Source organism: Pauljensenia sp. C0170B4, assembly GCF_056590235.1.
On the sequence record NZ_JBWPVS010000004.1, the window covers coordinates 114,328 to 171,998 of the forward strand.

Genomic DNA, 57,671 nt, shown 5'->3' on the forward strand with positions numbered 1-57,671 from the left:
CTACTCGCCCGTCCTCGAGGCGCTCACATGGAGCACTCGCATCATAGGCGGGCAGATGCTGCGCAACCGTGGAGGGAAGCTGGCTGTGAGAAGGTTTCGAAGGTGTCATAGCAGTGAGGATATCCGCAACGGTGATCTAGTTCGCGTCCAGAAGCTGACGCTCGTAAGGATCAACGCTCAAGCCGGCATCGATGATGGAGCGAGCCCACTCGCGAGCGCTGAACAGCGAATGATCACGGTAGTTGCCACACGACTTTTCATCCGTACCCGGCACATCGTCCCACGCGACGTCTTCGGCAATGGCGCGAAGAGAATCGGTCACCACGCGCACAATGTCCTCCACTGCCGGTTCTCCCCACGTAATCAGATGGAACCCAGTACGGCAACCGAACGGTGAGCAGTCAATGATTCCGTCCATGCGGTCACGCAGGAGTGACGCCAAGAGGTGCTCAATCGTATGCAACCCCCCGGTGGGGATGGCGTTCGCGTTGGGCTGGACAAAACGAAGATCGAAATTCGAGATCACGTCACCGGCAGGCCCGCTCTCACGATTGATGAGCCGCACGTAAGGCGCGCGCACAGCCGTATGATCGAGCTGGAAACTTTCCACTTCCGCCATTTCTTCTCCTAATTCTGCTCAGCGAACGCTCGCCGCCGCTCTTCACATTTCATCAACTCTGTGAAGGTCTCAGCATAGCGCTCATCATCAGAGTTCATACGCTGCAGTTTCGCATGCAGCTCGGCACTTCGACGCGTCAGATCCATCCGCACCATCGCAGCAATAATGCCGCGCGAAAACGAACGCATTTGATCGGGGCGGTCCTGCGGCAAGGGTGCGACAGCCAGCTGCGTGACAACCGCATCGACAACCGGCCCGGCGCTTTCACGAATCGCTTCGGCAAATTTCTTCGTCGCAGCAGCTTCCGCCGCGTCCCCCCTGCCCATCGAGTCTTCTGCTCGGGTCAGCATGTCAGTAAAGGTCTGCAGCCCGCCGATAGCGCGCACAGCGTCGTGAACTGCCCTGTGAGCAGGCACCGTGAACGCTTCCCCACCCAGTTCCTCAAAACCGGAATCCACCACGTCGACTGGGCGTTGAATCAACACCTCAAGGGCCTGGCGCTCCAGGTTCGCCACCGGATCGTCCATCACTGCTGCAGGCACTCGTCCAGGCACGCCCGTGCCCGCCATGTCCATTGCCGAGGGCGACGTGTAGCTGCGCGCCTGCGCATAACGACCACCCTGATTGGACGCCATCCGCGGCGCGGTGCGCACCGACTTGGCCACATCTCGCATATCCATGCCGAGCCAGCCCGCTAGTGAACGCGTGTACTCGTTACGCAACGCCCTGTCCTTGATCCCGGCCACCACGGGAGAGGCAGCGTGCAACGCGGCAACGCGACCTTCAGCAGTGTTTAGGTCCTGCAGGCGCAGCAACGAGCGGATGACAAACTCGAACAGCGGTGTGCGCGAATTGACCAGGTTCAATACTGCCTGATCACCGCTGCGAAGCCGCAAGTCACACGGATCCAGGCCGGATGCCTCCACGGCGACGAAGGTCTGCGCGGAGAAGTTCTGATCCTCACCAAAGGCACGAAGCGCCGCCTTACGACCGGCCTCATCACCGTCAAAAGTGAAAATAATTTCTCCACCGTGAGCACGCCCCGATGAGAGCACCACTCCAGCCGCAGGATCAGCACTGTCGCCAAGCAAACGCCGTACGATCTTGACGTGCTCGGAGCCGAACGCAGTGCCGCATGTGGCCACCGCAGTGACTTCCCCAGCCACATGCGCGGCCATCACATCGGTGTAGCCTTCCACAATGACGATGCGTCGACGCCTGGAGATTTCACGCTTGGCCAGGTCAAGGCCGTAGAGAACCTGCGATTTGTGGTAGATCGCTGTTTCCGGAGTATTCAGATACTTCGGAGAATTCGTGTCAGAATCGTCCAGGCGCCTCGCACCGAACCCGACGGTCGCACCCGTAATGTCGCGGATCGGCCACATCAGGCGCCCTCGGAAACGATCGTAAATGCCGCGGTTTCCCTGACTGGCCAGGCCGGCGGCCAGAATCTCCGCATCCGTGAATCCACGCGAGCGCAGCAGACGCGTGAGCGAATCCCACGATTGTGGAGAATACCCGATCCCGAACTGCGCACTGTCGGACTGCGAAAAACCGCGGTTGGCCAGGAAAGCGCGGCCTGGCTTTGCCTCGTGAGACATGAGCTGTTCGCGGTAGAAATCCTCTGCCACGTTGTGGGCATCCAGGAGGCGCTGACGCTTCCCCGGTTCTTCCTCGCGTACCCGCCGGCCGCCTTCTTCATAGTGCAGCGTGATCGAGTAACGCTGGGCGAGCATCTCGACGGCTTCAACGAAGCTCATATGGTTGATCTTCTGGATGAAGCTGATAACGTCTCCACCCTCACCACATCCGAAGCAGTGCCACAGGCCGACTACGGGGCGCACGTGAAACGAAGGGGTCTTCTCATCGTGGAACGGGCACAGGCCCTTCAATGCGCCTACACCCGCACTCTTCAAGGTGACGTGTTCGCCTACCACCTCTTCGATCCGGCAGGCTTCACGCACCGCCGCTATGTCTTCTCGACGGATCATGCCAGCCATGGCTTCAGTGTACTGTTCCGCGCCCTCACGTCCACTGGGTCGATAGCAGTCCGCACAGGCGGGCGTGCCACTGTGAGGCTGAAATATCCGTCAATGTCGCCACCTGATCGATGACGACACGCAGCCGCTCGGCATCACCGTCGGCATGTTGCCATGCAGTCGCAAACGGCTCTTCGAGGTGCTGCCCGCGCGATTCGAGCAACGCGTCAACCAGGTCGGCAAGAATCGTGCGCTGATGCAGGTAGACCGGTTCGGTTTCTCGCGGAGACATCACGTAGTGCACAGCGATCCCCTTGAGCAGCTGAATCTCCGCCCGCACGTCCCGAGGAATCACCAGGTCCGCATGGTGCCGTCCCAGCGGGCCATCACCGGCCACTTCGCGCGTGGCCGCAACAACGCTTTGACAAAACCTGCCGATCAACTGGCTAGTCAGATTCTTCAATGCCGCAAGGTCCGCATAGGTGCCATCGAAACGGTGCAGCCACACCGGCAGCGCCAGCAGGCGCTCCATCGCCGCTTCCAGTTCAGTTGCGCTCGCTCCCGGGCCGTACCACTGCAGCGTGGAGTCGATAATGCCCGCCACATGCTCATCATCACTCACGTGGCTCACATCCATCGCGCGCGTGGCGATCGCGTCCTCCACGTCGTGCACGCAATACCCGATGTCATCAGACAGGTCCATGATCTGTGCTTCAAGGCAGCGCCTCCCCGCGGGCACATCGCCGCGCATCCAGGTGAACACCTCGGCGTCATCCTCATAGACGCCAAACTTCTTCATCGACTTGTCAGGGTCTGGGCCCTGGCCGCGCTTCCACGGATACTTCGCGATGGCGTCCAGCGTCGCCCTCGTCAAATTCAGTCCCGAGGGTGCCCCGTCCGGGGCGACAACTTTGGGTTCGAGGCGCACCACAATGCGTAGTGTCTGAGCGTTGCCCTCAAAGCCTCCGGCATCTTGCGCCAGGTCGTTGAGCACGCGTTCGCCGTTGTGACCGAACGGCGGGTGGCCCAAATCGTGAGACAGGCACGCTGCCTCCACAACGTCTGGATCTGCGCCCAGTTCTTTACCAAGCTCGCGACCCACCTGTGCCACTTCCAGTGAGTGCGTCAGGCGCGTGCGCACGAAGTCATCGCTGATGGGTCCCAGCACCTGAGTCTTGGCGCCCAAGCGTCTCAGCGCTGATGAATGGACAATTCGCGCGCGGTCACGTTCAAAATCGGTGCGTTCAGGATTCTTGGGTGATTCTGCGACGAATCGTTCACGGTCATCTGCCGAGTAGACGATCCGATGGGGCGCCTGGGCGTGGTTCATGCGCTGGTTCACGGCTCCAGCCTAACGCCCGTGCATGCTCTTCCTTGGACAATATGTGCCTTCGGCACGCGAATGGGCCACAATGGTGTTATGTCTGACACGTCGACTTTGCACGTCGCATCCGATTCAAGCGTGACTACGCGACTGGTTCAGCGCGTCCAACGGGGACATTTCCCCTGGTGGAGACGCGCCGTGACCTGCGATATCGGCGGCGGTGTGACCGATGAGGATTTGGAAGTTATCGAAAAACTCTCCTTCGATTTTGCGCGCGTCGGCTTCACGGCTGTTGCCGTCCGGCCCGCACATGCCGACATCGCGGTGGATGGGTCGCGCCTGGCATCATTTATCGAGCGTGTTCACCGCACCGGCGTCAAGGTCATCGTCCGACTGTCCGGCGCGCGCGTGCCGGGCAGCAGCGAGGGAGCGTTTGTCAACTTCGAACAGGACGTGTCCTCACTGGTCGTGCGCACGAGGGCGGCTCTGAAAGCCGGTGCCGACGGGATTGACCTGGGAATCATTCGCGAGGATGACCAGTCAGGTGACGATCAGGCGCAGCGCTTCACGCAGCTGATTCATATTCTGCAGGCTGAGCTGGCCGATTTTGATCGCATGCCGATTCTGAGTGCGGAAAGTTCCATCACCACTCCGCATGCCCTGAGCCGCCACCTGGAGGAAGACTGGTTCCACCATCTGCGTGACGACGCACTGGTCACCTGCCCGTGGGACATCACTGAGCTGCATGAACGCATTGCGTGCACGCTGTCGGAGCGTTCGCGTCTGGGTCACGTTGCCGCCTGGCAGTGGTCGCACTGCGTCACCGACAACCGCCCCGTTCTTCCCTCCCCTGGTTCGTGGGAGGAAGGCGCTTCGCAGTGGCGCCGCAATGCGATGGCACTGGTGGCATTGTCACTGCCGGGGGCGGCGTACGCACCGTTCGACAGGCTGGCCGGTCGCCGCAATTTTGATGCTCACGACGGGGCTCACGTGGAGTGGGAGCCGAGTGAGGATGCGCGCCGCGAGCGCGAAATGGTCTCACGTGCCCTGAGGATCCGTGTTGAGCGCTCCATGGGGTCAGGATCCTTGGCATACGTGAACCACCTGGCCTGGGCGCATGAGGGTGTGGGTGTGCACCTGTGCGCCGGCGTCATGGTGGTGGTCAACGCTTCTGATACTCCTGTTGAGGTTCCGCCCGAACATGCGCTGCTGCTTGATTCAACGGGGCGCTCCGGTGGTGAGCCGAATCAGCCCACTGTTGTCGGCCCTGACCAGTGCGCCTGGTTTGAAGCAGCCTTGGTTCAGGCCCCTCCCGTCTCCAGCTATTCGTAAGCCACACGGGCCTGCTCAATCAGAGAACCATCAGCGCCCGGGCATTGGCAACATCGCGCCGATCTCGATACCGGGTCGGTCTGTTCAGCGGAGCAGCCAGACCAACGCGCTAATTGCTGGTCACCGCCACAATCGGCATGGAGGGACGATCGCCGCGATCGACGGCGAATTCGGACTGGGCGGCCAGTGAGGCCATCGCGCAACTTCCGCATGCCGGTCGGCGTGGCTCAAATCCCTTGTCTTCCTCATCCCACACAATGTCGACTGTGCCGAAATCCAGCACGCCATCCGCGCTTTCGCGCCGACGCTGTTCCATCGCCGTTGAGATCATCAGCTTGATGCGGTTGAGCTGGTTGACCTGTGAGGCACCCGGATCGTAGTCCACTGACACCACATTGGCCTGCGGGTAGCGATTGCGCAACGCGCGGACCATTCCCTTGCCAATGATGTGGTTGGGCAGGCAGCCGAAAGGCTGTGCACAGATGATGTTCGGGCAGCCATGTTCAATCATGTCGACCATCCCCAGGCTGTGAGCGTTCCACGATGCTGATGCCATCGCGTTGTGGAAGAACTGGATCAGTGTGGGCAGTTCCGCCTCACGCCCTTCCTCTTCAATAACGCGCACCGCGTGGTTGTTTGCCTCGGGATGGAACTTCATCAGGATTTCTCCGACCAGTCCCACCAGGGGTTTGCGCGATGTCGCGCATGGCAAGCGCGGCGACATACGCGAAATCATCAGACGCATCGCAGAAGAAGAATTCATTGCGAATGGATACGACGGCACCACAACCCGTCATATCGCGGCTCGCGCCAACTGCGATCCGGCAATGGTGAACTATTATTTCGACTCCAAGCAGCGTTTCCGCTCCTACGTACACTCCAGCATTATCCCCGACATTACTGACTTTATTCATCAGCACGTGTGCGGAACTGACGCTCCTCCCCTGTCATCCGCCACGCGCACAGCGATTGCGCGGGAGATTGAGTGCGTCATGTCCACGCTGTACGGTGTGGCCACGATGCGCTACATTGTCCAGCTCGAACCTCTCGCATCCATGTCAGAGCAGCCACTTATCGACGAGTTCGCTCCCATCGTGCAGCGCCGCCTGGATACGGTTGTCGAACTGGTTCGCTCGCCACGGAGCCGGTAGGTCTCCTCGCACCCACACGCTCACGCTTCCTTGGTCAGGTGAGTGATGGTGTAGGTTTCGCCAGGACGCGTATCGAATGCGAGGTGCGTGGCGTCCAGCAGCGTCGATCTCACGCACGCGCCGTCAGCGCTTGTCACGGTCGCGTTCGAGGCGCCCACAAGGCGCACCATTGCGTGCCCGCCGCTTCCGGAGGTAATCGTCATCAAAGTGACGGCGCCATCGGCCCATTCATAGCCAACCGTGAAGTTGCCGCGAGCGCGCAGCCCACTGACTCGACCGTTTCTCCACACGCGTGGCAACGCGGGCGCTGGATACATATAGTTGCGGTACTCGCGTCCATCCTGACCCACCCAGGTCGAATTGGACTGCAGCAGCATTTCGCTGACACCTGCGGTGTAGCCGAAGTTCCCGTCGATCTGGAACGGCGGGTGTGTATCGAACAGGTTGGGGTAGATCCCGTTGGCAAAAAGAGACTGGATGATGCGGTGCGCACGCTCCCCATCGCCGGCGCGGGCCCACGAATTCAGTCGCTGAGCAATTCCCCACCCGGTCGCGCGGTCAGATCGATCATTCATCGACACCTTTGCCGCGTCGAGGAATTCTGCATGATCAACAGTGATCAGGTCGCCAGGATAGAGGCCCAGCATATGCGACATGTGGCGGTGGTAGCGCTGATAGTCCGCGATCGCGGAGCCATCCGTATGATGCCCGAGGGCGCCCTCGTCGTACCATTCCTTGATCTGGCCTGAGTCGCCAATGACGATGGGGTCGAGCAGGTGCCTGGCGCACGCCCATGAACGTGAAGCGTCCGAGGTGAACGCGCCGTCATTTTCCCAGTCCCGCTCCCAATCGTCGATGGAGCAGCTCTCATCCATCGTCAGCCGATCGGCATCCACCTGCAGCACCTCTGCCGCTTCGATGGCGTCAGTCAGCATTTGCCAGATCAGGGTCTGCTCGTACACGTTGCCGTCAGTGACCGGTCCATGTTCGGGCGAGTAGGCAGGCGATGAGACCAGGCGGCGTGTGCCCGTCGAGTCGGTGGACGGGTGCAGCAGGCGCTGCACGTACAGGTCTGCCTGTTCTTTGAGCAGCGGGTAGATGTCTTCTCGCAGGCGCTCCGTGTCCCCGGTGAACTCGTACCATTCGTAGACGTTGTGCAGCATCCACGGAACCACGGCGGGCGACCATCCCCAGAAAGAGTCACGTCCCGGAGTGGTCCAGCCAAATGGAGTGTTCTCGGTGTGAGCGCTGAAACCGGATCCTTCACTGCCATCGGTACCCAGGTAGATGCGTGCCGTGCGTCTGCCCGGTTCAACCAGAGCCTTCATGAAGCGGATCATCGGACCAGCAGTTTCGACCAGGTTCGTACTGTAGGCCGCCCAGTAGATCATCTGCATGTTGACGTTGAGGTGGTAGTCGGAGTTCCATGCATTCGGCCCAACGGTATCGTCAGACCTGTTCGCCCATACGCCCTGCAAATTGGCTGGCAGCAGTGAGTTCTCCCGCGAGGAGCTGATGCCGAGGTAGCGTCCGTACTGAAACAGCACAACTTCCAGTTCACGTTGCTGCGCAGGCGAGGCATCTCCTGCGCGGTAGGCGTCGAGCAGCACGTCCGTCGGAACGGTCCGGGCGCACTGATGCGCTTCGCCCCCGTCACATTGGCCCGCATTTTTCGCGTCGCATTGGCCCAGGTCCAGTTTTACTCGGTCAAACAGCGCGCTGTAGTCACGCTGGTGGCGTTCACGCAGGTCATCAATGCTGCGTGCAGCAGCTTCTTCCAGCACCGCCCTGACACGTCTCGACACATCGCGCGGGCTCTCGCCAGTTCGATATGCCGGATACGTCAGCGCATAATCAGTCGCCGCGCTCACCAGCAGCGACACGTGCGTGCACCCTGCAATACTCAGGTGGTCTCCCCCGTCACTGACCTCGCCGTCAGTGCTGGCCACTTTAATTGCCGAGGCATAGCGCAGCCCGTTGTTATGCAGTGCACCGCTGACTTCAAGGAGGCCTCCAGCCACGTCAACGGTGGTGCGCTCAGCGTTTTTCTGACTGTCCTGCTTCGTTGGAAACGACACGGCCAGTGTCTGTGCGGTGGTGGACGTCAGATGCATGACAAGAACGTTGTCAGGGTTGGAGGCAAAGTATTCGCGGGTGATGTGTGTCCCGTCATGATCGAATGCGACGTGCGCGATCCCGGTCGACAGATTCAGGTCACGTTCATAGTTCGAGTAGTGGTCATCAGCGAAACCGTAGTCAAGGTAGATAGTTCCCCACGCCTGGTAGCCTCCTTGTTCGGCCGCATTGAAGCCGCCTATGAGAGTGTTCGACGCCAGGCGCGCTGCTTCTTCGCGGCGTCCCTGTTCGAATAGGTGCTGCACCGAGCGCAGCGTCTGGCCGTTTCTGCCGTGTTCGACTGAGTTGCCGCCGTCATAGGTCGGCGTGCTTCCCGGTCCGCCTGTCCACAGGGTTTTCTCGTTGAAACCGATGCGATCGCGGCTGATCTCACCAAATATCGCGCCGCCCAGGTCACCGTTTCCGATCGGCATCACTGTTTCCTGCCAGATGCGAGAGTCAGCGTCCACGATGGAGGGCGAGCCAGCTTGCGGCCCTTTTCCACTGGACATCAGTTCGGTCAGGCTCGCCGGTTGCCTGTACCACAGGCGCAGGTCGTGGTGGTGTGACGTTGTATGCTGAGCGCTCGCCATGAGGCGCCTTCCTTCGATCGGTGCGCGGTGCGCAATGTCAGTGCGCACGGTGCGCATGTCCACGTAGTGTGTGTGCTACCTGTTGAGCCGGCAACTGGCCAGGCGCACTGGACGCGCCAACCGTTGCAAATGTGGCCGCCAGTCCAAACTCAGGCCCCGCCAGGCGTGTCGCCACACCAGCCTCGCCCATGCCGATACAGATCGTCGGCACGTCCAGGTGCGACATCGCCCACCGTCCAGCCTGCATAATCGCGTCCGCATCAGCATGTGAGTGAGCGCGATAGGCGACCTTGACGATATCTCCATCCAGTGCCGCCATCTGCTCAAGCTGGCGCGTGATCTCTTCAGGTGACGGTGTCAGCTCCCAGTTGTGTGCGGAAATAATGACGGTGCTGCCATCGTTGTGAGCATCGTTCACGATCTGTGCGCTGCCGGGCCATCTGGCTTCCACGTCCACACAGGGCGCAAGCGCGGCCAGGTTCCTGACATTGTGAGCGTATGCGTTTTCATCCAGGGCGCTGCGGCCGCCCTCGTCAATGGTGCGTATGGCGGCGAGGACGGGCACGGGACAGCGTTGGACAACAGCGCTGCACACGCTGGCAAGCTCGTCGGGATCTGGCCACATATCTGCGCGCCACTCGGCCAGATCAATCGGCTCGCCATGCAAGTTGTCGATCTCGTCGACGAGGGCATCCCATGTGCTCCCGGTCAGCGGTGCGATAATTCTGGTCGGATGCCCCGGCCCCAGGAAAACGGGGCCGATCTGGACTTCTCGTTGCATGTTCTCACCCGCCTGACGCGTCATCTTCAGCCAGGTGCAGGTGCTGGCGTTCATCGTCAGTTAGTGTGCGCGAGTTGAGCCACCCATCGGGAAGATGTGGTTTCTTCTCGTGTCCTGCGCGTCCTCTGCTGCCCTGCGCTGCCGACGGGAAGGACTGATCGAGGTCAAGATCCATCAGTCGCTCATGCAGCTCCTCCAGGGAGGAAACCAGATTGAGAGCCTGGCGAGATGGCCCGCCGATCGCGAATCCGCGCAGGTACCAGCCGATGTGAGCGCGCAGGTGACGCATCGCGCGATATTCGTCAGTCATTTCTTCGACCTGCCAGCGAGCATGCTGCTCAATGATGGGTGTGATCTGGCGGAGCGTGGGCGGTGGTGGAAGCGGACGCCCGTGCAAGGCTGCAACGAGTTCGCGGAACAGCCAGGGGCGGCCCTGCGCGCCGCGACCAATCACCACTGCATTACATCCTGTGCTGTCCATCATGGCTCGGGCATCGTCTCCGCTGAAAATGTCTCCATTGCCGAAGACGGGGATGTCCTCACGCACAACGTCGCGTAGTCGCGCAATCGCCTGCCACTGGGCGGCGCCCGAATAGTACTGGTGCTGTGTGCGTGCGTGCAGAGCAATACCGGCGACGCCTGCCTGCTGCGCAATGCGTGCGGCATCCAGGTAGGTCACGTGGCCGTCATCGATGCCGATTCGCATCTTGATAGTGACGGGAATATCTCGGCCGACAGTGCGGCCGGCATCGTCAGCCGCGCGAACCACAGCACCGACCAGTGAGGCAAACAGGTCTCGCTTGTAGGGAAGCGCAGCTCCCCCACCCTTGCGCGTGACTTTCGGCACCGGGCAACCAAAATTCAGGTCCACATGATCGGCCAGATCCTGCTCGACAAGCAGTCGGGTCGCAGCCGCCATCACGTCAGGATCGACTCCATATAGCTGGATGGAGCGCACCCGTTCTTCAGGATCCACGCGCACCATATCCAACGTGCGTTGGTTGCCTTCAACCAGAGCGCGCGAGGTCACCATTTCGGTGACATACAGGCCCGCTGGCGCATCGATCCGGGGACGTGGATGTGCCTGCCCGTCAGGAGCTGGACGCAAATGCTCGGGCAGGCCTTCCTCACCGAAGTGGCGGCACAGGCGCCGAAATGGCACATTCGTGACTCCCGCCATCGGCGCCAGGATGACCGGTGACCACAATTGAATGGGGCCGACAGCTACAGGCGCGAAGGCGGGAGCACACTGAACGGGAAGTAACGTCATCGGATGGACAGGTATGCCTCAGCAGGCGCCGAGCTTATCGGCAAGCCAGGCAGGAACCTCGTCGATCGGGATGCGCACCTGCTCCATCGAGTCGCGCTCACGGATTGTCGCTGCGTGATCGTCGAGCGAGTCGAAGTCAATGGTGACGCAGTAGGGTGTGCCGATCTCATCTTGACGGCGGTAGCGCCGGCCCACCGCGCCAGCATCGTCATAGTCCACGTTCCACCGCGTGCGCAGGCTCTTCGCCAGTTCGCGTGCAGGCTCCTGCAGTTCCGGCTTGCGTGACAGCGGCAAGACGGCGGCCTTGACGGGAGCCAGACGAGGATCCATATGCAGCACCGTTCGCTTGTCCGCACCACCCTTCGCGTTGGGTACTTCTTCCTCGTCGTAAGCCTCCACGAGGAATGCCATGAGAGAGCGGGTCAGACCAGCCGACGGTTCGATAACATACGGAGTCCAGCGTTCGTTCTTCTGCTGATCGAAGTAGTCCAGCTTGGCGCCGGAAGCTTCGGCATGGACCGATAGGTCGTAGTCGGTACGGTTGGCGATGCCTTCGAGCTCGCCCCACTGGGAGCCTTGGAAACCGAACGTGTATTCGATATCAACGGTGCGCTTGGAATAGTGCGAGAGTTTCTCTTTCGGGTGTTCGTACAGGCGCAGGTGTTCGGGATCAATGCCCAGGTCGACGTACCACTGGAAACGCTGGTCGATCCACTGCTGATGCCACTGCTCATCAGTGCCCGGTTCCACGAAGAACTCAAGCTCCATCTGCTCGAATTCGCGGGTACGGAAGATGAAGTTACCTGGCGTGATTTCGTTGCGGAAGGACTTGCCGATCTGAGCGATGCCGAACGGCGGTTTCTTGCGGGAGGTCGACATGACGTTGGCGAACTGCGTGAAGATACCCTGTGCTGTTTCGGGGCGCAGGTAGTGCAGTCCGGCCTCGTCATCAACGGGACCAAGGAATGTCTTGAGCAGTCCGGAGAAAGCCTTGGGCTGTGTCCACTGACCGCGCGTCCCACAGTTCGGGCACGGCACGTCTTCCATCGACACGTCGCCTTCATCTTTCGAATGCTTCTCAGCGTACTGCTCGATTAGTTCGTCCTCACGCAGACGCTTGTGGCAGGACAGGCATTCGGTCAACGGGTCAGTGAATGCTGTGACATGACCGGACACTTCCCACACGCGCTTGGGCAAAATAACGGCTGAGTCCAGTCCCACAACATCGTCACGGGAGCGCACAACAGTGTTCCACCACTGGCGCTTGATGTTTTCCTTGAGTTCCACACCCAGCGGACCGTAATCCCAGGCTGAACGGGTACCACCGTAGATTTCCCCTGAAGGAAACACGAAGCCGCGGCGCTTGGCCAGGCTGATGACCGAGTCGAGACGTGAAGGGCCTTGTGCCATGTTGGATATTCTCCTTATTTTCATCGTCGCACCTGGCTGGTGCGACGCTCACGCGCTCGAGTCTACCGGTTTTACTGCGTTACCCCTTCACTGCGCCCGCTGTCAGACCCGACACGATGTACTTTTGCAGGTATTGGAAGAGCAGGATCACAGGAATTGCCGCGACAACGGCTCCTGCGGCGAACAGGCCCCACGGTGCCACGCGCTCATCGGCAGCCCAGTTGTACATGCCGACAGCCAGTGTGAAATTTGATTCGCTTTGCAGCACGACGCGCGCAATGACGAAGTCGGAGAAACTGGCGATAAAGGACAGTAAACCGACAACAGCCAGGATCGGGATTACCAGCGGCATGATAATCGTCCAGAACGTCTGAGCGTGGCTTGCCCCGTCAATTTCGGCCGCTTCGTCAAGTTCGCGGGGAACGGTGTTAAAGAACCCGTACAGCAGGAAGGTGTTCGACCCCAATGCGCCGCCCAGATACACGCAGATCAGCGCCAGACGAGAGTCCAGTCCCAGGACCGGGAAAACGTCCTGGAGGGCGAGCAGCAGCAGGAACAGTGCCACGAATGCCAGCATCTGCGGGAACATCTGAACCAGGAGCAGGAAGGTGAGTGTGCCGCGTCGCCCTCGGAAACGAAAACGGGAAAATGCGTAGGCGGCCGCAGCGCCCATCAGCACTGTACCGATCGCGGTAATCGATGAAACGATCAGCGAGTTCTTGATCCACTGCCAGTACGTGGTTTGCCCCAGTGCTTGGAAGTTCTCCAATGAGAAGTGCTGGAATAACTTGTTGGCTCCGGCCAGCGTCGCGCCCGGCGACAGGGAAACAGACAAGACGTACAGCAGAGGAATCAGACAGTAGATGGTGACGAGGATACCGACCACGTACCTCCACCCCAGCTCTCGCATCCATCGGCCAGCCGACATCGAGTGGCGTGTATTGTTCGTCTGATCGTTGTGTGCGCCGCGTGTTGTGGCAGCTTGAGACGTTGATGCAGTAGTCATCACATTTCCTCCAATGCGCGCGTCTTCCTGAAGCCCAGCCAGGAGATCACTCCTACGACGATGAAGATGACGATCGACATGGCTGATGCCAGACCGAAGTTCTGCCCGCCCCGGTCAAATGCGATCTTGTAGACCATCGAGATCAAAATGTCAGTCTCACCCACCGGCACCGACAATCCCGGATAGGACGGGCCGCCACCTGTGAGCATGTAGATCAGTGAGAAGTTGTTGAAGTTGAAGGCAAACGATGAGATGAGCAGTGGGACCGTCGATTGCAGCACCAGTGGTAGCTTCACTGACCACACTGTGCGCAGCGCCCCTGCTCCGTCTATCTTCGCCGCCTCCATGACGTCAGAGGGCAACGATTGCAGTGCACCCAGGCAGACGAGGAACATGTATGGGAATCCGAGCCACAAGTTCACCCCCAGGATGGAGACCTTCGCCCACGTCCCATCGGTCAGCCACGGGATGTTCGTTCCGGGCATCCAGCCCAGCAATGCCTCGTTGACGAAGCCGAAGCGCTCGTTGAGCATGCCGCGCCAGACCAGGGTGGCGAGGAAGCCAGGGAACGCGTAGGGCAGAATCATCAGGGACTGGAAGACGCGCCGGCCTTTGATGCGCTGATCAGCGAATGTCAACGCCAGGAAGAGGCCGAAGGCGAAGGTGGTGATCACCGATCCGAATGCAAAGACGAACGACCAGATCAGCGATTTAAAGAACGGGACGGCCAGGTCAGGGCTGACCACCATTGAGGCGTAGTTGTCGAAACCGACAAAGACGCGCCACCCGGGCGTGAGGTGCTCGCCGTCTGGTGAGGTGAAGAAACCGTCACTGTCTGCCGTGTACACCACGCCGGTTGCCGTGTTTGTCATGGTGTCGGCTTGTTCGTCGTAGTGGAATGTGGGCTGAGCCAGATAGCCTTTGGAGCCGTCGGTGGTGACGTAATACCCGTCGTCAGGGTTGTCACTGACCGGTACAGTCAGATTGACCACGTCGTTTTGTCGGGCTGCAACATCTGCAAACGCGAGGACGTCGTAGCCTTCCACCGAGGTGATACCCAGGGAACCCACTTCCGCGTTGACCTCATGAAGCGGCACATCCTCAAAACCGACGCTCACCGCATGTGTATCGGGATCTTCGACCGCCAGCCCCAGTGTGCCGCCGTCGTCGACGACCGCCATATTGACGGTGGGCGCGCCATCCACCCTTTTCTTGTTCTCCATCATGATGGAGCTGATGGCGTCAGCTTTGGTCGAGTTATGCCCTTGCCCGTAGTTCGTGAAGGACACGTAGCCGGTATACCCCATGACGAAGACCTGGTAGATCAGGAGGAACACCAGGCCGGGGATCAGGTATTTGGCGGGCAGCATCCGCGAGGAAAAATAGATGAAATCGACGGCAACCAGCAGAAGGACCAGTAGCGCCACGATGAGCCACGACTGGACGAACGCCGCTGTGATGATGCCGTAGACGCCGAGTGCATTGACGAGCATCATCAAGATCAATTTGGCGATAAAACCGGGCCTCGTTATGTCGCGGGCATGTGAGGTGCGGTACGAGGGGGTTTGCGGTGAATCCGTTGACTGTGAGGGCTGTTCTGTGTGAGAAGACGTTGCTGATGAAGGCGACGACATGGCCTACTCCTGATTGGGTGAACAGGGTGCGGGCGGCACGGTGGATGAGAAAAGAGATGCGAGGCACCTCGTTTCTCATCCCCGTGCCACTGGTCTGTCACGCTGCAGTGAGCAGCGCGACGCGACAGACACTACTCAATAGTGCCTTGAATGTTGGAGATCATCGTGTTCCAGCCTTCTTCGGGAGCTTCCTTGCCGGAGATGATGTTTGCTTCGGTCAGACCCCAGAACTGCCACACGGCGCTCATCTCAGGAATAGACGGCATGGGCATACCGGTTTCGGCAATCTTGGAGAAAGCCTGAATGTCAGGGTCATCAATTGCGGCGGCTGTTTCTTTCAGAGCCGGTGTGCGCCCAGCCAGGTCGTACATTTTCTGCTGCGCTTCGGGGGTCTTCATAAAGTCCATGAACTTCGAGACAAGCACCTGGTTCTGGCTCTTTGCAGATGCGTAGAAGACTTGGACGCCGACGAACGGCGCCGCTGTTTCACCTCCCGCTGAGGGGATGGGCAGCACAGAGATGTCCATGCCGGCATCGCGGAAAGCGTCAACGTTCCACGGACCCGTCACGGTGTATGCCGCTTTGCCGTCCAGGAAGGACTGCTTGGCGATTTCGCCGGTGATGTTGATGTCGAAGATTCCAGCGTCTGCCTGTTGCTTCAGCCATGTAGCATACGCCGCCCCCTTTTCGCCACCCATCGTCAGCTCTGAGGTGTAGGAACCGTCAGCTTCCTGAGCAAAAACCGTTGCACCAAAGGAGGTCTGGAATGGGTAGTAATGGTACGGGTCTCCCTGATCTCCGGTTTGGAGGACGAACGGATACTCGGCTCCTGTCGCTTTGCCCGATTCGATCATCTCGTCGAATGTGGCAGGCTCATCCGTGGTCAGCGCGTTATTGCGCACCAGTGCCAGCGATTCGGTGGCGTAGGGCACACCGTAGGTCTGCCCGTCATAGGTCACGGCCTGCACTGCTGATTCGGTAAAGGCGTCAGCTGAATCGGCAATGTCAACCGGGGCGACCACACCATTGTTGACCAGTTCTCCCAGCCCATCGTGAGCGGTCACCATCATGTCGGGGCCTTTGCCGGTAGGTACCTGCGCGATGAAGTCTTTCGACATGGTGTCGGTGGACTTGGAGAAGATATTGACGTCAATTTGCGTTTGAGCAGTGAAATCTTTCGCGAGTTCTTTCAGCGGCCCGGTTCGGGTGTCATCTGCCCAGATAGTGAGGGATCCAACGGTTGCAGCACCGTCCGAAGCAGACTGTCCGATGGCGGACTGTTCCGCGTCAACACCGTCTGAGGACTGGCCGGACGGCGAATTTCCGCCGCATGCTGTCAGTGTGGCAACGATGGCGAGGGCACCAAGTACAGTTATGCGTCTGCGCATTCAAACTCCTATGATCGGGTGATCGTGAATCCGCACGCTCCGCTGCCGTGCGGTTGTAGCTCTTACTGTAAATAATCTCCGACAATTGTGCAAGGATTTACAGAAAAGATAGAGAACTGTTACATTCAGTACAGCGTCCACTCGGTGAGCCATGCACGGCTCACCCTCGTGATCGACTACGATCGATAAGACGTACATAACCGGGAGGGTTCAATGCCGAAACACCGCACACGGATGACTGATATCGCTGAACACGCGCAGGTGTCAACAGCTACCGTGTCACGCGTCATTAACGGAACTGGCCCCGTGTCAGCCGAGACGCGCCACCGCGTCCTGACGGCGATTGATTCTCTGGGGTATGAACGCCCCCTTCCTGAACGCTCCTCCTCCACCCCCTGCATCGGGATCATCATCCCCGAACTGACCAATCCAATTTTCGCCGCATACGCCCACGCCATCCAGGCTGAGGTTTCGCGCACAGGTACAATCCCATTGATCTGCAGTCAGACTCCCGGCTCCACCTCCGAGGGTGACTACGTTCAAACCCTTCTGTCCCACGGATGCTCCGGCTTGATTTTTGTGTCGGGGCGTCACGCCGATTTTCGCGGAGATATGTCCCGCTACCATCACCTGCGCGAACGACGCATCCCATTCGTCACCATCAATGGATCACGCGAGGAGATTGAAAGCGCAGATTTTTCTGCCGCCGACCAGATCGGTATCTCGATCGCCGTGCGTCACCTGCGCGAACTGGGACACACACGGATCGCTCTACTGTCCGGGCATACGCACATCGTGCCCGCCAGCAGAAAAGTCGACGCATTCAAGACAGTCATGGCTCAGGAGTTCGGAATCGACAAGCCGCGCATTGTCGAAACGTTCTACACATACGAGGCCGCCGCAGCTGCAACTCACGGTCTGCTTGATGAAGGCATGACTGCCCTCGTCACTGGATCAGATATGCAGGCACTGGGCGCAATTCGCGCGGCAAAGTCACGTGGCATGCGCGTGCCGGATGACCTGTCGGTTGTCGGGTTTGACGATTCGCAACTCATGGCTCACCTCGATCCACCCCTCACGACGATCCGCCAGCCTGTCGATGCAATTACCACGGCTGCAGTTCGCACTCTGTTCGAAGCGATCAAGAATCCTGACATGCCCGCCACGTCCGGGGCATTCCTGTACACACCGGATCTGGTTGTCCGCGGTTCGACTGGCCGAGCGCCGTCCACATCGCGATAAACTACACATCTCACACCAGGTCCACTTGACATTCATTCTCACTTACGGTGGAGTTGTAGGTATGAAGATCTCGCGTCCTCTCCTCACCCTCGTCTGCGCAGCCACCGTGCTCGCCGGGTGCTCCACTGCTTCGGCACCCCAATCGATGCAGTCTGAACGGTCGGTCATCGCTGACGCAGGCCAGTCCGCCCAGTCCGACACATCGACGGTACTCAACGTCGCAACGTCCTTCTACCCGTTGCAATATCTGGTGGAACAGATCGGAGGTGATCGTGTAGCTGTGTCGTCACTGACACCTCCTGGAGCCGAGCCGCACGACCTGGAGCTGTCGCCGGCCAAGGTGAACGAATTGGGGCGTTCAGACATCGTGGTGTACCTTTCTGGTTTCCAGACTGCCGTCGATGACGCTGTGGCGATCAATCCACCCGAACATGTTGTTGACGTTGCCAGTGCTGTTCAGCTCCTGTCCCCCACACACGTAAATGAGGACACACAGTCGGGGCACAACGAGGCCGAGGACACTGACTCGACGGATGAGGAACACGGCGATCACGACACAGGTCACGAACATGACCACGGTGATGTTGATCCACATTTCTGGCTGGACCCCCAGCGTATGGCTCAAGCTGCCACGATGATTGGACAGGCGCTCGCAAAAGCCGACCCGATCAACGCGCAGCTGTACACCACACAGGCAGCCCAGGTATCCACCTCCCTCAATGAGTTGTCAACGGAAATTGTCGAGGGCACACGCAAGTGCGCTCACACGACATTCATCACCTCGCACGAGGCCTTCGGTTACCTGGCCGACCGCGCCAGCGTGAACCAGGAAGGCATTGCCGGTATTGATCCGGAAACATCACCCTCGCCAGCCAAACTGAAGGAGATCTCCGAGCTGGCCAAGAAAGAAGGCGTGACGACAATTTTCACTGAGACTCTCATTGACCCGAAGATTGCGCAGACACTGGCAGAGAACCTGGGAATTAAGACCGCAGTCCTTGATCCCCTCGAATCCCAAAACGATCCATCCAAGGACTACATGGACGTGATGAGAGACAATCTGGCTGCTCTGCGCACAGCACTGGATTGCAAGTAGCCCCCGCAATGACCTGCCCCGATGCGTCTGACATGACCACTCTTGCCGTCAGCATGCGTGACCTGCATGTCGCGTGGGATGACACCCTCATCCTGCACGGCATTAACCTGGATATACCCGCCGGACAAACGCTCGCCGTGACGGGTGCCAACGGTTCCGGCAAGTCCACGCTGGTACACGCGATCCTTGGCACCGCACCGGTGACACGCGGCAGCGTGTCACTGTTTGGCATGCAGGTCAGTGCGCACGGCAAGCGACCATGGTCGCGCATCGGCTACGTCCCGCAATATTCACGCGCAGGCGGCGGCGTCGCCTCCAATGCGCGTGAAGTTGTCGCCTCAGGTTTACTGGGGCCTCGAAAATTCTGGCTGTCACGCTCCGATCGACGCAAAGCGCTCGGTGCTCTGGAACTGGTCGGGCTCGCACATCGCGCAAACGATCCGGTCTCCATCCTGTCGGGTGGGCAGCGTCAGCGCGTCAACATTGCGCGCGCCCTGGTGCGCCACCCGGATTTTCTCATCATGGATGAGCCGCTAACTGGAATCGATTCGGTTTCGCGCCAACGCCTGGCGTCGATCGTGCAGTCAGCCAAGGACGGGGGCACCACCATTGTGTTGGTCCTGCATGAGCTGGGGGAACTACGCCCCCTCCTGGATCGTCAAATCACCATTGCCGCCGGCCACATCACATACGACGACGCCCCACAACCGGCATCGACCGAGGAGGCGAGCCATCATGGGTGAGGCACTCGCCGACCTTTTCACATCCCCACTGATGCTCCGTTCCCTGCTGGCAGCGCTGCTGGTCGGACTGTGCGCACCCATCGTCGGCACCTACCTGGTACATCGCCGCATGGCGATGCTGGGAGACGGCATCGGGCACGTCTCGCTGACGGGTGTGGCTCTGGGCTGGATCGCCGGGACAGCTGCAAACGTGACGCCTTCTGATCAATGGGCATTGCCGGGCGCCCTTGTCGTATCAATCCTGGGCGCGGTGACGATCGAAGTCGTCAGGCTCAGTGGCCGCACCAGTGCAGACGTTGCCCTCGCCATGTTGTTCTACGGAGGCATCGCCACCGGCGTCCTGCTGATCGGTCTGGCAGGTGGAACGTCCACACAGTTGAACTCGTATCTATTCGGATCCATCTCAACAGTGCAATGGGGAGACGTCTACCTCATTGGCGCGCTGTGTGCACTCATCTTGCTCATCGGCCTGGGATTGTCGCCTGCACTGTACGCAGTGACCGATGATGAGGACTTCGCGCACTCAACCGGCCTTCCTGTGGCTGCCCTGTCCATCCTCATCGCGATCCTGTCGGCGTTAACTGTCGCAGTTGCGATGCGCGTCGTGGGCTCGCTCCTGGTGTCGGCCCTGATGATCGTCCCGGTCGCAATCGCGCAACTCGTCACCCGTTCCTTCCGCTCCACAATGGCCTGCGCAATGGCTCTGGGAACCGTGCTATGTGTCGGCGGCCTTGTGGTGACCTACTTCGTGGATGTCTCCCCCGGCGCACTCATCGTGGTGGCAGCTATCGTCGTATACATCCTCGGATTCGTCATCAAGGCTGCCATTGACGGAATTCGACGAGGGCGACGCCTCCAGGTCACCGGCGGACATACGCATCTGATTGCCGGTGATCCTCACGCTCATTCGGCGCATCCTGACTCCCCCGATCGGATGGGCACACCACCAGCAGATGACACACTGTAATCTCCATTTCTCGCCTCAACCCTGTATGCTTCCAAGAACGAGAAGATTTACTTCAGGGTCGGCAAGAGGGGGACATCGTGCAGCGGATGACTCGGCAACGTCAATCCGTCTTTAACGAGCTGCGTCGTGACAAGGACTTTCGTTCCGCACAGCGGATCTACGACGACCTGACAAATCAGGGGCAGCGCGTCGGCCTGGCGACGGTCTACCGCAATCTGCAGGCACTGGCTGAGATGAATGTCGTCGATGTCCTGCGCATGGACGATGGCGAATCGATGTTCCGTCTGTGCGAAGATGAAGGCCACCACCACCACCTGGTGTGCCGCAACTGCGGTCACACTGAAGAGATCGAAGTCAGCGAAGCAGAATCCTGGATTTCTCAGATCGCCTCGCAGCACGGCTTCACTGAGGTTGCCCATTCGCTCGAAGTATTCGGTCTGTGCTCTGAGTGCGGCGCTGTTGAGGATGACGAAGCCTGATGCCAGTTCCCCAGTGGGCCTCAAGCGGGCTGCCTCTTTTCATCTTCCTGTTCTTTGTCGTCTTCTTGCGCGCCCAGGGCACCTATTGGCTTGGTCGAGGCGCCGCCACGGGCGCCCTGAAAGGTGACGGACACTCCGGCCTCATCGGCGCGATCGCTCGCTGGTTTAACGGGCCTGTTCCCCGCCGCGGTGCAGAACTGCTCGAAAAATGGGGGCTTTTGATCATCCCGCTGTGTTTCCTCACCGTCGGTGTTCAGACAGCGGTCAATGCCGGTGCCGGAATTGTCCGGTTGAAGTGGCGCACCTATACCCTCGCGATGCTTCCCGGGTGCGTAGCGTGGTCGATCATGTACGGGCTGGGGCTGCTGGCTGTGTGGGTCGCTGCCATCGGCGCAATCGCAGGCTCTCCGATTTCATGGATCGGGATCGCTCTGGCGGTGATTATTCTGGCCAGCTGGCTCATTTACCGTCGCTCGCACCCCAAAGCGGCACCTCAGGAAGTCCTGACGTGCGAGGAATCCCCGGTATCAGCACAGTAGGACGCTCACCGAAGCGGCGCGTGCGGTGAGTTGACGGCGCCACCGAAACGGCGATCACGTTTCCCGTAGGACGCCAGACATTTCCACAGTTCACTGCGGTCAAATTGCGGCCACGGCGTATCCACGAACATCATCTCCGCGTACGCCAGCTGCCAGAGCAGGTAGTTCGAAATACGTTGCTCGCCTGAGGTGCGAATCATCAGGTCGACATCTGGCACATCGGGCAGATACAAGTGGCGCGCAAACGTCCGTTCAGTCACGCCAGCCGGCTTCATCGTCCCGTCAGCAATCTCCATGGCAATCGTGCGTGCAGCGTCCACAATTTCGGCGCGCCCACCGTAGTTGACACACATAATCAGATCGAGCGTCCGGTTCGATTCGGTGGCGCGCTCAGCTTTTTCCAGGGCGTGAATAACGGACTTCCACAGTTTGGGTCGCCGGCCGCTCCATCGCACGCGCACACCCCATTCATCAAGTTGGCCCGTCCTGCGTGTAAGCACATCGGGCGCGTAGTTCATGATGAAACGCACTTCAGCCGGGGAACGTTTCCAGTTTTCCGTCGAAAAGGTGTAGACGCTCAGATAGCGCACGCCTGCGTCAATGGCACCGGCGATCGTGTCCATCAGGGAGTATTCTCCGGCGTGATGCCCTGCCGTGCGATTCAATCCGCGAGCATTGGCCCATCGACCATTTCCATCCATCACGAGGGCGACGTGGCGAGGCACGCGGTCAAAAACGGGAACCGGTTGAGACCACTGACCCGGACCCAGCACAGGAGCAGTGGGATCTGATGGTGCCCGATCAACCGGAGCCTGGGCAGATGTCATGCCCGTTTCCTTTCGAAGAGCTGGAGTGCGCGCAGCTTACGTTCCAAATGCCACTGCGTATACGCCGATGTCAGGTGTGCGACGCGTTGCCGGTCATACGCTTCGGTGCGGTCAGCCTGATCCCAGTTTCCGGCCAGGAGGTGCCCCATCAGTTCCATCGTGTTCTCCGAGACGGCCACTCCCCCTTCGCTTTGGCACTCGTCGCACAGCGCGCCACCCTCGGAAATGGAGAAGGACGTGTGCGGGCCGGGCTTGCCGCAACTGGCGCATGCGAAGCACGAGGGTGCCCACCCCGCCACTGACAGGGCGCGTAGAAGATACGAATCGACGATGAGGACCGGGTCATGACGCAGGTTGGCCAGCGCGTGGAGTGCTCCGAGCAGGAGTGGGTATTGAGCGTGTGCGCCGTCGGCTGAATCGGCCGTGAGGCGTTCTGCTGTTTCCACCACGACGGTTCCGGCGGCGAACAAATCGAAGTCAGAAGCCAGCTGCGTGCCGTAGGGGCGCAGCATTTCGACCTGCGTCACAATGTCGAATGTGCGGCCACGATGCAGCTGCACGTCGATCAGTGAGAACGGTTCCAGGCGCGCACCGAATTTCGAGGTGGTGCGGCGCACTCCCTTGGCTACCGTGCGTACCTGCCCGTTTTCCTTGGTGAGCAGGCAGACGATACGGTCAGCTTCCCCCAGTTTGTGGGTACGAAGGACGATCGCCTGGTCTCGGTAGCTTCTGATCACGCTCGCATTGTCTCACAGGCCGGTCGAGGTGCCACAGGACACGTCGACCGGCACCGTCAATGTGCTATTAGCGCAAAGCGCGGTTCATGGCGGAAATAACGGCCTTGTATGTGGCTGTCGTGATGGACGAATCGATGCCGACCCCCCAGACGATCTGGCCGTCGACCGCTGCTTCCACATATGCGGCTGCGGTGGCGTCACGTCCCTGGCTCATGGCGTGCTCAGAGTAGTCGAGGATGCGCACATCCAGGTCGAAGTCGTGCATAGCTGCGACGAAAGCGTCGATCGGGCCGGTTCCCACGGCGCTGATGGCAACGGGCTGTCCCTGGTCCAGGATCTCACCGCGCAGTTCCACTTCCTGCTCTTTTCCGCGTGTGTGCAGGTGGAAGTCTCCCATTTCGAAGCGTCCCCACGGGGCCAGGCCGCTTGCCTCGTCGGCAGGCAGGTATTCGTCGGTGAAGATCTTCCACAGGTTTTTGGAGTTGATCTCTCCGCCAAAGGAATCTGTGTGACGCTGAACGATGCGTGAGAATTCGATTTGCAGGCGTCGCGGCAGTTCCATGTGGTGTGCGGTCGACATGAGGTAGGCGACGCCCCCCTTACCGGATTGGGAGTTGACGCGCACGATCGCCTCGTAGGAGCGTCCCACGTCGTGTGGGTCGATCGGCAGGTACGGAATGCCCCACGGCACAGCGTTTTCATCTCCGCCGGCTTCCGCAACTTTCTTCTTGCGGGCTTCGAAGCCCTTCTTGATGGCGTCCTGGTGCGATCCGGAGAAGGACGTGTAAACCAGGTCCCCCACGTAGGGCATACGCGGCGGGGTTTCCATCATGGTGCAGTGTTCCACCGTGTGCCGGATGCGATCCACGTCGGAAAAGTCAATACCCGGATCGATACCCTGGCTCATCATGTTCAGGCCGAGGTTGACCAGGTCGACGTTGCCGGTTCGTTCCCCCTGTCCAAGCAGGCATCCCTCTACGCGGTCAGCGCCGGCCAGCAACGCCAGTTCCGCTGCTGCAACACCCGTTCCGCGGTCATTATGCGGATGGACGGACAGTGCGATGTGGCCACGCCTCGACAGGTTCGTTGACATCCATTCGATCTGGTCGGCAAACACGTTAGGCGTTGCGCGCTCCACCGTTGCCGGCAGATTCAGCACAATTTCACGGTCGTCGTCAGGCTGCCAGATATCCATGACTGCTTCGCAGATTTCGGCTGCGAAGTCCAGCTCCGTGTCCACGAAGATTTCCGGTGAGTATTCGAAGCCGAAGATCGTGTCATCTGAGAGGACTTTTTCTGCCCGCGCCATGATTTCCCGGGTGCCGCTTTGTGCCAGGTCAACGGTTTGTGACTTGTCCATACGGAAGACGAGCTCGCGGAACAGTGGCGAGGTTGCGTTGTACAGGTGAACCGTTGCCCGGGGAATGCCGACGAGGGCGTCGATGGTGCGCTCAATGAGTTCGGTGCGTGATTGTGTCAGCACAGACACTGTCACGTCTTCAGGGATCGCCTCATCGTCAATCAGAGAGCGAACAAAGTCGTAGTCGGTTTGCGATGCCGCTGGGAATCCAATCTCGATTTCCTTGTACCCCAGTGAGACCAGCAAATCGAACATGGCACGCTTGCGCGTGGGATCCATCGGCTCGATCAGTGCCTGGTTGCCGTCACGCAGGTCGGTGGACAGCCAGCGCGGGGCGCGTGTCATGCGCTTGGTGGGCCATGTGCGCGTGGGCAGGTCGATGGGGTTGGATTCCAGGAATGGAATGTACTTGTCAACCGGCATGGGGCTGGCTTGAGGTGTGGGAACGTTGGCTGTTGTGCGCATCTGCTTTCTTCTTTCCTGCTGGTGTCGATTCCGGTGGCGAACCGGCTTGACCGGGGTCGACAAACGCCGCGACGAGGTTCCGGCCTTTTCAGGCCTCGTCGCGGCACATAAGCAGGAGTGTGCGCTGCATCATGTTCTCCACCGTAATGAGATTGGGACCACCGCGCCGCACGCGTTTCACAAAGTGGACACTACGCGCCGCTGGTCAGACGCCGGTTCCCGTGCAGTTGACGTTTGAATCGACGATGCCAAACCTGTTGATGCGCACCGCGCCTGCGTCAGTTCATGCGTCAGCCGGCGCTGTTAGAACTGTTATCAGCGCGTGCGGCCTGTGCACGCCATCTGCGAGCACATGCCTGCAGACGCAGGGTGCTGATCACTGCATATACCGAGATGGGCGACAGGACGAGCGCCGGGATATACAGAGTCAACGCTGCGGCTGTTGGTACCGCGAAGTATGCCCAAGCCATGACTGGAATAAGCAACACGAATATGACCATGATGATGAACGCAAAAACCTCACGCACTCTGTTGCGTGAACGAGCAGCCAGCAGGTCGTTGCCTCCCGCATTCCATCTGTGCAGGTTCATCTTCTGACGGATGCCTGCATGATACAGCCAGGCGGCAACCGCTCCGCCCAGCAGCGTCGCGGCACAGAAGAGTGCGATGTAGGCGCCGCCGCTCAAATCAGCGGGGAGCTTGGTTACCAGCCACATCGTCAGCGGCGCAAGAAGGAATGCTCCGATCAGTCCCCCGCCCTGTGCGGCTGCTCCACGGTCATCGTTGTCTACCGTGAGATAGGCGTGATGCGTGACAGGCTCATACATCACGTAGCGACCCTCGTGCGGACCCACTGGGATCATCTGGCTCCGAGGAATGCGGCAGCTTCCCGGGCGGTTTGTGTCTTCCTTATTCACTCGAACATGATAGGTCGAGGGACGTAGTGGCGCCGGTTCTTGAGCTGTTTCATGACAAGGCAACCTGGAAGGAATGCGCAGAGGCTTCGCCGGGGCCGCCCTCGTCGAAGCGACCGGGAATTCTGGCCCCGCACGCCGGACACGTCCCGTTAGCTGTCACGTCGTAGCTGATGAGGCGGTACCAGTCGCGCACGATGAGTTCGTGCCCGCAGGAGGCGCATGTGGTGGTATCCGCTTCGATGTCGTGAACATTGCCGCAGTACACGTAATGCAGCCCTTCGTCGAGTGCAATGGAGCGGGCTCGGCGCAAAGTTTCAGGTGGAGTCGGTGCAGTGGTGCGCATTTTGTGGTCAGGATGGAATGCTGAAAAATGCACAGGCACATCAGGGCCGCACTCACGCAGGATCCACCGGCACTGACTGCGGATTTCCTCAGATGAATCGTTGTGGCCGGGAATCAGCAAGGTTGTGAGCTCCAGCCACGTGCTCTGCTGGTGGGCAACCCATGCGATCGTCTCCAGGACGTCGCGCAGGTGAGCGCCTGTCAGATGCCAGTACATGTCCTCGGTGAAGCCTTTGAGGTCAATATTTGCCGCGTCCATAGGCGCGAAGAACTCAGATCGAGCTTTCGGAGAAATGTAGCCGGCAGTCACAGCTACGGTGCGCACGCCCGCCTCGTGGCATGCCAGAGCCGTATCGATAGCATACTCGGCGTAGATCACGGGATCGTTGTACGTGAATGCGACCGCAGGAATATGATGTCTCACTGCCGCGTCTGCGACCATATGAGGCGTTGCGCGTTCGGCCAGAAGGTCCCATTGTCGAGCCGCTGAGATCTCGTGGTTTTGGCAGAACCTGCATCCCAGGTTGCATCCAGCGGTACCAAATGAGAGCACAGCGGTACCAGGGTAGAAGTGCGCGAGTGGTTTCTTTTCAATGGGGTCCACGCAAAAGCCGCTGGAGCGTCCCCAGGTTGACAGCACAATGTCATCGCCGCGACGCTCCCGTACAAAGCAGTATCCACGCTGCCCATCGCGCAGTTTACATGCACGCGGGCACAAGTCACAGCGCACTCGACCGTCATCGAGGCGTGTTTGCCAGCGTCCGGTGATCGTGTGTGCAGGTGTGGACATGGCGATGCGTGGCTTTACCGATCGGTCATGTCTGACGCACTGGCCGGCACATCACCGTCACCATCCGCGTCCTGGTCGGTGAAGGCTCGCACCGTGTAGGTTTCCACTCGGGCGTCCGGCGACCACCAGGTAGTGGGAAGGCCTGCCTTGCGTTTGAGGTGGGCGAAGAAGTCAGCTGGATCCGCAAGGTCGTCCCATACCTGCGGCAGGAACGTGGCGCGCCGAGTCGGGCCGGCGATCAGGACGACCCCGTCAATTCCGGGACGCAACGATTCAAGCACCGCTTTCTCACTCAACGCCGGCAGGGCCACCGGGGCCGACAGCACCGACACCTCCACGCTGATGCTCGGATATTCAGTTGCGTCAAGGGGATCGAAACGCGGGTCGTGGAAGGCGGCTGCGAGGGCATTATGGATGACGTCGTCGTACAAAGATCCGCGCGGTGAAAGCGACCCAATGCATCCTCGCAAATGAGAGTTGATCGTCAGCGTCACAAAGCTTGCTCCTGGCTCCTGCAGCCATTCGGGCCGGTCGTGCGGTGCCGGTAGGGAGTTCATGACAATCTGGTCGGTACGTGTTCCCTGCAGCCTGAGCCGTATGGCTCCTCGCGCCAGTGGAACCAGGATGCGTCCCGCATTGTCTGGCAGTGATGTTGGCATCTGGGTCAGTCCTTTTCGTCAGTCAGTGCAAACGCTGCGTATCCGACGACACGTGCGGTGTCACTTCCCAGGACGTCTCCGGAGTTGTGTGAGCCGAGCGCGGTCACCGTCAGAGAGTGTCTCTGGGCATATTCGAGCAGGCCGTTCATGGGACGGGCGCCGCAGGCCTGCTCGGGTTCAACGGGGTACTGTCCTCGTTCGATCATGTCGATGGTGCGTTGGTCGATGCGGCGCGCCTCGTCGTATGTGTGGTAGTGCGAGAGGTCTGAGCTGACTGCGATCAGCGTGGTGGGCGAGGTGAGCGCGTCGATCACGTCGGCAACTGCTGTGGGAGAGGCTTCTCCGACGTTGAGGGGCACGAGTTCGACGTCGTCTCCGAACAGTGCCGTGATGAAAGGGACCTGGACTTCCAGCGCGTGTTCATCCCGGTGGGTGCCTTCGTCGCAGTGGACAGGTTCGACGCACGTGCGCGTGGATTCGAGGATGTCACGGGTGGGGATATTGAGCATTGCAGCCGGTGTTCCGAACCGGTCCGCACCGGGCAGCGCGATTCCCCGGATGGCGACACGGTGGGTCGGGCCGAGCAGGACGATTCGTGTGGTTCGGGGGCGACTGCGCGCCGCGTACGCCCAGCCCAGCGCAGCAAGATCGCCCGAGTATCGCCAACCGGCGTGGGGCACGATGATTGCGCGTGCCGGGTGTGCCTCACTGTCAGCCGGGGCGTTGTGCTGGCGGGCACGATCAATCAGCGCACTGGCAGTTGACTCAATATCGGTTGGACTATCCGGGTAGAAGAATCCGGCGACTGCGGGGGCGCGGACGGTCAGCGAGGCATCGCGAGTGTCAGAGCCGGTCGATTCGGGCGCGGTAGATTCAGGGGCGGTGAGGTCGGGAGGTTGCGTCACACTCGTTCTCCTCTCCTAGCGTGGATGGGGCACCATCGACCCATCCACTGTATGTGATTCTAACCTCTTGCGGATGTCGCTTGTCACACTCCTTCCATTATGTGACAACGTTGCAGGTCACCCCCATTCCATCAGCATCAGTTAATGCACAGTCACCCGCTGTTTACCGAATAGTCATTTACTCAAAAACCGAGGCGGCCCAACATTTTCGGATCTGACTGCCAATCTTTGGCGGTGCGCACATGCAGATCCAGGAAGACTCTGCGTCCCAGCAGCTCCTCGATTTGCTTGCGGGACTTCGTGCCGATGTCACGCAGGCGCGACCCGCCTCGTCCAATGATGATCGCCTTTTGGGAGTCACGTTCCACATAGACATTGACGTGGATATCCAGCAGAGGTGGGCGCAAATCGCCCTCCTTGGCCGGGCGCTCGATAATTTCTTCGACCTGCACCGCCAGGGAGTGCGGCAGCTCCTCGCGAATGCCTTCAAGCGCTGCTTCGCGAATGTATTCAGCAATGAGGGTGTCGCGGGATTCATCCGTCACGTCATCTCGCGGATACAGCGGCGCGGATTCAGGGACAGTGCGCGAGAGCACGGAAATCAATTCCTCCACCTGCTCACCTGTCTGAGCGCTGACCGGGACGATCGCTTCCCACGATCCCAGCCGGTCAATCGCCAGCAGGTGTTTCATCAGACGGTCTTTCGGCACCAGATCGATTTTCGTGGCAACTGCGATGACGGGGCGGCGCACATCAACCAGTTCGCGGGCAATAAAGCGGTCCCCCGGCCCGATCTTCTGATCGGCCGGCAGGCAGAACACCACGCAGTCCACCTCAGCCAGTGCTTCTCGGACCATGTCATTGAGGCGTTTACCCAATAGGGTTCGAGGGCGATGGTATCCGGGCGTATCGACGATGACGAGCTGCGAGGTGTCCCTATGGACAATTCCGCGTATGTTATGGCGCGTCGTTTCAGGCCTACCTGACGTGATCGCCACTTTCTGGCCGACCATTGCGTTGGTCAACGTGGATTTTCCGACGTTGGGGCGCCCGACAACCGAAACGAATCCGGCACGAAAACCCTCCGGGTAGGTCAGCGACATCAGTCCGTGCGCATCGGCAGCCTGCTCGGCTTCCTGACGTGCGTCGCGAATGTTGGCGACCTCGTCACGCACCTGTTCTTCAGAGGCGTCATCCCACTCGTCAGTGGAGTCGTCCCACTGGTCATCACGGTCATTCATCGGTGTCCTCGCTCTCCGGCGCGCAGCTCAGTTCAAGCAGTTGTGATTCGTCGAGGATGCGGAAACCGTCCTCGAACGTGGTCGGCAGTGGCGACAGTGCGCAGACAACGGTGCCGACCTGACGGCGTCGCCCTCGTGCCTCCTCGGCCAGCATGTAGATGCCGTCCATTTCACCGCGAGCGCCGGGCAGCGGCACACGGTCAATCGCCTTGGTCAGCAAACCGCCGACCGAGTCCACATCATCGTCCTCGAGCTCCATGCCGAAAAGCTCGCCCAGCTCGTCGATCGGGAATCGGGACGGGACTCGCCACACCCCTTCGGCGACCTCTTCCGGCTCGATTTCGCGACGGTCATGCTCATCGGTCACTTCGCCCACGACTTCCTCGATCAGGTCTTCCAGGGTGACCAGGCCAGAGATCCCACCGTACTCGTCGACGACCAGCGCCATGTGGAAGTGCTCAGCCTGCATCTGGTGCAGCAGATCGTCAGCCGGTTTGGTCTCCACAGTAAAAACTGCCTGTCGCATCATGTGGGAAGCGGTCAGATCCTTACTGCCCGCATCATGCACCATGCGCGAAATGACGTCCTTGAAGTACAGGATGCCGCGCACGTCGTCGATATCCTCACCAATGACAGGCAAGCGGGAAAACCCTGATCGGATGAACAGTCGCAGTGCTTTGGAAGCTGGCAGATCCACGGTCGCGGTGATCATCTCGGTGCGCGGCACCATCACCTCGCGCACCACCGTGTGCCCCAGTTCAAACACGGATCGCAGCATCTCGCGATCTTCTTCTTCAAAGCCTTCTGTTTCACCAACCTGGTCGACCATTTCGCGCAGGTCGTCAGCCATTTCCTGCCGCGCTTCCGCATCGGTTTGGTCCGACTGAGGCAGGCGCTTGCGTACGAAACGGACAATGGGGTCGGCAATGTGAGAGATGGCAACCAGCCGCGACGCCAGAGGCGTTCCAACCAACGCCATGCGTTCAGGGTTACGTGTACCCAACGGTATCGGCAGCATCACCACGGCGAACAATTCGATCAAACCCACCGCAGCGACTGCAATGATGCCGATAAGCCACCACCTCAGCGACGGGTGCACCAGCGCCAGGGTGATACCGACGGCGGCGATGACCTGCACAAACATGCGCACTGTGCGCAGGGTCAACGCGGTGCGCCTGCGCTGCGCAAGCAAGTCAACCAGCTGAGGAGCACGTTTGCGGCCTTCTTCGACAAGGTCTTCCGCGGCCGCCCTCGACAGTCGGGAAAACGCGGTTTCGATGGTGGCGAGGATTCCCGCCAGCAGCAGGCAGATCACGGATACGGCGATCAGCACTGCAACAGGAGCAGTATCCGACAGACCTGACGGGGATGGCTGGTGAGCGAAAGGGATCATGATCGTGTTGCCAGGAATGTCAGCAGGAGTTTGCGTTGCAGGGCAAACATTTCTTCCTTTTCCTCCTCCTCAGCATGGTCGTATCCCATCAGGTGCAGCATGCCGTGCGTCGCCAGCAGCAGCATCTCTTCAGCGGCAGAGTGCCCCGCTTCTTTGGCCTGTTTGTGCGCAACCTGCGGGCAGATACAGATATCCCCCAGTACACCCTCGGTGGGTTTGTCGTCGGTTCCCGGCCGCAGCTCATCCATCGGGAAGCTCATCACGTCAGTCGGTCCTTCCAGGCCGAGCCACTTGACGTGCAGATCTGCCATCGGTTCGGGATCGATGAACAAGATGTTAAGTTCAGCTGTCGTTGCCACATGCATCTGCATCAGAACGTAGTCTGCGAGTGCGGCGAATTCAGACTCGTCAATCTCACATTCCGTTTCGTTTATCACTTCAGTCATGATCATTCCTTCGTGACCTGCGGCCGCTGCGCGTCGCGGAGCGCGTGTCGGCCTGCCTGTGGGCGCGTTCTTCCCACCGGGAATACGCGTCGATGATCTGTCCGACCAGGGGGTGCCGGACGACGTCCGCGCTGGTCATGTAGCAAAATTCGACATTGTCGATATCTGTCAGAATATCCTGCACGACGTTCAGCCCCGATCGGGTTCCTCCGGGAAGGTCGATTTGGGACACGTCGCCCGTGACAACCATGTGCGAGTTAAAGCCCAGACGTGTCAGGAACATTTTCATTTGCGAGGGCGTCGTATTCTGCGCCTCATCCAGGATTATGAAGGAGTCGTTCAGGGTGCGTCCGCGCATGTACGCCAGGGGCGCCACTTCGATTGTGCCGGCAGCCATCAGTTGCGGCAGTGCCTGTGGATCGATCATGTCATGCAGGGCGTCGTACAGGGGCCTGAGATACGGGTCGATCTTTTCAGTGAGAGATCCTGGCAGAAAGCCGAGGTTCTCCCCCGCTTCCACCGCGGGACGTGTCAGCACAACGCGCCGCACCTCGCCCGAGAGCAATGCGCGCACGGCCTGGGCCATTGCCAGGTATGTCTTGCCGGTGCCGGCCGGGCCGATCCCGAAGACCACAACCGAGCGTTCAATGGCCTTGATGTAGCTGCTCTGCCCTGGGGATTGCGGGTGAATGGTGTGGCCGTCAGCAGTGACGATGTCGTCGGAAGTGTCCTGGCCGGCGCGCGGCTGAGGAGCGGTCAGCAGCCGGATGGCGTGTTCAACGCCGGGCACATCAAGCATCGTGCCGGATGCCGTGAGGTCAACCAGTTCACTTACCAGTTGAGCGGCGACGTCAATGGTTCCTGACGAGCCCGTCATCGTGATGGTGCGTCCGGCGACGAAGAAACGGACGGTTGGAAAGCCGCGTTCCAGTGCGCGCAGAATCTGATCCGATGTTCCCAGCAGCTGAATGGGTTCGACATGCGATGGGATCTCGACGCGGCGGGTTGACATCGCCAGTGTCGGGTCGTTATGCGTCGTGTTTTGCTCACTCATACGCGTGTCATGCGGTGGGCCACACATTCCTTTGCATCTGCATCCATCGTGTCTCTACTTTATCGTATGGGAGAGCCTGCAACATGGGCATCCTGCCTGTCAGTAGACGCCTCGTGACGCCATGTCGTCAGCGCGCGTATCAGCGTGGTGGCAACGGGGCCGGCAGTTGAGGAGCGCAGGACGGTCGGCCCCAGAAGAACCGGGATGGCGCCTACCTCAGTCAGGGTCGCATATTCGTCATCATCGATGCCACCTTCAGGCCCGACAATGATGGCAATGCTGCGCGGTGACGCACCAACCGCCTTGGCGGTTCCATCCTCCCGAGGAAATGCAGACCCAGCGACCGTCAGCCCCAGTTGGCTCATAGCCTCCAGGATCGACACAGTGGCCTGTTCGTGACACATGAAGACGACATCACCATGCGAGCAGCGATCCTGAGTCCACCGGGCAAGAGCGCGCGAATCCATCGATTCCAGAACCTGCGGAATCCACGCGCGTCGTGACTGCTTAGCTGCTGCGCGCACAATGTTGATCCATTTTGTGCGTGCACGCTCTGCTTTCGACCCGGTCCACCTGACGATGGAGCGGTGCGCCTGCCAAGGGATCACGCTGTCGATACCGATCTCCGTCGACGTTTCGATGGCCTGCTCATCGCGTCCACCTTTCGCCAGGGCCTGCACGAGGATCAGGTGCGGATCAGAGGCAGGTTCACACATGACGTGCTCCACCACCAGATCCAGTTCCTGACCGTCAACGGCTCGCACGCGGCACTGTGCTCGGCACCCTTCCCCATTCACAAGATCAAGCTCATCTCCAACCTGCATGCGGCGCACCGTGGCAGCATGTTTGCCTTCGGCTCCGCCCAGGTGGACGTGGTCCCCCTCGGCAATGGTGGATAAGCCGGAATTGAGGTCGTCAGCGAAGAAGACTGGAGCGGTCATGGGTGCTCCTGGTTCGTGAACTTTTCGCGGATACGGTCAAAGACTGACTGATCGGCCCGTCGCGGCTCCACGCGGTCCTCTCCACGATTGGCAGCCAGTTCTTCCAGGATTTCGCGTGAGCGCTGATCCAATTTGCGTGGAATCTCCACATCAATATGGACCTGCAGGTCACCTCGGCCGGCGTCCCGGCCCGAACGCGACAAGCGCCCCACTCCCAGACCCGACAGTGTCACTGTTTCCTGCGGCTGCGTACCGGGTTTAATGGTGACTTCCTTCGCGCCATCGAGCGTGTCCAGCTCGAACACGGTGCCCAGCGCCGCCGTGGTCATCGGAATGGTGACCCACGTGTGAAGGTCATCGCCTCGGCGCGTGAAAATCGGGTGCTTCTTTTCACGCACCTCAAGGTAGAGGTCTCCTGCGGGACCACCTCCCATGCCGACATCGCCACGGCCACTCATGCGGATACGGGTTCCCGTTGTCACACCCACAGGAATATCCACCTTCATCGAGCGGCGCGTGCGCACCCTGCCATCACCGGAACATTCCGAGCAGGGCTGGTCGATTATGGAACCGTGTCCGCCACAGTCCGGGCACGGGCTTTGCGTGCGGATAACGCCCAGCAGTGAACGCTGCATCCGGGTCACGCTGCCCGACCCGTGACACCCTGAGCAGGCGCGCGGCTGAGTGCCCGGCTCGCAGCACGAACCTTCACATCGCGTACACAGCACATAGGTATCCACTTCGATGTTCTTGGTGACACCGAAGGTAGCTTCTTCCAGGGTAACGTCAATGGTCAACAGCTGGTCTGAGCCATGTGTGGCGCGCGAGGCCGGCCCGCCTGACGAGGCGAATCCTCCCCCGCCGAACATAGTGTCGAAGATGTCGGAGAAGTCGAATGGCATACCGCCACCGCCAAACCCGTAGCCGCCTGCTCCGCCCCCGTGCACAGCTTCAGGTCCACCGAGGTCATACATTTGGCGCTTGTCAGGGTTTGACAGTGTTTCGTAGGCAACTGAAAGTTCCTTGAAGGCTTCTTCGGAATCAGGCCCGGCGTAGTCAGGATGCAGTTGTCGAGCCTTCCTGCGATAGGCCTTCTTGATCTCTTCCGGTGAGGCATCCCTCGAGACGCCCAAGATCTCGTAGTAGTCGTTCACTCGATTCAATTCCCTCGTTGTTTCGACAAGCGTTGTTCCGACAAGCAGCTCGCGCCGGACATGTCAGTGTGGCAGATGTGTGCACTCATGACGCCAGGTATTTCGACAAGTAGGACGCAACTGCCCTGACGGTTGACATCGTGCGCCCGTAGTCCATGCGCGTCGGACCGATGACACCGAGGTGCGCGACCGCTCCACTGGACGTCCCGTACGTTCCCGATATGACGGATGTTTCCGCGAACGCTCCGTCAGGGTTTTCCGTCCCGATCGACACATGCACGTCACCGCTGGAATGTTCCTCGTCCAATTCCGACAGCAATCGCAACAGCACCACATGTTCTTCGAGGGCGTCCAACAGCGCGCCGATATCGGTGAAATCCACATGTGAACGCGTCAGGTGGGACATCCCCGCGATGACGACGCGCGATTCAGCTGCTGTGGGATGCAGTAGTTCCGTCAGTGCACTGCACACGGCGTCGACGAAGTTCTGATGCCCGCTTGGAGCCTGATTCCTGATCTCATCAACGATGGTACGCACCTTGTCGGCAGTGTGGTTCTCGCATTCGTCGTTGAGCTTTTCGCGCAGAAATGAGATGACATGTGGGGGAACCTGCTGGGGGAATTCCAGCATGCGTTCTTCCACGCGTCCCTCGTTCGTAATGACGATCAGCAAGACTCGATGCGGTGCGAGGTCAACCAGTTCGACTCGGAGCAGTGTGGACGTGGACAGCGAAGGGTACTGGACAACCGCGACCTGCCTGGTGACTTGCGCAAGCAGTCGAACAGTCCTGTTCACGACGTCTTCGAGGTCAACGCACTGGCCGAGGAAAGTCTCAATCGCCCGCTTCTCGGGTGCGCTCATTGGTTTGATCTCAGAGAGCGTGTCGACGAAGAGGCGGTAGCCCTTTTCAGTGGGAACTCGCCCGGCAGAGGTGTGAGGCTGGTAGATCAGGTCATTTTCTTCCAGCACAGCCATGTCGTTGCGAATGGTTGCCGGTGAGACGCCTAAATCCTGCGTTGCGGCGATCATTTTCGAGCCGACGGGTTCGCGGGTGTGGACGTACTGCGACACGATCGCACGCAAGACGTCGAGCCTGCGATCAGTGGCCATGTTGTGTCCTTTCCACGATCCGTTCTGTGGTGGTGCTGTGGCACGTCCATGTCTGCGACACAAACGCCACATTTGGCACTCACCCTGTCTGAGTGCCAATTCTACTCCGTTCAGGTGATTTCCTCTCACCGGCTGCGGTGGAAAATCCGCGTCTATTGCTCAGGGCGTACATGCGTTCCCACGGCGCATTGTCGGCTAGAGCGTTCCCTGCGCGGTCACAAAATCAATGAGCTCTTCAACCCTGCCAAGCAGTGCCGGCTCGAGGTCACGATAGTCGCGCACAGTGCGCAAGATTCGTCGCCACCCCTGCGCAATATCAGCCTGCGAGGCATGAGACCAGCCCAGCGCCTGAAGGGTTCCCACTTTGATGTCAACGGATCGCGGGATCGCCGGCCACGTGTCGAGTCCAACACGCGCCGGCTTGACCGCCTGCCAGATATCAACGAACGGGTGCCCAACAATGAGGACGCTGTCCCCCCACCGCTGCTGCACGCTGTGAGCAATACGGGATTCCTTCGAACCGGACACCATGTGATCGACCAGTATTCCTGCACGTGCGTGAGGCGTGGGCGAAAACTCTTCCAGAACGGCTTCCAGGTTATCGACCCCTTCGAGCAGTTCGACCACAACCCCTACATCTGCCAGGTCATCACCCCACACGTATTGGACCAGGTCAGCATCGTGGCGCCCTTCGACCCAGATTCGTGACTGGCGAGCCACACGCGGATGCGTGCGCGCCGATTCTTCCGGGCGGGCGCGTCGCGACCCAGAATTGGTCACCGCCCGCCCACTGGCGGACACCGATCCTGCGTTCTGAGGCGTCGCCTGCGCGCGAGGCAATGGCGGCAGGGCAATAATCGGTCGGCCATCGAGCCAGAATCCACCGCCCAAGGGAAAGCTGCGGCGTCTCCCTCGTCGATCTTCCAACTCGATCACGTAGATCCCTGCGGATTTTTCAGTCCGGATGACCGCGCCCACGAATCCGGTGGTGACATCTTCGAGGACCATGCCAGGCTCAACGTGGACCTCTCGCGAGCGCGGGCGATGCGCGTCGGGCCCATCGCGATGCGGGTCAAACTCGAAGATATTTGTGCCATACGGGTCATCCATCACCCGGCTATTGTACGGGCGAAAAAGATGCGCCTAGTCAGTGAGCTCGCGCGTCACGTAATCAGCCAGAAGTCTGCCACGCAGGGTCAGTGCGATGTGGCCACGCTCCAGCGCTTCTGAGTCCAGCAGGCCTTCGTCACGCAGACGGTGACAGGTTTGCGAGGCGTTCTCCCTGCCCGCGTGAGCGGCAACATCGCCTAGTGCGATGCCATCTGACGTGCGCACTCTCAACAGGACGCGCTCCAGGTAACGCGTCTGGTCATCGAGGATTTCACCGGCGGCGGCCGGTGACTGCGCGGATCGAAGGCGACCAGCCCAGGCACGCGGGTGTTTGACGTTCCACCAGCGGGCGCGCCCGATATGCGAATGGGCACCGGGGCCAAAGCCCCACCAGTTCCAGTCGCGCCAGTAGGCCAGGTTGTGACGGGACGCGTGCCGCAGTTCGGTGGCTGGAAGCCCTGCTTCATCTGCCTCTTCGCGAGCAAAGTTCGAGATCTCGTACCAGCGGTATCCGGCGCTGCGTATCATCTGGTCGAGCAGTTCATACTTGTCGGCTTCGTCATCCGGATCAGGCATGGGCAGCTGCCCGTGAGCAACCTGCGCCGCCATCTTGGTGCCGTCCTCAATGACCAGTGCGTAGGCACTGATGTGGTCGGGCTGCAGGTCGCACGCTGCCTGCACTGTTGTGGCCCAGTCATCGAGTGATTCACCCGGCGTGCCGTAGATGATGTCAACGGATACGTCCAGTCCTGCTGCGCGCGCCCACTCGATCACCTGGCCGACACGTTCGGGGCGGTGCTGACGATCCAGGGTGTGCAAGATTCGCGGAACTGCGCTTTGCATGCCCACCGACAGTCGTGTCACCCCGGCATCTGCAAGCCTCTTGACAGACTGCTCGTCAACGGTTTCCGGGTTTGCCTCGCAGGTAACCTCTGCACCTTGGGCAATTCCGATTCGGTCTGCGAGATCGTGCAGCATACGCGCGTGGGCACTGGTGTCCAGCATGGTGGGCGTGCCGCCGCCGAAGAAGACGGTGCGTGCAGGTGTCTGTCCCAGCCCCGCCTCGTCCAGCACGCGTGCCGCCAAAGAGATTTCGCTGCTGACACTGTCCGCGTACGTATCGCGGTCGGCCCCCGGACCGAACCCAACAGTGTAGGTGTTGAAGTCACAGTACCCGCACCTCACGCGGCAAAAAGGTACGTGGACGTAAATGCTGAGGGGTCGGTGAAGCTCGGGCTGCGCGTTTTCAGAGCTGATAGCGCCAGATTGTGGCCAGCGCATTCCGTCGGGCAGCTGCGGGCTCACTGCTGGGGGTTTTCGCTCGCGGGCTGTGTGCGTGGCAGTCGAGGCTCCCGGATCGCTTCGATGTCGTGTGCATGGCGTTCGTCGTGGATGCCGCGGGATTCGAAGTGGGTGAGCACGCGCCCTTCCCACCGCGGTGCGAATCCCCCGCGCTCCCCCTCGGGGTCATTGGGGTCCGCCCGTTCGCCTTCATACGGATTGACGAGGACGTCGCACGCCTCGACGACATCACGCATTTGCCATGCGTAATCGTCCCAATCCGTTGCCAGGCGCCACACTCCCCCGTCTTTGAGGATTCTGGCGATCTCCAGGGCGAACTGGTCGTTGACGATGCGGCGCTTGCGGTGACGCGCCTTGCGCCACGGGTCTGGGAAGAATGTCCACACCTCGTCGGCAATCGCACTGTCTAGGGTGATCGGGATCGCCTGGGCGGCGTCAGCTTCGACGACGCGAATGTTCTCAACTCCGGCGCTGACTGCTCGTGAAACGAGTTTGGCAATACCCGGTTGCCAGACTTCAAATGCCAAAAAGTTGTGGTCGGGCCAGCGATCTGCCGCCGAGACGATCTGCTCGCCGACGCCCGGTCCGATCTCGACAACCAGTGGCGCCTCGCGCCCGAACAGTTCAGTGGGCGCCAGGTGGAAGTCGGATGCGACAGTGGTGTATCCCTGTGAGCGCTTAACGGGCACAACGAAACGGTCACCATGCTTGTCCATTGTGCGCTGCAGCGATTCGGTCAGGCGACGCGAGCGACGCGTGAAGGACTTCGTGCGGGCACGGTACACACCGTTTTCCTCGTCGTGGCGGTCGGATGAATCCAGCACTGACTTGCGGGCTCGATGTACACGGTTCATCGGCCGGTCACTGCTTCTTTCCTGTGGGCACATCTGACGTCAAAGCCGCAATGAATGCCTCCTGCGGCACGTCGACACGCCCGATGGACTTCATGCGCTTCTTACCAGCTTTTTGCTTCTCCAGCAGCTTGCGCTTACGGGTGATGTCACCGCCGTAGCACTTGGCCAGCATGTCCTTGCGCAGGGCTCGGATCGTTTCACGCGCGATGATGCGCGCACCGATAGCAGCCTGCACGGGGATTTCAAATTGCTGGCGTGGAATGAGTTCCTTGAGGCGCTTCGTCATCTTCAGCCCATAGGCGTAGGCCGCATCTCGGTGGACGATGGCGCTGAACGCATCGACCTTTTCACCGTTGAGTAACACATCGACTTTGACGAGGTCAGCGCTTTGCTGCCCGGCATCGTGGTAGTCCAGCGAGGCGTACCCTCGGGTGCGGGACTTGAGCTGGTCGAAGAAGTCGAACACGATTTCAGCCAGTGGAAGCTTATAGCGAATTTCGACGCGCTCAGGCGACAGGTACTCCATCCCTTCGAGGGTTCCGCGCCGCTCCTGACACAGCTCCATGACCGCGCCGATGAAGTCTGACGGGGTGAGCACGGTGGCGTCCACGATCGGCTCACGCACTTCTGCCACTTTACCGTCCGGGAAAGTCGAGGGGTTGTCGACACGAATGCGGGTACCATCTTCTGCGACCGCTTCGTAGACCACGTTGGGTGCGGTCGCGATCAACGACAGGTCGAATTCGCGTTCGAGGCGTTCACGCACAATTTCCAGGTGCAGCAGCCCGAGGAAGCCACAGCGGAAACCGAAGCCCAGCGCCGCTGAGCTTTCCGGTTCGAATGTCAGTGCTGCATCGTTGAGCTGGAGGCGTTCGAGTGCTTCACGCAGGTTAGGAAAGTCTGTTCCGTCCACCGGGTAGATGCCGGAGAACACCATCGGACGAGGATCCTGGTAACCCGATAGCGGCTGGTCGGCTCCGCGTACCGATTCGGTTACTGTGTCGCCAACTTTAGATTGGCGCACATCCTTCACGCCTGTGATCAGGTATCCGACTTCGCCAGCTCCAATTCCGTCGGTAGGCGTGGGGTCTGGTGAGATGACACCAATTTCGAGCAGTTCGTGGGTGGAGCCTGTGGCCATCATTTTCACTTTTGTACGCGAGGACAATGAGCCATCCACGACGCGCACATACGTCACGACACCGCGGTACACGTCGTACACGGAGTCAAAAATCATGGCTCGTGTGGGAGCATCCGGGTCGCCACTTGGCGGTGCCACCAGGTTCACGATCGCGTTGAGCAGTTCTTCGACGCCTTCGCCTGTCTTGCCGGAAACGCGCAGAACTTCACTGGCGTCCACACCAATGAGCTGGGCAATTTCGTCGGCGTACTTATCGGGTTGGGCGCTGGGCAGGTCGATCTTGTTGAGTACAGGGATGATCGTCAGGTCGTTTTCCATTGCGAGGTACAGGTTCGCCAGGGTCTGCGCTTCAATACCCTGAGCTGCGTCGACCAGCAGAACTGCGCCTTCGCAGGCAGCGAGGGATCGGGAAACCTCGTACGAAAAATCGACGTGGCCAGGGGTGTCGATCATGTTAAGCGCGTAGCCGGTGCCGTCAACAACCCACGGCATGCGCACAGCCTGAGACTTGATGGTGATGCCGCGTTCGCGTTCGATGTCCATGCGGTCCAGGTACTGGTCGCGCATATCGCGCTGCTCGACGACGCCAGTCAGTTGCAGCATCCTGTCAGCCAGGGTGGATTTGCCGTGGTCGATGTGGGCGATAATGCAGAAGTTTCGAATCCGATTCTGCGGGGTATGCGCCGGAAGAATCGACTGGCGTACTGCATCAGTCAAACTAGCAGACAAGGAACAACCTCCGAACATCACGATGTATACCCCCTATCGTCCCATTGAAGACGGGTCACGCGCCAACTGTCGCCTTGACCAGTTGCGCACATTCCGGGTCAGGGACCACCGCCGCACGTCGCGCCGCTTCCGCTCGCCTACCGTTGCCGAATGCCCTCCTGCGTGTCGACAGCTTCCTGGCAGGAGCCCTGAATGTGCATGTAGATCTGCACATCCTCTTCAGTGAATCCGGCGGGCAGATTCTCCAGCAGTTCGGCGCACCAGTGCTGCGCGGCCGAATAATCGTCCTCATCGAGGGCGAGGGCGACCTGTAAGATCCGCTGCCGGGCTGTCATGTCAGCGCGCTCACCCAGGAACCGCCGGCAATCTTGTGCCAGGACAGACCATAATTGTCGCGCCTTTTCCACGTCTCCTGAGGCAAACAGGCATGCTGCAAGGGAATCGCGAATACTCAGCGTCAATTCGCTGCCTTGCCCCCACACCGGTATCACGTCTTTCACGAGCTCTTCGTAGAGTGCAATCGCTGCATCCCACTGTTCGTCGAGGGCGAGCACTTCGGCAAGATTGTCACGAATCGTCAGGAGCATCGGGTCATCAGGATCCAATTCGGCACCCATGTCATCAGCAAGTTGTCGGTATATCAGGGCAGCTCCCGCGTAATCTCGGCGTTTTTTATACGGCATTGCGGAGTTTGTGCGCGCGGCCCATGCCAGTGAATCGGTGTGCCCCAGGGTACGGCAGATATCCTTGATGAGCGGTTCGAACTGCGGCTGTGCAGCCTCGTCGTATCCGCTCATGCACATCCAGTACAGCTCCGAGTGACGGACAAGCAGGGACAGTGGGTGGCACGCTCCCAGATCGCGGCGCGCCAGGGTGACCGCTTTGGAAGCTGATCTGCGCGCGTAATCGGCCTGCCCGAGGTGCCCATGCCAATCGACGACCTGTTTCATGATGATGACTTGCGTCGCAGTATCGACGTTATTGCACGTGATCACCTGTTTGGCGACGTGAATCGCTTCTTCAAGGTTGCCTCCGTCTGCTAGCTGCCGCATACGTTCCAAGGCGCGCCCTTCAGTGGTGATATCACCGGCGCGGCTTTTCATATTGACAGGGGCTGGCATCCCCCCGGCACTGCTTCGATGCTGCGAGCCTGTCGTAGATTGTCCCACACCATTACCTCATTTCATGTCAGTTCCTTTCGGTTCACTCATACTGACATGAGTTCATGGCACACACATGTATGGCCGAGTACATCTGTGGATAAACGAAGGCTCCTTCTATCCCTGTGGATAAAAGGAGCCTTCCAGAGAAGTCCTCAAGCCTGCATCGGCACCCCGTGCCCATCATAGGCGTAAGATCCCGATCCGATGAAGTACATGATCGATTCGATAAACGCCCAGATCGCGACACCGGTGAGCGTGAAGAACCCGATGATGATGAAGCACAGCGGGAACGACACGAGCGTCACCAAGAGCTGAATAATGCCCAGCGTCGTCCTACCGGCATAGAAGTTATGGACACCGAGCGTGCCGAAGAACAAGCCCAGGATTCCTGCGACGATTCGCGACTTCGGTGCCGAATAGGTTGGATTCGCCTGATATCCGGCGGGATTCTGGTAGGCGCCCTGAGACTGGTAGCCTCCCTGGTTGCCATACCCGCCCTGGTTTGGGTACGGGGTTGCGCCGTGCGCCTCGTACACACCCTGGTTGGAATAGCCGCCATAGGACTGGCCCTGGTATGAGGACCCATCGGGAGCGCCATTGGCAGCACCGTTGGGAGCGCCGTTGGCCGATCCATAAGGGGAACTGCCGTACGACCCGTAATATTGCGACGAGTTATATCCGGACTGTTCCAATGCGGATCCAGTTGATGCTGAGTTGCCGTAGTCCTGGCGGGAATCAGACGATGAAGGAACATCCTGTTCCGGCCACCGGCTGGCACCATACGTGTGATCGTTGTCCACTGAGAATTCCTAACGTGTCACGTACCGACCTGAAAGTATTTTCAGACACTAACAGTACTGCAGATGCCCACAATTGTGCAGGTGGTATATGAATTAGCCTCGCATTCTGTCCGTGATGCCACGCACACCGGCCACTTTTGGGTGACAATGATGACGAAGCGTACTGAAGGAAGGTTCCATGACGTCTGAAGCAACCCCGCTGCCGCCGCGCACACATACACCCATCCCGGCCACCACTCAGCGGGTTTCCCGGTGGATTGCACGCGTGACAGGTTTTATCGGCCTGCTCGTTCTGATCACAGCCGCAACGACAGCAGCCATCTGCGCATTGCTCGGCATTTTCGTGGTGCGCCAGCGCGACGGTTTCGGCTCATGGCTCCCCCTGATTATTGCGGTGGTCACATTGCTTGTCACCGGTGTCTTCTGGTACGAACGACGCCTGTGGGTCAAGGCCATTCGGGAAGACTCCCGGGCACATCGCCATTCGAGTGGAGGCAACTCAATCACCATCCACAATGCTTCCCCCTCATCGCCTCAGGAGTCGGCACTTTCTCCCTCGACAATTCTTGACCGCGAAGAAGTGCGCTGGCTCAACGCACGTAAGGAATATGACCTGCGGCGCAAGACCACTCTTCCTCGTGTCGAGGCAGCTCAACGTGCCGCAACGGAATACCTGGGCGGGGTGGAAAATGCGCCCTGGCTCGAACGCGATTTGCGCACCAGCGTGATTGCCTTCTTCGCCATGACGGCGGGTGGTGCGATCTGTGCAGTCACCTGCCTTGTTTCCATCATCGTTCTAGCTTCTCATTAGGATTTCCTCATGCCATCGTGGTCCCGACTCGCACGCAACATTGCCCGCAAAGCGCTGTTCACTGTGGTGTCTCAGATGCGCACCTCCGGCTCACAGGCGCCCACGCAGACACGAAAATCGCAGCGCAACTCCATGCCTTCTGACGGTTCCCAGCCGCGCCCCCTCGGCGCGCATTCCATTCGCGAGGTTGACTTGTCCGAGGGTCTTGCGCATACCTCCTACGATCCTGATCCGGATGGGGATGCGGATCCGGGTGAAGTGGTGTGGACGTGGGTTCCCTATGAGGAGGATGCCTCCCGCGGAAAAGATCGCCCGGTCGTGGTCATCGGCCGCTCGACAAAGTCAGGCACCCACGGCGTGTATGTTGCGCAGCTGACCTCGAAGGACCACGATCGAGATGCCCGCTGGGAAGCCTCGCAGGGCCGTCACTGGATGGACGTCGGTACCGGCAAGTGGGATTCACGAGGGCGCCCATCCGAGGTTCGACTCGATCGGATTTTATGGGTAGCTCATGATGAAGTGCGTCGAGAAGGCGCAACACTGAAACGTCAGATCTTCGAACGCGTCATCAACGGCATGCGCACCGTCGACTCGAACAGGTAAGGACTGCCGCCAACTCCCACCGCTGAAGATTTTCGTTGAGTCGTGCGACTGCTCACTATCGTCAAGGTGCGCCTCTGAGAGGGCCACCGCCGGCTCACTTGTTCTGGAGCCGGCGCCCGAACCGGCCGAAGGTGAGCGTATTCACCCCGTTTTTTCGTTCAGCTACTGGCACGGACGCGCTTGATGCTGGTAATGTTAACGGTCGGGCTCCCGGCTTGGTCGAGCAGGGGGTCTGGTTGTTTACCGTTTGCGGGATGTCCCCTCGTCCCAGTCCCGGTAGCGACAGAACCCTCACCGACCTGGACGTTCATGAAGTAAGGAGATTTCCGGACAGTGGCGAATATTAAGTCTCAGATCAAACGCAACCGCACCAACGAGAAGCGTCGTCTGCGTAACCAGTCAGTGAAGTCTGAGCTGAAGACCTTGGTACGTAAGGCTCGCGAACTCATTGAAGAAGGCGACGAGGACGCTGCAGAAAAAGCAGTGCAGGTTGCTTCCCGCAAGCTTGACAAGGCTGCTTCCAAGGGCGTGATTCACCGTAATCAGGCCAGCCAGCGTAAGTCGAAGCTGTCGCACCGTCTGAACAAGATGACGGCTGAAAAAGCAGAGTGATTCTGCGCCCCGAGCGGGCACACACTTTCACAGGGAGCAGGCATGGCGCCTGCTCCCTCGCTTTTTGGTTCGGCCACGCCATCCTCCTTCGTCCGCTTCGCGCGCCATCACGCATTCGCCGGCATTTTCTGCTCGCGTTATCGCAGGTGTTCCGCGTTCGACCGTCCTCGTTCTCGTTCTGCACGCGAGTGTGGTCAATGGCACACTGGAGCCATGAGCGATATTCCTGTGATGAAACTGAATGACGGCTACGAGATCCCTCAGCTGGGCTTTGGGGTATTCCTCGTTGAAGAAGATGAGGCACAGCGGGTAGTGATGGACGCCCTCGAAACTGGCTATCGCCACATCGACACGGCGAAGATCTACGGGAACGAGGAAGGCGTCGGACGCGCGATCGCTGAATCGGGAATTGCCCGTAAAGACCTGTACATCACCACGAAGCTGTGGAACGATGACCAGCCGAATGCACGCCAGGCACTTGAGCAGTCCCTGGAACGCCTGGGACTTGACTACGTTGACCTTTACCTCATTCACTGGCCGTGCGCCCGGCAGGATGCGTACCTCGATGCATGGCATGAGATGGAGAAGTGCCGAGAGGAAGGGCTGATTCGCTCGATCGGTGTGTGTAATTTCCTGCCGAAACACCTGGAGCTTTTGCTCGGTGAGTCAGAGACTGTTCCGGTTGTGAACCAGATTGAGTTGCATCCGACCTACCAGCAAAGCTCGGTGACGCAGTATTCACGCTCGCACGATATTGCGATTGAAGCCTGGGGACCGCTGGGACAGGGCAAGTACGACCTGTTCGGTGAGAAGCCGATCAAGGAGGCCGCTGAAGCTCATGGAAAGACTCCTGCTCAGGTGGTATTGCGGTGGCATTTGCAGATGAAGAACATCATTTTCCCGAAGTCAGTACATGTTGAGCGCATGCGCGAGAACATGGAGATCTTTGATTTCACGTTGACCAGTGACGAAATGAGCACGATCACCGCGCTGGAGCGAGGCAACCGTGTCTCGTCTCACCCCGACGAAGTCGAAGTGGACTAGAAGCGGCTCCTAGGCTCTTAGGCGCGGGCCGACCCGCGCAGTCGACAGATCGTGAGGACACATTTTTCGACTGCGCGTTCAGGGTCACGTGACAGGCCTTTGGCCTCTTCGTCTGCGAGCGCGATGGCTTCAATGGCACCGGCCAAAGCCGTGTCAGTCCACCCTTGCACGTCCCGTCGTGCACGGTTGAACTGCCACTGATTCATCGACACAGACTGCAGAGCGCCACGCGGAGCGGTTGTGTACGCCATCGACCGAAACTTCGATGCCAGTGCGCCGACGATCATCAGCGGCGCGACACCTGTTGCCAGAGCGTGGCGTAGCAGTGTGAGCGCCTGAGCTGTCCGACCTGCGAGTGCAGCGTCAGCAACGTCAAAGCCGGAGGCTTCCACTCGGCCTGAATGGTAACGGTGGACGGCTTGCGTCGTGATCGTCCCTTCGACGTCACTCATGAGTTGGGACAGTGCGCTCATCATTTCCGCCAGGTCAGATCCCAGAGCGCCGACGAGCATGTGCGCAGCTTCAGCTTCGATGCGTCGGTGCAGGCGGCGCGCCTCGGACATGACGAGGTCGATTTTTTCGTTGTCGTATTTGAGCGGATCTGCCGCGATCGTGGGCACATGTGCTTTCTTGAGCGCATCGAGCACTTTCTTGCCACGGTTACCGCCGTTGTGTCGGACAATCATCCACACGTCGTCTGCCGGGTTGTCAATGTAGGCCAGCAGATCCACCATCAGTTCGTCATTGGTGACTTCAAAATTAGGGATCACGATCAGGCGGGGTTCACCGAACAGGGACGGTGAGGTGACAACATCGAGTTGTCCAGCCAGATACGTGGCGGCCGAAATCTCCACGCGTTCAACTGAAGCGTCGCGTTCAGTGGCCTGGCGTCGAAGCTCACTGACGGCACGGTCTGCCAGGAAAGCTTCGGATCCTTTAACCAGCACAAGAGGTGCCAGTTTGATCGGGTCACTTGAGCGTGACTGGGATCGACGCGCCATCTGCCATCCTCCTCCGCTTCCTCACCGTGTCGTTTTTTAGATTCAGGGTATGCCACTAGTGTGACATGCGTCGACGGCATCTGCGTACCACGGTGGACACACTCAGCATTCCGATTGCTGCGCTGGCCAGGACGATAGTTCCCTCGATCCCCTGTGGCCATGACACGTTCGCCATCGGCCATGACGACACCCATGTAGCGACCCACGCGATCCATCCCGTGAATATTTGTGCAACGTGCGCCATCAGGGTTGCTGCAGCGGGCCACCACGGCGCACACACCGCTGTCATCAGGGCGCAGACGCACGCTGGCGCGATGACAGGGCTGACCAAAACGTTCGCAATCACACCCCACACTGGTAGAAGCGGCGACATCAGTACGAGGACAGGCGCCACCAGGATTTGAGCGGCAAGTGGAACACAGCACGCCTGCAGCAGGCGTCTGATACAGCGCGCATACCAGGCATCGCTGCGCACCGCATGCTTGACAGCTTCGTTCCACTGTTGAGCAGGGCCGACAACACCCCACGTGGCAAGGACGGACAGCGCAAACCCCACTGCCCGGGCAGAAAACGGGTCAATCAGCAAAACCAGTACGACCACGGTGGACAGCGCTGCCTGCGCTCCCCCAGGCCGTTTGAGCAACAAGCCTGCGACTCCGACGCTCGCGGTCAACACCGCGCGTATGACCGAGGGCTGCGGTCCGACAACTGCCACAAGAAGACTCATTGCCGCAAGGGTCGTGCCAGCGCGGATCAATCCTCGCCCTGGCACTGCGCTGACGATCAGTGACAACATGATCGCGATGTGAGTTCCGGACACGGCCGTGAGATGCGTCAGCGACGACGTCTTCATTGCGTCCGAAAGCTCCTCGTTCATGGCGCGATCATCACCAATGGCGACGCCGGGAACCAGCGCCTGGCCTTGCACAGTGAGCGTCGAGCACACCTGACGCATCGATGATCTGACATGACGGACAATCGAGACCCATCCGCCCGGGCGTTCAGTCAGCTCAATGTTCTCAGCCTCCATCGCGCCCACAAACGGCGGGTCGGAGCGAAACTGCGAGTCAATACTGCCGCGCACGAGTACGCGATCATCGCGCACATACTCTCCAATCCCTGCACCCATCAACATGACATTCACGTTCGAGGGCTGCCATTGACCGTGAGACACTTCAACCTGTTCGACGCGCGCGTCTGCGTAGAAGCGTGTCCGGTTCCACCGGCTTGCCATCGCAGCTGGGTCATCGATCAGGCGCACGCGGAGCGTCACGTAGGTGCGCCCAGAGTCGATGAGGCGCACGGTCGGATCCCGCGCATGAGCATCGCAGGCACTGCCGGCAACTATTGCAGCCGCACCCGATGCGATAAGTATTGCCGCCCATCCCAACCGTAACGATCCGACAGGAGTGCGCATCCGGCGAGGGCGAGGCCTCCCTCGTTCATTGTGCCAATCACGAACACGCCACGCGGCCAGTGTTGCTGCGAGTGCCACAAGGACACCGGTCACTACCACCGCATCCTTCAGGTGGATCGGGATGCGCAGACAGATGAGCAGGGTGATCCAGATGCTGGCGGCAACCGGCGTGACACGCATATCACGCATGCGCGGATAAATCCTCGGTGAACTCATCGGATGGCCTTCAGTGACGGTGGCGCCCCGGGAAACGGCTGACCGGCATGGCAACGGCGAGTGCGAGCCGATGATTCAATCAAGAAAAAGTGCTGCATGAGGACGAGGGTATGCATTCGTCTCACCGCCTACCACCGTGTGTCCTTCGCCTGTGTGTGAGCGCTGCACACGTGTGGTGACTGTGGACGGCGGTGGTTTTCCACACGACAAAACCCCGGTCGGATTAAGTTGTCGTTCGATTTACAGGGGCGACGCAGCGCGCTTACAGTAGGACTCATCTAACCGCGCTCATGACAAGGACACCCGTTTGAACCCACCATACGTTGCTCCTGATGCTCACGACGCTGCGATACGGACGCCTCCGGGACCATCTCCAGAACTCTTGCACCTGCGCGCATCAACGAGGATCGTCCGCGCACTGAGTGCAGCACGCTTACAGCGCGCTCACACCAAGTCCCGCACTGATGCGCTGAGAACGCGGGTGCGATCGTTCCTGATGTTTCCACTTGTCACACTCATGGTTGCGTTTGCGCTGACGTCGTGTCATTCCTCGCAGCCGACGACGGATAATCAATTCTGGGATGGATCCTTATCCCTCGAGCAGCGCGCCACAATCGAGGATGTTCAGCGCACTATCCTGCCCGCATTCCAGGAAATCCTCGCCAACCTGTCCGCAGCTGGAGCCGGACAATTTTCAGAGCTCGAGGGCCCGTCGCTGACGGGTCGTGCGACTGATCGCGACACGGGCAAGATCTCGGCTTTTGAAGTTGCAACTGCCATTGCCGCTGGCCACGCAATTCCGCCTGAAGAGGCTCGCCGGATCACAGGCGACATTGTGACCCCGCTCGGAATGACCCAATTCAGTGACCTCACACCCGATGATGACAACACCGGCGAGGTCTCGTACAACTGGTTTGATCCGGATAACGGTGGATTCGTCGAACTGACGATTCTACCCGATGGTTCCATGACTGTTTATTACATTTCAGGCATGCGCCCGACGGATGGTTCGACAACTCAAGCCGAACAGTGGACTGATGGAGCCCAGTCCGATGCGAGTGCCCAGTAGCGGGCGTTTCTGTCGGTGGCAACGCCGCGCTTACACACACGCACCTGTCGAAATCTTCTGAAGCATTGCCGGTCCAATGCCAGAGACATCATCGAGCTGTTCGACTGAATCGAAGCGACCAACTGTCTGGCGATAGTCAATGATGCGTTGCGCAATGGCTGGTCCCACGCCGTCGAGATTTTCGAGTTCGGCAGATTCAGCGGTGTTGATGTTGATACAGGATGGTGCCGTGTTGCCTACCGGGTTGCCATCAGAGTCATTGCTTGACGGAGTGCCTGTCTGAGCACCGGGTGGAGGGCTTTCACCTGGTTTGGTCACGGCAATGTGTTCACCATCGACCAGCACGCGCGCCATGTTGAGCGATTCAAGGTCGGCATCAGCAAGTGGACCGCCCGCAGCATCGACCGCATCGATGACTCGTGAGCCGTCGGGAAGCTCCACGACTTGCGGCTGCCCGACCTGCCCTGTCACGTAGACGGTGACGCTGGCAGTGTCAGATGGGGTGAGTAGATCGCCCTCGTCAACGCCCGTAACAGCCGAGGAGGACTGGGCGGACTGAGCAGCCGGTGCTTCGTTTGGCGATGATTCGTCGAGGCTATGGGCGGTATCTGGAGCTGAACGAAAGCGCCATACTGAGATTGCGCTGACAAGGACAATGACGAGGACCAGGACAATGACTGCCGGCGCCGATGGCAGAATACGGATGCGCTGCTCGGGTGTTTCGTCGCCGCGTTCAGACGCTGCCTGGGCGTACACAGCGTGTGTCAGCTTTTTGAGACGACGGCGTTGAAGGAGGTCCATGTGGGCACTGTATGGATACTGCGGACTGTCTCGGAACAGCGGCAGTGCGAGTGTGGATAACTCCAGCGCGCAGTGCCTCATGTGGATATCTGGGCACTGTCCACATCACAAGCGATTTATTCCAACCTCTTTACTCGAGGGCATGCATCTCTTACCATGAAAACGCCCGCTGACAAGGAGACAGAGGACTACCGTGACAGATTTACATGTTGTGCCAGGAGATTTCGGCAAGCTCTCCAATTCAACTGCATCTATCGCTGACGATGTCCGCTCCGTCACAGTGGCGGATGCACTTTCAGGACTTTCATCAGCAATGCCCGGCGCATCGTCACCTTCAGCCGCGGCGGAGGCCGGCGCGAATATCGAGGAACGCTCAAAAGCTACCGCCAATTTGCTGTCTCGGTTCAGCGATGCTTCTATGAGTACTCAAAACAGCTTCAACGCCACAGAAAACAGCATTACTAACGGATTTTCAGGCAACACTGTAGAGCCGCCAGCGTACTCAGAACCTGCTAGAGCCACTGATGGCGGCACAGGTGGGGACACCGCTGTTCACACAGTGAAGTAGGAGGTCGCAATGCCCTCGTGGAGCGATATTCAATATTGGAATGACAGCCCGGTCATTGAAGCGGCGAACAACCTGACTGATTCCTACCATAAGTTCCGAGCTCAGGCGGATGAAGCAGCCGCAGCACGAAACGAGATCCAGTCTGTTGGTGAGGCTGCAGACTCAGCGCGCGATCAATTAGGCACGATCATTGAACATCTGAGCCGCGTCATTAATGACACTGCCGAGCTCATGATGGCAACGGCAGATGCTGCTGATGGCGTCAATGAAGTCAGGACTCTCGTTCATGAATGCATCACTCAGGCACAGATCGATGGTGTGGCGATCCATGCAAATGGATCGGCATCTCATCCCCCGCCACCGTCCACTCTCCCCCCAGACGTTTATGCCATTGAGGCGGCGCGGAACGAAGCGGAATGTCAGGCTACGATTGCAAACATCAACCGTGCAGTTCAGCGAGCAACAGAAGTGGACAGCGAGTATGCACATCGCACTCGCGCCGTGGCAGAAGGCTCTTATCGAAATTCGGAGAGTAGCAGCTCTACGAGTCCGGGTTTATCAGATTTGCCTGACCCTGCCACCTGGTCACCAGCAGAAATCGCAACGTGGTGGAATGCTCTATCTGAAGATGAACAAGATGCCCTCATCAAAAATCATCCAGACCTCATCGGAGGGCTGGACGGCCTGCCTGGATCCGCACGCGATGAAGCCAATAAGATTCGTCTTCCTGCCATGCTCTCTGAAGCTGAGCAAGCCGAGAAGGAAGCTCGCAAGAAATACCTTGATGCTCAAGAACGCTTGGGGCCATCGGGTTTTGCATCACTCGAATATAGTGAATGGCAGCGAGCTCAAGAGAAACTGGAAGATCTTCGCGCTGTCGAGTCCACACTTAATTCCGACCCGGAATTGTCCTTACTCGTTTTAGACGATTCTGGAGAACGATTGAAAGCCGCTGTCGCTCATGGAGATATTGACAGCGCTAAGCACGTTGCGACTTTCGTTCCCGGTATGAACACTACAGTTCACGATAGTCTCGACTCGTACACGGCCAAGACAGACGTCATGCAGAGCAAGGCTTTGAAGAACAATAATGGCGATGTCGCAACTATTGCATGGCTCGGCTACGATGCTCCGGACTTGTCAGATGTTGCGTCCACATCTAAAGCACACGCAGGTGCCGACAGGCTCAATTCTTTCGTTGAAGGAATCCAGGCCTCGCGTGAGGCAGGCGAATATGGTGACCCGCATCAGACTGTTCTCGGCCATTCGTATGGCTCGACTACTTCCGGTATGGCAGTGAAGGACACGAGGACAGGGGTAGTTGACGATCTCGTGATGTTTGGCTCCCCTGGATCGGGTGTGCAGGACATCCGTGAATATAACCTGCCCGCTGATTCAGGAGGAGATCCGGGACCGCATGCGCACGTCTCGCACGCCCAATACCGAGATCGAGTGCAAGGGATAGGACCGGACTTTTCCTTCGGCAAGAACCCGAACAAGCTTGACGGCATCGAGCATCTCGCAGATTCCACTGCTAAGCCTGATACCTTCTGGGAATGGGTCGACCCGTTTTCGCAGCACAGTTCTTACTTTGAAGAAGGGTCTGCGACAATGAATGACTTCGGCCGTGTAATCGCGGGAGTGAAGTAGATGGTGTTTGCAGCACATACAAGACTGCACGCTCCGAGCATTCCCTTTCTATCCGTACTGACAATTGCAGCGTTGACAGCAGCGTCGTGTACCACAAAGGAGCAAACAGTGACTAACGAGTTCTGGGATGGCAGCGCCCCCTTTGAGAAGCGCCAGACAATTGAAAGCGTTCAAACGGAAGTTCTCCCCGCCTTTAAGCAGCTTCTCGACGAACTCTCCGAATCCGGAGCTGGGTCTTTCTCTGAGCTCAAGGGGCCTTCTTTGGACGGACGAACGACAGAGAAAGAAACCGGAGCCATCGTTGGCTTTGAGGTCAGCACTGCAGTCCTGGCCGGCAACGCAATTCCTGCTGACAGCGCGCGTGAAATCGGCGACCGTGTCCTCCCCCCAGCAGGTCTGAGCCACTTCACCGATATCACGCCTCAAGATGCCAAATCGGACACCACATTTAACTGGCACGATGAAGAAAACGGTGGATTCGTCGAACTGACGATTCTTCCCAAAGGCGATCTGACGATCTACTACGTCTCCGGAAATCGCCCCTCTGACGGCTCAACAACACAAGCCGGACAATGGATCGACGGTGCTCAGTCAATTGCGGGCGCCAACTCACCCTGATCCTTGCGGTGAGCTTTTAGACTCGAGATATGAGTGAAAACAACGCCGACTTGGAAGCTCAACTCGCACAGGCTCGCGCTCAGGCGGCCGAAGCTGAAGCACGCGCCGCCCGAGCAGAAGCTGAGGCCGCCGCAGCCCGCCTCGCCGCACTGGAAGCGCAGGGCGGATCAGTGCAGGCGCCCGCAGACCCAGCCCAAAACCCCGCCGAGAACGCACAGGACGACAACCCGCCTTCTGACAAGCCCCACGACGTGCAACCGCACGCTGACGAATCTGAGCAGGAGCAAGAATCCGCCGACAAGGCCTCAGCAACAGACAAGGACTCAGCAGCAGACGCGCCCCAGCAGGCACCAGAAGGCACGACAGACAACGCGCCCGATAAGCCTCAAGAAGACACGACGCCTCCTGCCTCTTCACCTTTGGCTGACACTATCAGCGCCGCCTACGCATTCGCGGACACCACATCGGCTCCAACCATCACGGTCGGTACGCTGCTAGACGGCGACACTCACCTACCCCAGGCGACCGCCACAATACCGCTGTCCATCCTCAACCGTCACCTACTCGTAGCCGGCGCCACCGGCTCTGGCAAGACTCGCACCCTCCAGCTCCTGGCAGAAGGACTGTCAACAGCGGGAACCCCGGTCGCCCTCGTCGATGTCAAAGGCGATCTGACCGGCCTTGCCGAAAAGGGTACCGCCAACGACAAGCTTGCTGCGCGCACGACCGCCAACGGGCAGGACTGGCAACCGGCTTCCTTCCCCACACAGTTGCTCACACCGGCAGGCTCCAACGCCCCTGTTCCCGGCGCGATGGTGCGCACACGCGTCAGCGATTTCGGGCCGCTGCTTCTGGCCCGCGCGCTCCAGCTCAACACCACGCAGGAGCAGGCACTTCAACTGATTTTCTCGTGGGCCGATACGAACGGTCTGGAACTTGTTGACCTCGGTGACCTGCAATCAGTCATCACATTCCTCACTTCCCCTGAAGGCAAAGAGGAGCTCAGCGGGATCGGCGGCGTGTCCAAAGCGACCGCCGGTGTCATCTTGCGCACGCTGACCGCCCTTGCTTCCCAAGGGGGTGACCAGTTCTTCGGGGAACCCGCATTCGACACGGCTGACCTGATGAAGGCCGACAGTGACGGGCGCGGGATTATCTCCCTGCTGGAAGTAGGCGACATGTCCCGCCAGCCGGCCCTGATCTCCGCGCTGATCATGTGGCTGCTCGCTGACTTGTTCTCCAGCCTCGACGAGGTCGGTGACCTGGACAAGCCACGCCTGACATTCGTCTTTGACGAAGCACACCTGCTGTTCACCGATGCGACCAAGGAGTTCGTGCGTCAGGTGGTCCACACCGTGCGCCTGATCCGTTCCAAGGGCGTCAGCATCGTCTTCGTCACCCAGTCCCCCACGGACATCCCCTCTGACGTGCTCGCACAGCTCGGTTCGCGCATCCAGCATGCGCTGCGTGCCATCACACCGGACGATCAGCGCCGCCTCAAGGATGCCGTCAAGACTTTCCCCACCACTGACCTGGACTTGGCGGAGATCCTGACCACGCTCGGCACAGGTGAAGCGGTGGTGACGGTACTCGACCCGAAAGGCCGCCCCACACCGCCCGCACCGTTCAGCATCTGGGCTCCCGCATCGGTCATGGGAGAGGCGTCCGACGCGACGATCTCTACGTTGTTGTCGGCCTCAGATCTGGTCGCCCGCTACGCCACGCCTGTTGACCCGCGCTCTGCCACCGAAGAGCTGGCTGAGCGCACCCAGAAAGCGATCGACCAGCGGGCCGCAGAAGAAAAGCAGGCCGAGCTGGAAAAGGAACAGGAGAAGGCTCGCAAGAAGGCCGAACGAGAGGCGGAAAAGGAGCGAGCCCGCTGGGAGAAGGAAGCCCAACGTGAGCAGCAACGCGCTCAGAAAGCCCGCGAGCGCCGCCAACGATCCATGGAATCGGCACTGGCCAACGTGATCAAGTCCGCCGGCACTCAGATTGGGCGCGAAATCACCCGCAGTATTTTCGGCACGCGCCGCAAGTAACGTCACGCCGGTCATGCCGCCCGCTTTGAGTCGCCCTCGTCCGCTGGCAATAATTGACGAGGGCGACGCGCGCACGCGACGAAGGAGAAGATCATGCGTATAGGTTTCGTTGGATCAGGATCAATGGCAGGAGCAATTGCTCGCGGAGCGGCTCACAGTGAGGCCATCGACTCCCTGATGTTTTCAGATGCCGGCTCCGGCAGGGCAGCCGCACTGGCCGATGAGCTGGGCGGACAGTCTGCGACCAATGAGCGTATCGCCGCCGAATGCGACATCGTCGTCCTGGCCGTCAAACCCTACGCGATTCGTGACGTGTGCACCGCGCTGGCTCCAACAATCGCCGAGCGCGGCGGGGTATGCGTGGCGTCCCTGGCTGCCGGCACGCCGATTGATACGCTCAGTGCAGCGCTGGGTGATGTTCCGATTGTGCGCGTCATGCCGAATGTGAATGCGCAGATCGGCCAGTCCATGAGTGCACTGTGTGCCAACAAGGCTGCCTCGACTACCGCCGCCTCCTTCACCACAAATGGCACCTACCTTGACGCCGTTCGCGCACTGATGAACGCGGTGGGCACCACCCTCGTCATTGACGAAGACAAGTTCGCAGTATTCAGCGCACTGGCAGGATGCTCACCGGCTTGGGTGTTTCAGATCATTGAGGCGCTCGCGCGCGCCGGTGTGAAATACGGCCTGTCGAAGAGTCAGGCGACCACCATTGCAGCCCAGGCGGTTGCCGGGTCTGCCAGTTTGGTCCTTGACCGAGCCGAAGACGGCATCGTGCCTGCTCAGCTGATCGATCAGGTCTGCTCGCCCGGTGGCACCACCATTGCAGGACTGCTCGCAAGTGAAGAAGCAGGCCTGTCGAATGCACTGGTCGCCGCTGTCGATGCGGCAGTCCAGCGCGACGGTGAGTTGAGGTAGACACCACTGGATGCTGGACGTCTTTGGTGGCAAGCGCCTTAACCTCGTAGGCTAAGGGCAGAGTTATACGCGTATCGGATGGAGTCAGACTCATATGACCACACAGCAACCCCTGTCATCGCGACCGCACCTGGGTCAGGTGCCCGACAAAGTGACAGCAGATGGATTAGAGGACAAGTGGGGCGGCCGTTGGGAAGACGCCGGAACGTACTCATTTGATCGCACGGCCACGCGTGAACAGGTCTATTCGATCGACACTCCTCCGCCCACCGTTTCCGGATCCCTGCACGTGGGGCATGTCTTTTCCTACACGCACACTGACGTGGTTGCCCGCTACCAGCGCATGATGGGCAAGGAAGTGTTCTACCCAATGGGGTGGGATGACAACGGCCTGCCAACTGAACGCCGCGTTCAGAATTATTTCGGCGTGCGCGTCGACACGTCACTGCCCTACGACCCCGACTTCCAGCCCCCGCACACCGGTGGCGGAAAATCCATTAAGGCTCGCGACCAGCAGCCGATCAGTCGCCAGAACTTCGTGGAGCTGTGCGAGCGCCTGTCCATCGATGACGAGAAGCAGTTCGAAGCGCTGTGGCGTCGCCTCGGCCTGTCGGTCGACTGGAAGCAGCATTACCAAACCATCGGCGCACATGCCCGCAAGGTTGCCCAGGCAGCGTTCCTGCGTAACCTGGCGCGCGGCGAGGCCTACCAGCAGGAGGCGCCCGGCCTGTGGGACATCACGTTCCAGACTGCCGTGGCCCAGGCTGAGCTCGAATCACGCGAATACCCAGGGTTCTACCACCGCCTCGCATTCCACATCACTGACGAGGGGGCCGCACGCCAAGCCGCTGAGCAGGGTGCACCGGTTGAAAACGGTCGCGATGTCTACATTGAGACCACGCGACCCGAACTGCTGGCAGCCTGTGTTGCCCTGATCGCTCACCCTGACGATGAGCGTTTCAAGCCGTTGTTCGGCACCACGGTTACCTCGCCCGTCTTCGGTGTGGAAGTGCCTGTCCTTGCCCACCCGGAAGCGGAGATGGATAAGGGCGCGGGCATCGCGATGTGTTGTACGTTCGGTGACACCACTGACATTGACTGGTGGCGCGACCTTGATCTGCCGTTGCGAGCTATTTTGCGCAAAGATGGCCGCATCGCAACCGACGTGCCCGAATGGATCACGGATCCCGCC

General features: G+C 59.6%; 54 protein-coding genes (2 of these 54 only partly in view). 19 read left to right on the top strand and 35 right to left on the bottom strand.

What is annotated here, in order from left to right; translation table 11 throughout:
* The 4 genes in view from AC1EJ1_RS06395 to AC1EJ1_RS06410 are tightly spaced (at most 27 nt apart) and all read right to left on the bottom strand, a layout consistent with a single transcriptional unit that may run on beyond the window.
* On the bottom strand, positions 1–109 hold the beginning of the coding sequence (locus tag AC1EJ1_RS06395) for a hypothetical protein (protein ID WP_480295557.1). It extends 395 nt beyond the left edge of the window; only the first 109 of its 504 coding nucleotides appear in the window; it begins with the start codon at positions 107–109; its stop codon lies beyond the left edge, outside the window.
* A gap of 27 nt (positions 110–136) precedes the next feature.
* On the bottom strand, positions 137–619 hold the full coding sequence (locus tag AC1EJ1_RS06400; protein WP_480295558.1) for an S-ribosylhomocysteine lyase: 483 nt from the start codon (positions 617–619) through the stop codon (positions 137–139).
* An 8-nt stretch (positions 620–627) separates the two neighbouring features.
* Positions 628–2,619 carry a DNA primase gene (gene dnaG, locus AC1EJ1_RS06405; protein ID WP_480295559.1) on the bottom strand — a complete coding sequence of 664 codons (1,992 nt, stop codon included), beginning with the start codon at positions 2,617–2,619 and terminating at the stop codon, positions 628–630.
* Between the two features lie 25 nt (positions 2,620–2,644).
* Positions 2,645–3,928 carry a deoxyguanosinetriphosphate triphosphohydrolase gene (locus AC1EJ1_RS06410; protein ID WP_058236852.1) on the bottom strand — a complete coding sequence of 428 codons (1,284 nt, stop codon included), beginning with the start codon at positions 3,926–3,928 and terminating at the stop codon, positions 2,645–2,647.
* A 90-nt stretch (positions 3,929–4,018) separates the two neighbouring features.
* Here AC1EJ1_RS06410 and AC1EJ1_RS06415 point away from each other — a divergent pair, with 90 nt between their 5' ends.
* Entirely contained in the window at positions 4,019–5,254 is a 1,236-nt protein-coding gene (locus AC1EJ1_RS06415; RefSeq protein WP_480295560.1) for a hypothetical protein, read from the top strand.
* A gap of 109 nt (positions 5,255–5,363) precedes the next feature.
* Here AC1EJ1_RS06415 and AC1EJ1_RS06420 read toward each other — a convergent pair whose 3' ends face one another.
* Positions 5,364–5,912 carry a hypothetical protein gene (locus AC1EJ1_RS06420; RefSeq protein ID WP_480295561.1) on the bottom strand — a complete coding sequence of 183 codons (549 nt, stop codon included), beginning with the start codon at positions 5,910–5,912 and terminating at the stop codon, positions 5,364–5,366.
* 31 nt (positions 5,913–5,943) lie between these two features.
* On the opposite strand from AC1EJ1_RS06420, the gene AC1EJ1_RS06425 reads away from it, so the two are divergent.
* Positions 5,944–6,405: a TetR/AcrR family transcriptional regulator gene (locus AC1EJ1_RS06425; RefSeq protein ID WP_480295562.1), complete on the top strand. Its 462-nt coding sequence runs from the start codon at positions 5,944–5,946 to the stop codon at positions 6,403–6,405.
* Positions 6,406–6,425: 20 nt separating this feature from the next.
* Here AC1EJ1_RS06425 and AC1EJ1_RS06430 read toward each other — a convergent pair whose 3' ends face one another.
* The 7 genes from AC1EJ1_RS06430 to AC1EJ1_RS06460 all read right to left on the bottom strand — a co-directional run bounded on the left by AC1EJ1_RS06430 (position 6,426) and on the right by AC1EJ1_RS06460 (position 16,602).
* Positions 6,426–9,170: a glycoside hydrolase family 95 protein gene (locus AC1EJ1_RS06430; RefSeq protein WP_480295563.1), complete on the bottom strand. Its 2,745-nt coding sequence runs from the start codon at positions 9,168–9,170 to the stop codon at positions 6,426–6,428.
* Positions 9,151–9,894 (bottom strand): type I 3-dehydroquinate dehydratase, encoded by a 744-nt coding sequence (gene aroD, locus AC1EJ1_RS06435; protein ID WP_480295564.1) that lies wholly within the window; start codon positions 9,892–9,894, stop codon positions 9,151–9,153. Before aroD ends, AC1EJ1_RS06430 begins: the two co-directional genes overlap by 20 nt.
* Positions 9,895–9,898: 4 nt before the next feature.
* On the bottom strand, positions 9,899–11,164 hold the full coding sequence (gene dusB, locus AC1EJ1_RS06440; RefSeq protein ID WP_480295565.1) for a tRNA dihydrouridine synthase DusB: 1,266 nt from the start codon (positions 11,162–11,164) through the stop codon (positions 9,899–9,901).
* 18 nt (positions 11,165–11,182) lie between these two features.
* Complete coding sequence (locus AC1EJ1_RS06445) at positions 11,183–12,574, bottom strand: glycine--tRNA ligase (protein WP_480295566.1); 1,392 nt, start codon at positions 12,572–12,574, stop codon at positions 11,183–11,185.
* A 79-nt stretch (positions 12,575–12,653) separates the two neighbouring features.
* Complete coding sequence (locus AC1EJ1_RS06450) at positions 12,654–13,502, bottom strand: sugar ABC transporter permease (RefSeq protein WP_480295614.1); 849 nt, start codon at positions 13,500–13,502, stop codon at positions 12,654–12,656.
* A 77-nt stretch (positions 13,503–13,579) separates the two neighbouring features.
* Positions 13,580–15,214 (bottom strand): ABC transporter permease subunit, encoded by a 1,635-nt coding sequence (locus AC1EJ1_RS06455; protein WP_480295567.1) that lies wholly within the window; start codon positions 15,212–15,214, stop codon positions 13,580–13,582.
* A 131-nt stretch (positions 15,215–15,345) separates the two neighbouring features.
* Entirely contained in the window at positions 15,346–16,602 is a 1,257-nt protein-coding gene (locus AC1EJ1_RS06460; protein ID WP_480295568.1) for a sugar ABC transporter substrate-binding protein, read from the bottom strand.
* Positions 16,603–16,815: 213 nt separating this feature from the next.
* Here AC1EJ1_RS06460 and AC1EJ1_RS06465 point away from each other — a divergent pair, with 213 nt between their 5' ends.
* The 6 genes from AC1EJ1_RS06465 to AC1EJ1_RS06490 all read left to right on the top strand — a co-directional run bounded on the left by AC1EJ1_RS06465 (position 16,816) and on the right by AC1EJ1_RS06490 (position 21,668).
* The gene (locus tag AC1EJ1_RS06465) at positions 16,816–17,844 is read left to right on the top strand and encodes a LacI family DNA-binding transcriptional regulator (protein ID WP_480295569.1); all 1,029 of its coding nucleotides are present in this window, start codon (positions 16,816–16,818) and stop codon (positions 17,842–17,844) included.
* A 61-nt stretch (positions 17,845–17,905) separates the two neighbouring features.
* Positions 17,906–18,940: a metal ABC transporter substrate-binding protein gene (locus tag AC1EJ1_RS06470; protein WP_480295570.1), complete on the top strand. Its 1,035-nt coding sequence runs from the start codon at positions 17,906–17,908 to the stop codon at positions 18,938–18,940.
* Positions 18,941–18,972: 32 nt separating this feature from the next.
* The gene (locus AC1EJ1_RS06475; protein WP_480295571.1) at positions 18,973–19,683 is read left to right on the top strand and encodes a metal ABC transporter ATP-binding protein; all 711 of its coding nucleotides are present in this window, start codon (positions 18,973–18,975) and stop codon (positions 19,681–19,683) included.
* Complete coding sequence (locus tag AC1EJ1_RS06480; RefSeq protein ID WP_480295572.1) at positions 19,676–20,650, top strand: metal ABC transporter permease; 975 nt, start codon at positions 19,676–19,678, stop codon at positions 20,648–20,650. The genes AC1EJ1_RS06475 and AC1EJ1_RS06480 overlap by 8 nt, the downstream gene beginning before the upstream one ends.
* A gap of 77 nt (positions 20,651–20,727) precedes the next feature.
* A complete protein-coding gene (locus tag AC1EJ1_RS06485; protein WP_285014529.1) occupies positions 20,728–21,129 on the top strand; it encodes a Fur family transcriptional regulator in 402 nt (133 codons plus the stop codon).
* Positions 21,129–21,668, top strand: coding sequence for a DedA family protein (locus tag AC1EJ1_RS06490; protein ID WP_480295573.1), 540 nt, complete (start codon positions 21,129–21,131; stop codon positions 21,666–21,668). Before AC1EJ1_RS06485 ends, AC1EJ1_RS06490 begins: the two co-directional genes overlap by 1 nt.
* A 5-nt stretch (positions 21,669–21,673) precedes the next feature.
* On the opposite strand, the gene AC1EJ1_RS06495 is transcribed toward AC1EJ1_RS06490, so the two are convergent.
* The 20 genes from AC1EJ1_RS06495 to AC1EJ1_RS06590 form a co-directional block, all read right to left on the bottom strand.
* Entirely contained in the window at positions 21,674–22,495 is an 822-nt protein-coding gene (locus AC1EJ1_RS06495; RefSeq protein ID WP_058236391.1) for an isoprenyl transferase, read from the bottom strand.
* Positions 22,492–23,229 (bottom strand): DNA repair protein RecO, encoded by a 738-nt coding sequence (recO, locus tag AC1EJ1_RS06500; protein ID WP_480295615.1) that lies wholly within the window; start codon positions 23,227–23,229, stop codon positions 22,492–22,494. The genes AC1EJ1_RS06495 and recO overlap by 4 nt, the downstream gene beginning before the upstream one ends.
* A 70-nt stretch (positions 23,230–23,299) precedes the next feature.
* Positions 23,300–25,057 carry a 2-isopropylmalate synthase gene (gene leuA, locus AC1EJ1_RS06505; RefSeq protein ID WP_480295574.1) on the bottom strand — a complete coding sequence of 586 codons (1,758 nt, stop codon included), beginning with the start codon at positions 25,055–25,057 and terminating at the stop codon, positions 23,300–23,302.
* Positions 25,058–25,347: 290 nt separating this feature from the next.
* Positions 25,348–25,974 (bottom strand): hypothetical protein, encoded by a 627-nt coding sequence (locus tag AC1EJ1_RS06510; RefSeq protein WP_480295575.1) that lies wholly within the window; start codon positions 25,972–25,974, stop codon positions 25,348–25,350.
* A gap of 49 nt (positions 25,975–26,023) precedes the next feature.
* Positions 26,024–27,106: an AmmeMemoRadiSam system radical SAM enzyme gene (gene amrS / locus AC1EJ1_RS06515; RefSeq protein WP_480295576.1), complete on the bottom strand. Its 1,083-nt coding sequence runs from the start codon at positions 27,104–27,106 to the stop codon at positions 26,024–26,026.
* 14 nt (positions 27,107–27,120) lie between these two features.
* On the bottom strand, positions 27,121–27,765 hold the full coding sequence (gene amrA / locus AC1EJ1_RS06520) for an AmmeMemoRadiSam system protein A (RefSeq protein WP_480289049.1): 645 nt from the start codon (positions 27,763–27,765) through the stop codon (positions 27,121–27,123).
* Between the two features lie 5 nt (positions 27,766–27,770).
* Positions 27,771–28,670 (bottom strand): AmmeMemoRadiSam system protein B, encoded by a 900-nt coding sequence (gene amrB, locus AC1EJ1_RS06525; protein WP_480295577.1) that lies wholly within the window; start codon positions 28,668–28,670, stop codon positions 27,771–27,773.
* Between the two features lie 182 nt (positions 28,671–28,852).
* Positions 28,853–29,911: a GTPase Era gene (gene era / locus AC1EJ1_RS06530; RefSeq protein WP_480295578.1), complete on the bottom strand. Its 1,059-nt coding sequence runs from the start codon at positions 29,909–29,911 to the stop codon at positions 28,853–28,855.
* Positions 29,904–31,304 carry a hemolysin family protein gene (locus AC1EJ1_RS06535; RefSeq protein ID WP_480295579.1) on the bottom strand — a complete coding sequence of 467 codons (1,401 nt, stop codon included), beginning with the start codon at positions 31,302–31,304 and terminating at the stop codon, positions 29,904–29,906. The genes era and AC1EJ1_RS06535 overlap by 8 nt, the downstream gene beginning before the upstream one ends.
* On the bottom strand, positions 31,301–31,750 hold the full coding sequence (gene ybeY / locus AC1EJ1_RS06540) for an rRNA maturation RNase YbeY (RefSeq protein WP_058236385.1): 450 nt from the start codon (positions 31,748–31,750) through the stop codon (positions 31,301–31,303). The genes AC1EJ1_RS06535 and ybeY overlap by 4 nt, the downstream gene beginning before the upstream one ends.
* Positions 31,743–32,804, bottom strand: a complete 1,062-nt coding sequence (locus tag AC1EJ1_RS06545) for a PhoH family protein (RefSeq protein WP_058236384.1) — start codon at positions 32,802–32,804, stop codon at positions 31,743–31,745. The genes ybeY and AC1EJ1_RS06545 overlap by 8 nt, the downstream gene beginning before the upstream one ends.
* A gap of 59 nt (positions 32,805–32,863) precedes the next feature.
* Entirely contained in the window at positions 32,864–33,745 is an 882-nt protein-coding gene (locus tag AC1EJ1_RS06550; protein WP_480295580.1) for a 16S rRNA (uracil(1498)-N(3))-methyltransferase, read from the bottom strand.
* Positions 33,742–34,899 (bottom strand): molecular chaperone DnaJ, encoded by a 1,158-nt coding sequence (gene dnaJ / locus AC1EJ1_RS06555; protein WP_480295581.1) that lies wholly within the window; start codon positions 34,897–34,899, stop codon positions 33,742–33,744. The genes AC1EJ1_RS06550 and dnaJ overlap by 4 nt, the downstream gene beginning before the upstream one ends.
* An 85-nt stretch (positions 34,900–34,984) precedes the next feature.
* The gene (gene hrcA / locus AC1EJ1_RS06560) at positions 34,985–36,010 is read right to left on the bottom strand and encodes a heat-inducible transcriptional repressor HrcA (RefSeq protein ID WP_058236382.1); all 1,026 of its coding nucleotides are present in this window, start codon (positions 36,008–36,010) and stop codon (positions 34,985–34,987) included.
* 195 nt (positions 36,011–36,205) lie between these two features.
* Positions 36,206–37,120 (bottom strand): DUF3097 family protein, encoded by a 915-nt coding sequence (locus AC1EJ1_RS06565; protein ID WP_480295582.1) that lies wholly within the window; start codon positions 37,118–37,120, stop codon positions 36,206–36,208.
* A gap of 33 nt (positions 37,121–37,153) precedes the next feature.
* A complete protein-coding gene (hemW, locus tag AC1EJ1_RS06570; protein ID WP_092648426.1) occupies positions 37,154–38,425 on the bottom strand; it encodes a radical SAM family heme chaperone HemW in 1,272 nt (423 codons plus the stop codon).
* On the bottom strand, positions 38,422–39,276 hold the full coding sequence (trmB, locus tag AC1EJ1_RS06575) for a tRNA (guanosine(46)-N7)-methyltransferase TrmB (protein ID WP_092648425.1): 855 nt from the start codon (positions 39,274–39,276) through the stop codon (positions 38,422–38,424). The genes hemW and trmB overlap by 4 nt, the downstream gene beginning before the upstream one ends.
* A gap of 7 nt (positions 39,277–39,283) precedes the next feature.
* A complete protein-coding gene (gene lepA, locus AC1EJ1_RS06580) occupies positions 39,284–41,134 on the bottom strand; it encodes a translation elongation factor 4 (protein ID WP_371935798.1) in 1,851 nt (616 codons plus the stop codon).
* A gap of 149 nt (positions 41,135–41,283) precedes the next feature.
* On the bottom strand, positions 41,284–42,249 hold the full coding sequence (locus tag AC1EJ1_RS06585) for a tetratricopeptide repeat protein (RefSeq protein ID WP_285014505.1): 966 nt from the start codon (positions 42,247–42,249) through the stop codon (positions 41,284–41,286).
* A gap of 212 nt (positions 42,250–42,461) precedes the next feature.
* Entirely contained in the window at positions 42,462–43,109 is a 648-nt protein-coding gene (locus AC1EJ1_RS06590; RefSeq protein ID WP_285014504.1) for a TM2 domain-containing protein, read from the bottom strand.
* Between the two features lie 178 nt (positions 43,110–43,287).
* Between AC1EJ1_RS06590 and AC1EJ1_RS06595 the strand changes: the two genes are divergently transcribed.
* The 4 genes from AC1EJ1_RS06595 to AC1EJ1_RS06610 all read left to right on the top strand — a co-directional run bounded on the left by AC1EJ1_RS06595 (position 43,288) and on the right by AC1EJ1_RS06610 (position 46,179).
* The gene (locus tag AC1EJ1_RS06595; protein WP_285014503.1) at positions 43,288–43,920 is read left to right on the top strand and encodes a hypothetical protein; all 633 of its coding nucleotides are present in this window, start codon (positions 43,288–43,290) and stop codon (positions 43,918–43,920) included.
* A gap of 9 nt (positions 43,921–43,929) precedes the next feature.
* Positions 43,930–44,523, top strand: coding sequence for a type II toxin-antitoxin system PemK/MazF family toxin (locus tag AC1EJ1_RS06600; RefSeq protein ID WP_285014502.1), 594 nt, complete (start codon positions 43,930–43,932; stop codon positions 44,521–44,523).
* Between the two features lie 333 nt (positions 44,524–44,856).
* Positions 44,857–45,135 (top strand): 30S ribosomal protein S20, encoded by a 279-nt coding sequence (rpsT, locus tag AC1EJ1_RS06605; RefSeq protein ID WP_058236375.1) that lies wholly within the window; start codon positions 44,857–44,859, stop codon positions 45,133–45,135.
* A 213-nt stretch (positions 45,136–45,348) separates the two neighbouring features.
* Positions 45,349–46,179, top strand: coding sequence for an aldo/keto reductase (locus tag AC1EJ1_RS06610; protein ID WP_285014501.1), 831 nt, complete (start codon positions 45,349–45,351; stop codon positions 46,177–46,179).
* 17 nt (positions 46,180–46,196) lie between these two features.
* Here the strand turns inward: AC1EJ1_RS06610 and holA are convergent, their stop codons facing one another.
* Both holA and AC1EJ1_RS06620 read right to left on the bottom strand, forming a co-directional pair.
* A complete protein-coding gene (gene holA / locus AC1EJ1_RS06615; protein WP_285014500.1) occupies positions 46,197–47,180 on the bottom strand; it encodes a DNA polymerase III subunit delta in 984 nt (327 codons plus the stop codon).
* Positions 47,181–47,235: 55 nt separating this feature from the next.
* Positions 47,236–48,786, bottom strand: coding sequence for a ComEC/Rec2 family competence protein (locus AC1EJ1_RS06620; protein WP_285014498.1), 1,551 nt, complete (start codon positions 48,784–48,786; stop codon positions 47,236–47,238).
* Positions 48,787–49,309: 523 nt separating this feature from the next.
* Between AC1EJ1_RS06620 and AC1EJ1_RS06625 the strand changes: the two genes are divergently transcribed.
* A complete protein-coding gene (locus AC1EJ1_RS06625; protein WP_154955693.1) occupies positions 49,310–49,882 on the top strand; it encodes a DUF4853 domain-containing protein in 573 nt (190 codons plus the stop codon).
* A 30-nt stretch (positions 49,883–49,912) separates the two neighbouring features.
* Here the strand turns inward: AC1EJ1_RS06625 and AC1EJ1_RS06630 are convergent, their stop codons facing one another.
* The gene (locus AC1EJ1_RS06630; RefSeq protein WP_285014497.1) at positions 49,913–50,683 is read right to left on the bottom strand and encodes a helix-hairpin-helix domain-containing protein; all 771 of its coding nucleotides are present in this window, start codon (positions 50,681–50,683) and stop codon (positions 49,913–49,915) included.
* Between the two features lie 193 nt (positions 50,684–50,876).
* Between AC1EJ1_RS06630 and AC1EJ1_RS06635 the strand changes: the two genes are divergently transcribed.
* From AC1EJ1_RS06635 to valS, 6 genes are all read left to right on the top strand, one after another.
* Complete coding sequence (locus tag AC1EJ1_RS06635; protein ID WP_285014496.1) at positions 50,877–51,251, top strand: hypothetical protein; 375 nt, start codon at positions 50,877–50,879, stop codon at positions 51,249–51,251.
* A 9-nt stretch (positions 51,252–51,260) separates the two neighbouring features.
* Positions 51,261–52,901, top strand: coding sequence for an alpha/beta hydrolase (locus AC1EJ1_RS06640; protein WP_480295583.1), 1,641 nt, complete (start codon positions 51,261–51,263; stop codon positions 52,899–52,901).
* Between the two features lie 108 nt (positions 52,902–53,009).
* On the top strand, positions 53,010–53,519 hold the full coding sequence (locus AC1EJ1_RS06645) for a DUF4853 domain-containing protein (RefSeq protein ID WP_285014493.1): 510 nt from the start codon (positions 53,010–53,012) through the stop codon (positions 53,517–53,519).
* 29 nt (positions 53,520–53,548) lie between these two features.
* Entirely contained in the window at positions 53,549–55,558 is a 2,010-nt protein-coding gene (locus AC1EJ1_RS06650) for a helicase HerA-like domain-containing protein (protein WP_285014491.1), read from the top strand.
* Positions 55,559–55,651: 93 nt separating this feature from the next.
* Positions 55,652–56,479 carry a pyrroline-5-carboxylate reductase gene (gene proC, locus AC1EJ1_RS06655; protein ID WP_285014490.1) on the top strand — a complete coding sequence of 276 codons (828 nt, stop codon included), beginning with the start codon at positions 55,652–55,654 and terminating at the stop codon, positions 56,477–56,479.
* A gap of 94 nt (positions 56,480–56,573) precedes the next feature.
* A protein-coding gene (gene valS, locus AC1EJ1_RS06660; RefSeq protein WP_285014489.1) for a valine--tRNA ligase crosses the window boundary here: on the top strand, positions 56,574–57,671 show its 5' end (the start). Its footprint extends 1,647 nt past the window's final position; only the first 1,098 of its 2,745 coding nucleotides appear in the window; the start codon lies at positions 56,574–56,576; its stop codon lies beyond the right edge, outside the window.

What these genes read in the sequence shown, in the direction of transcription:
- AC1EJ1_RS06565 (WP_480295582.1), bottom strand. Translation starts at nt 37,120, where the DNA reads ATGGATGACCCGTATGGCACAAATATCTTCGAGTTTGACCCGCATCGC.
- AC1EJ1_RS06495 (WP_058236391.1), bottom strand. Translation starts at nt 22,495, where the DNA reads ATGACATCTGCCCAGGCTCCGGTTGATCGGGCACCATCAGATCCCACT.
- AC1EJ1_RS06595 (WP_285014503.1), top strand. Translation starts at nt 43,288, where the DNA reads ATGACGTCTGAAGCAACCCCGCTGCCGCCGCGCACACATACACCCATC.
- dusB (WP_480295565.1), bottom strand. Translation starts at nt 11,164, where the DNA reads ATGACGTTACTTCCCGTTCAGTGTGCTCCCGCCTTCGCGCCTGTAGCT.
- dnaG (WP_480295559.1), bottom strand. Translation starts at nt 2,619, where the DNA reads ATGGCTGGCATGATCCGTCGAGAAGACATAGCGGCGGTGCGTGAAGCC.
- AC1EJ1_RS06480 (WP_480295572.1), top strand. Translation starts at nt 19,676, where the DNA reads ATGGGTGAGGCACTCGCCGACCTTTTCACATCCCCACTGATGCTCCGT.
- AC1EJ1_RS06400 (WP_480295558.1), bottom strand. Translation starts at nt 619, where the DNA reads ATGGCGGAAGTGGAAAGTTTCCAGCTCGATCATACGGCTGTGCGCGCG.
- AC1EJ1_RS06620 (WP_285014498.1), bottom strand. Translation starts at nt 48,786, where the DNA reads ATGCGTGATATGCGTGTCACGCCGGTTGCCGCCAGCATCTGGATCACC.
- AC1EJ1_RS06610 (WP_285014501.1), top strand. Translation starts at nt 45,349, where the DNA reads ATGAGCGATATTCCTGTGATGAAACTGAATGACGGCTACGAGATCCCT.
- amrA (WP_480289049.1), bottom strand. Translation starts at nt 27,765, where the DNA reads ATGCCAACATCACTGCCAGACAATGCGGGACGCATCCTGGTTCCACTG.
- AC1EJ1_RS06625 (WP_154955693.1), top strand. Translation starts at nt 49,310, where the DNA reads ATGTTTCCACTTGTCACACTCATGGTTGCGTTTGCGCTGACGTCGTGT.
- AC1EJ1_RS06475 (WP_480295571.1), top strand. Translation starts at nt 18,973, where the DNA reads ATGACCACTCTTGCCGTCAGCATGCGTGACCTGCATGTCGCGTGGGAT.
- AC1EJ1_RS06460 (WP_480295568.1), bottom strand. Translation starts at nt 16,602, where the DNA reads ATGCGCAGACGCATAACTGTACTTGGTGCCCTCGCCATCGTTGCCACA.
- ybeY (WP_058236385.1), bottom strand. Translation starts at nt 31,750, where the DNA reads ATGACTGAAGTGATAAACGAAACGGAATGTGAGATTGACGAGTCTGAA.
- AC1EJ1_RS06415 (WP_480295560.1), top strand. Translation starts at nt 4,019, where the DNA reads ATGTCTGACACGTCGACTTTGCACGTCGCATCCGATTCAAGCGTGACT.
- AC1EJ1_RS06585 (WP_285014505.1), bottom strand. Translation starts at nt 42,249, where the DNA reads ATGAAAAGCCGCGCCGGTGATATCACCACTGAAGGGCGCGCCTTGGAA.
- AC1EJ1_RS06490 (WP_480295573.1), top strand. Translation starts at nt 21,129, where the DNA reads ATGCCAGTTCCCCAGTGGGCCTCAAGCGGGCTGCCTCTTTTCATCTTC.
- leuA (WP_480295574.1), bottom strand. Translation starts at nt 25,057, where the DNA reads ATGCGCACAACAGCCAACGTTCCCACACCTCAAGCCAGCCCCATGCCG.
- AC1EJ1_RS06545 (WP_058236384.1), bottom strand. Translation starts at nt 32,804, where the DNA reads ATGAGTGAGCAAAACACGACGCATAACGACCCGACACTGGCGATGTCA.
- AC1EJ1_RS06410 (WP_058236852.1), bottom strand. Translation starts at nt 3,928, where the DNA reads ATGAACCACGCCCAGGCGCCCCATCGGATCGTCTACTCGGCAGATGAC.
- amrS (WP_480295576.1), bottom strand. Translation starts at nt 27,106, where the DNA reads ATGTCCACACCTGCACACACGATCACCGGACGCTGGCAAACACGCCTC.
- AC1EJ1_RS06450 (WP_480295614.1), bottom strand. Translation starts at nt 13,502, where the DNA reads ATGTCGGCTGGCCGATGGATGCGAGAGCTGGGGTGGAGGTACGTGGTC.
- aroD (WP_480295564.1), bottom strand. Translation starts at nt 9,894, where the DNA reads ATGCAACGAGAAGTCCAGATCGGCCCCGTTTTCCTGGGGCCGGGGCAT.
- AC1EJ1_RS06650 (WP_285014491.1), top strand. Translation starts at nt 53,549, where the DNA reads ATGAGTGAAAACAACGCCGACTTGGAAGCTCAACTCGCACAGGCTCGC.
- hrcA (WP_058236382.1), bottom strand. Translation starts at nt 36,010, where the DNA reads ATGGCCACTGATCGCAGGCTCGACGTCTTGCGTGCGATCGTGTCGCAG.
- AC1EJ1_RS06430 (WP_480295563.1), bottom strand. Translation starts at nt 9,170, where the DNA reads ATGCGCACCGTGCGCACTGACATTGCGCACCGCGCACCGATCGAAGGA.
- era (WP_480295578.1), bottom strand. Translation starts at nt 29,911, where the DNA reads ATGAATGACCGTGATGACCAGTGGGACGACTCCACTGACGAGTGGGAT.
- AC1EJ1_RS06470 (WP_480295570.1), top strand. Translation starts at nt 17,906, where the DNA reads ATGAAGATCTCGCGTCCTCTCCTCACCCTCGTCTGCGCAGCCACCGTG.
- holA (WP_285014500.1), bottom strand. Translation starts at nt 47,180, where the DNA reads ATGGCGCGTCGATCCCAGTCACGCTCAAGTGACCCGATCAAACTGGCA.
- AC1EJ1_RS06630 (WP_285014497.1), bottom strand. Translation starts at nt 50,683, where the DNA reads ATGGACCTCCTTCAACGCCGTCGTCTCAAAAAGCTGACACACGCTGTG.
- proC (WP_285014490.1), top strand. Translation starts at nt 55,652, where the DNA reads ATGCGTATAGGTTTCGTTGGATCAGGATCAATGGCAGGAGCAATTGCT.
- AC1EJ1_RS06465 (WP_480295569.1), top strand. Translation starts at nt 16,816, where the DNA reads ATGCCGAAACACCGCACACGGATGACTGATATCGCTGAACACGCGCAG.
- AC1EJ1_RS06445 (WP_480295566.1), bottom strand. Translation starts at nt 12,574, where the DNA reads ATGGCACAAGGCCCTTCACGTCTCGACTCGGTCATCAGCCTGGCCAAG.
- trmB (WP_092648425.1), bottom strand. Translation starts at nt 39,276, where the DNA reads ATGAACCGTGTACATCGAGCCCGCAAGTCAGTGCTGGATTCATCCGAC.
- AC1EJ1_RS06420 (WP_480295561.1), bottom strand. Translation starts at nt 5,912, where the DNA reads ATGAAGTTCCATCCCGAGGCAAACAACCACGCGGTGCGCGTTATTGAA.
- AC1EJ1_RS06550 (WP_480295580.1), bottom strand. Translation starts at nt 33,745, where the DNA reads ATGACCGCTCCAGTCTTCTTCGCTGACGACCTCAATTCCGGCTTATCC.
- AC1EJ1_RS06600 (WP_285014502.1), top strand. Translation starts at nt 43,930, where the DNA reads ATGCCATCGTGGTCCCGACTCGCACGCAACATTGCCCGCAAAGCGCTG.
- AC1EJ1_RS06640 (WP_480295583.1), top strand. Translation starts at nt 51,261, where the DNA reads ATGCCCTCGTGGAGCGATATTCAATATTGGAATGACAGCCCGGTCATT.
- AC1EJ1_RS06455 (WP_480295567.1), bottom strand. Translation starts at nt 15,214, where the DNA reads ATGTCGTCGCCTTCATCAGCAACGTCTTCTCACACAGAACAGCCCTCA.
- AC1EJ1_RS06535 (WP_480295579.1), bottom strand. Translation starts at nt 31,304, where the DNA reads ATGATCCCTTTCGCTCACCAGCCATCCCCGTCAGGTCTGTCGGATACT.